Below are 54688 nucleotides of genomic sequence, written 5' to 3' on the forward strand. Positions count from 1 at the left end.
CGGTATCGCCCTCCGCTACGCGGATAACTTCCAAGGGGCGGTATCGCCCTCCGCTACGCGGATAACTTCCAAGGGGCGGTATCGCCCTCCGCTACGCGGATAACTTCGGTCGGGTTAGTTCGTCACCCCTTGGTGACGAACTAACCGAATCTGGTATGAAGTATCATCCAGGCATGATTACTGCGTTTGTTCTAATCCAAACCAGTCGCGAATCTACCGCCGAGACCGCCGAGGCTGTGGCCGAAATTCCCGGAGTCGCCGAGGTGTATTCGGTTACGGGGGAGTGGGATCTGGTAGCCATTTTGCGCTTCAAGGACTTCGAGCAGCTCGACGACATCGTAACCCTGGGCTTGCGCAAACTGAAGGGCATCGAGCGCACCCAAACCCTGCTGGCCTTTAGAGCTTATTCACGCAAATTGCTCGAGCAAGGCTTCAACATCGGCAGCGAAGGTCTGTAATCCATCCATGTTTCGCTTTTTCATGCTGATCCAGCTTGGGCTTATGCTGCTGGGCCTAGTCTGGATGGCGCTGGCGGGTTACCCTTTCCTTATCAGTCCCAACCCCCTGCGTGATGGGCTGGCCTTCTTGTTGTTGTTCTTCGGGCTGATGGGGCTCGAGTTCTTGTTCTCCCGCCTGTTCCCACAGAGCTTCCGAGCCGCCGAAGCCCTGCACGGCCAGCTCGGGGCAGCGATGCGCTCCCAGGGCATCAGCCACCACCAGGCTTTGCTGCTGGCCCTGGCTTCTGGCGTGGGCGAGGAGATATTTTTCCGGGGGGTGCTGCAGAACGCCTTGTTTGGCGGCTGGCTGGGGGTGCTGCTGCAGGCTGTGGTATTCACCGCGCTTCATCCGGTTCCAGACCGCAGGGCCTGGAGCTATCCACTGTTTATTTTTTTGGGTGGCCTGATGTTCGGCACAGCCTATTTGCTCACCGGAAGCCTGGTTCCTGGCATACTGGCCCATTACCTTCACAATGCCAGGGGCTTTTACCAGTTGCTGGAACAAAGAGATCAAGGTAGAGCGGTTTAGTGAAGTGGTTGCTCGCTTTCAGCGATTACACTTTTTGCAACAAGCCCCGCGCCTTCCGCTTCTGTTATGCTTTTAGAGCTATGGCATACCAGAAAATCAAAGTTCCGGCTGGCGAGAAGATTTCCATTCACGAGGGCAAACTACACGTACCCGACCACCCCATTGTGGGCTTCATTGAAGGCGACGGCACCGGGCCCGACATCTGGCGAGCCGCGCAGCCCGTGTTGGATGCGGCGGTTGCCAAAGCCTATGGCGGCAAGCGCAAGATTGCCTGGACTGAAATTTACGCCGGCGAAAAGGCGAACCAGGTGTATGGCGAGACCCTATGGCTGCCGGAGGAAACCCTCGAGTTCATCCGCGAGTACCTGGTTGCGATAAAGGGGCCCCTGACCACGCCGGTCGGTGGGGGCATTCGCTCCATCAACGTGGCCCTGCGCCAGGAGCTCGACCTATATGCCTGTGTGCGCCCGGTGCAGTGGTTCGAAGGGGTGCCCAGCCCGGTGCGCCACCCCGAGCTGGTCAACATGGTGATTTTCCGCGAGAACACCGAGGACATCTACGCCGGTATCGAGTTTCCCAAGGATAGCCCCGAGGTAAAAAAGTTTCTCGAGTGGTTCAAAGCCGAGTTCCCCAAGCCCTACAGCAAAATTCGCTTTCCCGAAACCGCCGGTATCGGTATCAAGCCGGTCTCGGAGGAAGGCACCCAGCGTTTGGTCGAGGCCGCGCTCAACTACGCCATTGACAACGACCTGCCCTCGGTCACGCTGGTACACAAGGGCAACATCATGAAGTTCACCGAAGGGGCCTTCCGCGACTGGGGCTACGCCCTGGCCAAAAGCAAGTATGGTGCGGTAGACCTCGACGGGGGCCCTTGGCAGACTTTTACCAACCCCAAAACCGGCAAGCAGATCGTTGTGAAGGACATGATCGCCGACAACTTCCTGCAACAAATTCTGCTGCGCCCGGCCGAGTATAGCGTCATCGCCACCCTGAACCTGAATGGCGACTACATCTCCGATGCCCTGGCCGCCCAGGTAGGGGGTATTGGGATTGCCCCCGGTTCCAACGTGAATTACTACACCGGGCATGCGGTCTTCGAGGCCACCCACGGCACCGCCCCCAAGTATGCGGGCAAAGACCAGGTCAACCCCAGCTCGGTGATTCTCTCGGGCGAGATGATGCTGCGGTATATGGGCTGGACCGAAGCCGCCGACCTGATTATCCACGCCATGACCAGAGCCATTGCCCAGGGGCGGGTTACCTACGACTTCCACCGCCTGATGGTAGCCGAAGGGCGCAGCGCCACCCTGCTCAAGTGCAGTGAGTTTGGCCAGGCTCTAGTTGAGAACATGTAGCCTACCCCCAAGGAAGCTCAACCCACAGGCTCGAGCCTGTGGGTTTGCTATTTGGAACAATCAAAACTCCTTTTGTGACCGATAAAGATCGCGCCAGGCTACTTCCCCCTATAATGACAACAAACTCAGGAACCAAACGAAGTGCAACGAAAGGGGTGGCTCAATGATTCAAGTTCTTTTGGCAATCGGGGTGATTCTTATGCTGTACAACAGCTATGTGGGTTTTGGGCTGAAAGGCAAGGCCCCGGGCGGCATCATCGGTGAGCGCCTTTCACAGCTCAATATTTTCATCGCGCTTTTTACGCTGGGTTACCTGGCGGTGGGGGTTCTAACCTGGAGTTACCCGCCCGACACCGTTCTGGTCATCCTGTCGCTGATTCTGCTATTTGGAGCGATTTTCGTTTTTCTGGTTTTGCGGCTGGTGCAGGCGGTGTTGGCCGTACTCGAGGGATAATGCAAGTTTACAAGCAAACCGCAAAAGCACTGGACGTTCTATTAAGCCGGGAGCAGCGGCTGGTGTACTCGCTTTGCCGTGAAGAAATCAGCGACGTGGTGCTAGCTCAACGGGCCAATCTTCCGCTCGACTTTTTGCAGAGCATTCTTATTCACTTACTCGAGCAAAACCTCATCGAAGTCGTCGTGGGCACTCCCAATGCACCAACCGCTGAGCCCAAGGCAACCGACCCCTTAGCCACCACCAAAGCCCAACTTATGGCCGCCCTCGAGGCCGAGCTGGGTGAGAAGGCAAAAAAGTACCAAGCGGAGGTAGAAGGGAAACAGAGCCTGTCCGAACTGGAGGAATGGAGCCTGAAGCTAGTTCTCAAGCTGCGGCTCACCATCAGCCAGAAAGCCGCCGATGCCCTCGAAGCTCGTGTCAAGGCTCTCTTCAAGTAAACCACCCGTCTGTGTTAATCGAGGGGTGGTGAATCTGGCCGTCACCCAAAGACGGGGTTATCGCTCTTGCAGAACCACCCGCAGCCGCTGAGCCATGACCTGGGCATACTCTACCCAGTCGGCCAGAGCTTGCTCGACCGTCTGGCGCATCAGAAACTCACCCGGCGAAAGCCGCCTCAGGAGCAAGAAAGGGGGGTTGCTGAGACTCTCCAGCACATTCTGCAGGTGGTCGGCCTCGAGGTTCATTTCCCGTGCCATTGGCATCAGGTCGGCCAGCAAAAAAACCTGTTGTGGGGGCTGGTCGGCCAGCAGGGTCAGAACCGCCGAAAAGTGGCTGCGCTCGCGCAAAACCCCCGAAATTTCTTGCTCGAGGCCCGCAATGGTTTCCAGGTCGATGCGGCCCTCCCGTAGCAGCCGCTCGATGTCCAGGGGGCCAACCGGGAAGGCGCTTCTTAATCTGACCAGGCGCTGCAAGGCTTCAGGTGAGGCATAGGCCAGGCCCACCTGTACGAGCCCCGAGGGGCGCACGGTAGCAATTTCGGCCAGGGCTTCGGGTTTAGAAGACTCGCCAGCCACGATAGCGGCATACTGCACCCGGCCCTGCTGGCGATAGTTCAGCAACTCCCTGGCTTCCATCTCGCCAAACTTGGCGAGGGCCACATGAAAGGTTCGGCGGCCCATCGCAGCCCTGAACACCCAGGGCGCACTGCCCGATTCGCGGGAAAAGCCCAGGGCCTCGAGGTCTACCGCGAACGCAGGCACTTCGCTGGCTACGGGCTTGTGTGGAAAGATCACTTCTTTGGGATAGGGCGTGACCTTGACCCGCTTCTCGGGCTTCTCAGGCGCAGCTTCCGGCTGGGGTTTACGTTCAGGCTCAGGGAAACGCACCCTGGCTGGCTTGGCTGCGGGTGTAAGGGCCTCCAGACCGATTTCGTCGCCCTCGAGGTGCAGAGCGATTTTGTCGTTAACGCCTAGCCGACGCTTGGCATAGTAGGGCGCAAGGCCCTCCAGACGGTTTTGTCGCCAGTTCACGCTGCAATCATAGATTTCCCCCTCCTCGTCACGAAGGGTTACGCGGTCTTTGCCCTGCAGGAAGACCCGCAGCGACTGGGTAAGGTTCATGGTTCCGCTACTAAGGCAGGTACTGGTGAGGACGTAACGCGCAATCATAGGTTTCCTAGTAGGGCCTTGCCGCAAGATGACGGGCCAAGGTGGGCTTGCCAGCGGTTAGCATGTAGTACATTTCGTGTGCAGCTTGTAGCGTGGTTTGCACATCACTCAAAGCACGGTGACGATCTACAATCGGGCCTAAATCAAAGGCCCAGGCGAGGGCGTCCAGGCCGCGCTTACTCAGACCCGGCAGAGCCTTGCGCGCCCAGTGTATCGTGTCTACCACCGGATTATCCAGTCGGTATCCCAGTCGCCTGAAGCGAGGATGCAAAAAACCCAGGTCGAAACCGGCATTTTGAATAATCAGGGTCGCATTGTCCAGCAGTGGTAGGGCCTCCGCCAGTACCGTGTAGATATCGGCCGCATCCCGCACGTCTTCATTGCGGATTCCGGTCAGGCGGCTGATGAAAGGGGGAATGGGAACCCCCGGATTCACCAGGCGCTCAAATACCGTGCGCCGACCATTCTCCAGGCGCACCATGGCAAACTCGATAATTTCATTCTGCTCGGGCGAAAGTCCGGTGGTCTCTACATCCAACACCACAATGGCTTCTCCCTTAGCCGGAAAGGAATACTTCCACTCCCACAGACCTACCCCGGATTCTCCGCGCTCGAATCGCCCATCCAGCAAGTCCCGCAGCAGTTGGCCGGCCCAGGGACCCCTGGGTAGCCCTGGTGAAGCCAGCACCTGCTCTGCTAGCACGTGCTCGGATAGATAACAACCAGCGCTGCGGAGGTGGCGGGCCAGTCGGGTCGAGAGGCGGTAATGGGTAGGGCTCATGGAGGAGGGGGGTGGCAAATGGGACACGTGCAACATACGCACGAAACCTCGAGGAAAGCACTGAGACCCAAAAAACTTTTGGAATTGGGTGAATTCACAGGAATAAAAGGTCTCGGGGCGAGTATACCGCAGCTTACACGGATATGACAGAGCTTCACAGAGATTAACGCCTGAACGTTAAGCTTAGCGTTCTATCCAAGATTACGCAGTCACTTGGTTTACCAGTCCGCATTGCCAGGAAGGCAATACCCCTATGCTGTAGGGGTGCAGGTAGCGTTTGGGTTGCCCTGGGTGTTGCTGCTGCTGCCGCCGGTGCTCGGGCTGGTGTGGTGGTGGTATCGGCGGCGGCAGCCTCCTGAGCGCAAGGTGGCCGGGCTGTGGCTCTGGCAAAAAGCCCTTCGCAAGGGGAGGGCCCGCCGACGCTTCGACGCTAGGCTGTTTTTGCTATTGCTTTCTGCTTTGCTGGGGGTGCTGGCGCTATCCGCGCCCAGGGTCTCGCTGGATCGCCCCGGCGAACTGGTGGTAGTGCTGGATGTCTCGGCCTCGATGGCCGCCACTGACGTGAGTCCCAGCCGCCTTGAGCAGGCCAAGGAAAAGGCCCGTGAACGCCTGGTGGCCTCGCCCAGGGCGGTTTTGGTGGTGGCCGGGAGCCAGATTCGAACCTTTGGCCCGGCCCCGGGGCGCAGTCTGGTGGGCAACCTCGAGGGGCTTCAGGCCACCGCCGCCAGCGCCGACCTCGAGGTTGCCATCGCCAGGGGCAGGGCCCTGTTGCCTGGGGCCCGCGTCCTGACCATCGCCGACCGGTCCGCTCCAGAAGCCACCGACGGCTACCTGAATGTGGCGGGCAACGGCGCCAACGTGGGCATTACCGCCATTGGCCCGGGTTTTGTAGCGGTGGCCAATGCGGGGCCCGGTTTGTGGCGGGGCGAGGTGCTGGTGGATGGCCGGCCCTATTCGCTCGAGGTACCCGCCAGGGGCTTTAGCAGCCTGGAGGTGCCCTCGGCCACACCCACCGCCCGGATTGCAGGCAGCGACGCCCTGGCCCTCGACAATGAGGCCCGTTTTTCCAGGCGGCTGGTGCGGGTGGAGGTATCGGGCCGCTCACCGGCCCTCGAGCGTATTTTGGCCCTGCTGGGCACCAGCCGGGGCAGCCCCAGCGAGGTGGCCTTCGAGGTCGGCACCCCCCGCCGCGAACCCAATCGCTTCACGGTTTTTTTTGCCGACCAGGCCAGCGGACAGGCTTTGGTTTTTGACGTCGAGCGCACCCTACCCTATCTACGCGGCGTCGAGCTGGTCGGCTACAGCCTGCGTATTCCTCCGCGTCCGCAAGCGCCCGGCTGGCAACCCTTGGCAGTGAGCGAAACCGGCCGGGCCCTGGCCTGGTATCACCCAAGCGGGTTATACCTACCCCCCGCCGAAAGCCTGCAAAACCTGCCGGCCTTTCCGGTGCTGCTTTACAACCTGATTGCGCCCAGGGGCGAACTCCGCAGCGGCCTCCTGACCCCTGCCGAAACCCTGCTGCCTCGCCCCAGCCCCGATCAACCCCTCCCCCCCAGTCTCAGCGTGCCACTGGCACCCTGGCTGGCGCTGCTCGCAGCGCTCATGCTGGCGGCGGAGTTTTACTTTTTCCAGTACCGTGCTGCGCGCGAGCGGCTGGAAACCCAGCCTGCAGGCGCAACTTGAGGCCAGATACCGCGTAACCTCTGGTGCATCCTCTACAATCAAGGGGATATGAACCGGGTGTTGCTGGCGGTGCGGGGCATGGAGCGCCCCGAACAGATTGAAAAAGTTTCCAATGCCATCAAAAATCTCGAGGGCGTGCAGGGGGTACAGCCCGCCGATGCAGGCCAGCTCGAGGTTGAATACGACCCCCATCAGCTCACCGTTATGGATCTGATTCGGGTCGTGCGGGAGCAGGGTTTCTTGGCAGGCATGTTGTAGATTGAGGTCTCGAAGAAAATTTCGGCCCATCCAGGTGGGTCGCAGGATTGCAACCGCGCTTATTTGCAAGAAGACCTTGATACGTTAACATAGAAAAGTCTGAGGCAGGGCGCACCCGCCCAGGCATCGAAACCAGCCCCAAAACCCAGGCGGTCTTATCCGTTGCACACAAGCCATTTTGCTCCCATAGAGGGGTGTGGGCTATAGTGTTTTTTGCAACCCAAGCCGCCAGCAATAGCCTGTAAATGAATCATCTGGCTATCTGCCTTCGTCAAAAGTGCTGGTGTCGGGCCTGAATCATTAGACCAGCTGCACTAAAGGAGAACCTATGGCCTACCGAGACGACTTCAAAGCCCGCAAGAGCCTGTCTACCAAGATGGGCGAGGTCTACTACTACGACATCCTGGAGCTCGAGCGCCAGGGCATCGCGCCCGTATCCAAACTGCCTTTTAGCATCCGGGTGATGCTGGAGAGCTTGCTCCGCAACCACGACGAGTACAAGGTATCGCGCGATGATGTAATAAACCTGGCCAACTGGCAACCCGACCCCGGCGAGGTGAACGTGCCCCTGATGCTGGCCCGGGTAATTCTGCAAGACTTCACCGGCGTGCCCGCGGTGGTGGACCTGGCCGCCATGCGCGATGCCATTGCCAAGCTGGGCGGCGACCCCGAGCAGATCAACCCCGGCGTGCCGGTAGACCTGGTGATTGACCACTCGGTGCAGGTGGACTACTTCGGCACCGCCTATGCCTTCGCGCAGAATGTGGAGCTCGAGTACAAGCGCAACGAGGAGCGCTACCGCCTCATCAAGTGGGGCCAGAACGCCCTCAAGAACTTCCGGGCGGTGCCCCCCGGCACGGGCATCGTGCACCAGGTCAACCTCGAGTATCTGGCCAGCGTAGTCATGACCCAAAAAGGCGAGGACGGCAAACTCTACGCTTTCCCCGACTCGCTGGTGGGTACCGACTCCCACACCACCATGATCAACGGCCTGGGCGTGCTGGGCTGGGGGGTGGGCGGCATCGAGGCCGAGGCCGTCATGCTAGGCCAGCCCTACTACATGCTGGCCCCCAGGGTCATCGGCTTCAAGCTGTCGGGCGAGCTACCCGAAGGGGCCACCGCCACCGACCTGGTGCTGCGCGTGACCGAGATGATCCGCAAACACGGTGCGGTGGGTAAGTTCGTGGAGTTCTACGGCCCTGGGGTCTCCAGGCTGCCGCTCGCGGACCGCGCCACCATTGCCAACATGAGCCCCGAGTACGGGGCCACCATGGGCTTCTTCCCCATTGACGAAGAGACCCTGGCCTACCTCAGGCTCACAGGCCGCCCCGACGAACTGGTAGACCTGGTGGAAAAGTACGCCAAAGCCACCGGCCTCTGGCGCACCGACGAGGCCACCCCGGTGTACAGCGAGCATCTGGAGCTTGACCTGTCTACCGTGGTGCCCGCCTTGGCCGGCCCCAAGCGCCCCCAGGACCGGGTGAACCTCTCGGACGTGAAGCAAAGCTTCCTCGAGCACCTCACCAAGGACGTAAAAGAGCGCGGCTTTGGTCTGAGTCCCGATAAGCTAAACACCAAAGTCACGGTCAAACGGGGCCGCGATGAGTTCGAGCTCCAGCACGGCTCGGTGGTGATTGCCGCCATCACCAGCTGCACCAACACCTCCAATCCCTCGGTAATGCTGGGCGCGGGCCTGCTGGCCAAAAAAGCCGTGGAAGCAGGCCTGGACACCCAGCCCTGGGTCAAGAGCAGCCTGGCCCCCGGCTCCAAGGTGGTCACCGAGTACCTCGACGCCGCTGGCCTCACACCCTTCCTGGAAGCCCTTAAGTTTCACACCGTTGGCTACGGCTGCACCACCTGTATCGGCAACTCGGGCCCCTTACCCGAAGAAATCTCCAGGGGCGTGAAGGAGGGCGACCTGGTGGTGGCGGCTGTGCTCTCGGGTAATCGCAACTTCGAGGGCCGGGTCAACCCGGACGTTAAGGCCAACTACCTGGCCAGCCCCATGCTGGTGGTGGCCTACGCCCTGGCGGGCCGCATCGATATCGACTTCACCAGCGAGCCCATCGGCTACGACCCCAACGGCAAGGCCATCTTCCTGAAGGACATCTGGCCCAGCCAGGAGGAAATCAAGCAGGCCGTGCACCAGACCCTGGATGCCGAGATGTTCCGCCGCCAGTACGCCACCGTGTTCGAGGGCGATGAGCGCTGGAAGGCCCTACCCGCTCCTACAGGCCAGCTCTATCAGTTCGACCCGGCCAGTACGTACATCCAGAACCCCCCCTTCTTCGACGACCTGATGGGCACCCGCGAGATTGGCGACATCAAAGGGGCCCGGGCCCTGCTGGTGCTGGGCGACTCCATCACCACCGACCACATCTCCCCTGCCGGCAACATCGCCAAGAACTCGCCCGCCGCCCGCTACCTGATGGGACATGGGGTAGAGCCCGCCGACTTCAACAGCTACGGCTCCCGGCGTGGCAACCACGAGGTGATGATGCGCGGCACCTTCGCCAACATCCGCATCCGCAACCTGATGCTCGACGGCAAAGAAGGCCCTTACACCAAAAAACTGCCCAAGTCCGACCGGGGCGCCGAGCCCGGCTCAGGCGAGGAGATGTTTGTCTACGACGCGGCCATGCAGTACAAGGCCGAAGGCACTCCGCTGGTGGTGCTGGGCGGCATCGAGTATGGCAACGGCAGTAGCCGCGACTGGGCCGCCAAGGGTACCTATCTGCTGGGCATCAAGGCGGTAATTGCCCAGAGCTTTGAGCGCATCCACCGCAGCAACCTGGTGGGCATGGGTGTGCTGCCCTTGCAGTTCCAGCCCGGCCAGAACGCCGCCAGCCTGGGCCTCACCGGCTACGAGGTGTTCGACATCCTGGGCCTCCAGGACATCACCCCCGGCCAGGAGCTCACCGTAGTTGCCACCCGCGCCGACGGCAGCCAGGTAAGCTTTCAGGTGAAGGCCCGTATCGACACCCCGGTAGAGGTGGATTACTACAAGAACGGCGGCATCTTGCAGACGGTGCTGAAGAACATGCTGGCGGAGAAGGCGAAGGCGTAGCTAAGGCCGATTTCTTAGTAAGTTGGGGCCTCGAGACAGCTCGAGGCCCCCTACTACTGACTCAAGTTACGCAGAAGTGAATAAATCCATCCAGCTCGTGTCTTTCAACCTATGAGCTACCAGGAGATGACTCCGGCAGCTGGCGGATGCTATTGAGCCGCACAACCATGCACAAAGCCGCCCTCTCCATCCTTGACATCAGCTCAGTCCTTACCCCAATAGCTTTGAGGAAGCTACAGTCAAAAAAGTTGGCGCACATCTTTATCCGAGCATGCAAGAGATTTATCCATCCCTGTGAGCTTTATTCATACATGCGTAACTTCAGTACTGAGAAAGGAAGAAATCATCCTTTTGTTGAGCTGACCAACAGGCACACGCAGCAATTGGATGACCTCGGCGCATACCCTCCAATCCCCCTACGTCTCTAAATGGTCTGATCGTCGGGGATAAGCTCGAGCTGCACCCCCGCAATCTTCCAGCTGCCGTCTGCCTGACGCTCCATCAGGTAGTACGCCACCGCCTTCTTGCCGTCCAGACCTACCAAATTCACAACCTGGCGTATCTGTTGAAGCGTACCCAAAGAGCGGCTAGCTGGTCCAAACTCCACCTTGAGGGGTCGGTAAATCTGAGCGTAGCCCGTCCGAACCATATCGATAAAGCGCTCGGGGGTCTGGAAAACCTGGCGAATGCCAGGGGAAGCAAAGGAGAAAGCCCGCACAGCGTCATCTTTTTTGAAAGCCTCGATCTGCGCAGTGATAATGGCTTGAATAGCTGCGCGGTCTTGAGGGGGCACGTCCTGCAAGCGCTGGGCCTGCCCTCCCAAAAGGAATAGCACAACCAGGGCAAAAACAGGTTTCATGCCCTAGTGTGCACCCTCTGGCGTGCTACAGTTTGTAGTAATTCCTACTAACTTCCCTAGCCCAGGGCACAGCAAGCTGGCGAGTAAATCAGCAAGCTTCTAGCGCAAAAAGTCGAGCACGGCACGGGTAATCAGTTCGGTGCCCAGGGGCAGGGAACGCTCGTCGTCAATCCAGAATCCCGGGTGGTGGTGTGGGCGGTTTTTGCTGGGATCGGGGTCGCCCGCACCCAGCCAGAAGTACACCCCCGGACGGCGGTTCAAGAACTCCGACATGTCGTCGCCACCCATCACCGGCGGCACCTCGAGCACCGCCGCCTCCCCCACTACCTGCCGGGCTACCTGCCGGAACCGCTCGACCATCTCGGGGTCGTTGACCACGGCGGGCGAACCAGGTAACCAGCTCACCTCGGCGCTGCCTCCCATAGCGGCAGCAATCCCCTGGCTGAGCTCACCAATCCGATGGATGAGCTTCTCCCGGAGTTGGGCATCGAAAGTGCGGAGGGTGCCCTTGAGTTCGGCGGTTTCGGGGATGATGTTATGCGCCCCTTCGCCTGCCGTAACGGTGGCAATGGTGATGACCGAGGTATTGACCGGGTCGGTCTCGCGGCTGACCAGGCTTTGCAGGGCCACGATAATCTGTGCCGCGATCAGGACGGTGTCCACCCCCTCGTGGGGCATGGCCGCGTGGGCGCCTTTGCCCCGAAGGTGGATGGTGAAGGCGTCGGCGGCGGCCATCGAGGGGCCGGGCCGTACCCCCACTTTTCCTGCCGGCATCAGGCTATAGAGGTGCAGCCCCACCACACGATCCACCCCTTCCAGCACCCCGGCCTCCACCATCGGGCGGGCCCCCGAAACAATCTCTTCGGCAGGCTGGAAGGCAAAGCGCACCTCACCCTCCATTTGCTCTTTGAAGCGGGCCAGGACCGCAGCCACATGAGCGGCAATGGCCGCGTGACCATCGTGGCCGCAGGCGTGCATAACGCCGGGGGTCTGGGAGCTATAGGGTACGCCAGAGTCTTCGTGGATGGGCAGGGCATCGATGTCGGCTCGCACCAGCACGGTTTTGCCCGTTTTGGCGCCCTTCAGGCTGGCCACCACCCCGGTCTGGGCCACCCCCCTTGTGACCTCGAGGCCCAGCCCTTGCAAAAACTCGGCGAGTTTGGCGCTGGTGCGCACCTCCTGGAACCCCAGTTCGGGGTGGCGGTGAAAGTCGCGGCGCATCTCGATCAGGCTGGGCGTCAACTCGGCGATGGTTTCTCGTATGTTCATAGGCCCTAGTCAAACACCTAAAGCTTCTGGCCGTCAACTGTGGAGCAGGCTACCTCAAGCTGAGCTTCTCGAGGCTTAGAGGTGAGTCTGCTGGCTGTGCGCAATACCCAGATGTTGACCGAGCCAGATACAGTGACAAGCCTGAGAAGCACCTGGTTGTGGGCTTTAGAAGCAAAGCCCTGGGGCGGAGTCTGCACGAATAGCGCTCCAGAGAAGTCTTCTCCTGGCCATAAGTTTGTGGTGGGTGGAACTCGAGTTCTGCTTCTGTTTCCATATCAGAGACAAAAATGCCCTATCACCTTGAACTCGGTACATGATTTGCTAGACTTGGGACAAGCTATGCAAGACTCCACCCGAAGGAGCTAAACCATGACCCGACCCTGGCTCAACCATTACGACAAAGGCGTCCCGGCGGATATTCAGTACCCCGAGGTGCCCCTCTGGAAGCTGCTGGCCGACACCGCCCAAAAATATCCGGACCATGTGGCCCTGGAGTTTATGGGGAGCGTGATGGGCTACCGCACCCTTTGGGAGTCGGCGCTCAAGTTTGCAGGCGCCCTCCAGGCCCAGGGGGTGCAGCCGGGCGACCGCGTGGCCATCATGCTGCCCAACTGCCCGCAGTTTGTGATTGCCTTTTACGGCACACTGGCCGCTGGTGGGGTGTGCGTGAACGTGAACCCTCTCTACACCCCCCGTGAACTCCGACATCAGCTCTCCGACGCTGGGGCCGAGACCCTAATCATCCTGGACTTGCTCTGGCCTCGCTATGCCGAGATCGAACAGGAGGTACCGGTCAAGCGGGTGTTCACCACCGGTATTCAAGACTATCTGCCCTTCCCCAAAAACCTGCTCTTCCCCCTCAAAGCCCGCCGGGAAAAACGCTGGGTCAACTTACCCCAACACCCCAAGCGCCAGGACTTCAAAAAGACCCTAAAAGCGGCCAGCCCCATCGCACAGCCCTACCCCGCCAAGCCCGATGAGGTGGCCCTATTGCAATACACCGGGGGAACCACCGGCGTTTCCAAGGGGGCCATGCTCTCGCACCGCAACCTGGTCGCCAACACCTACCAGAGCATGGCCTGGGGGGGCGACGAGGTAAAAGACCTGGAAGGCAAAGGGGTCATGCTGGGTGCCATCCCCTTCTTTCACGTTTACGGTATGACCGTGGCCATGAACTACGGCATTGCCGCAGGGTACAAGATCGTGCTGCTGCCGCGCCCCGAGGTCAAACCCTGCATTGAGGCCATCGAAAAGCATGGCGTGACTCATTTCCCTGGCGTGCCCACCCTTTACATTGGCTTCAACAATTTCCCAGGTATTGAAAAACGCAAGGTTGGAACGGTCAAGGTTTGTATCTCCGGCTCGGCGGCCCTGCCCGTTGAAGTCACCAAGAAATTCGAGCAATTGACCGGCGGCAAGCTGGTCGAGGGCTATGGCCTGACCGAGGCTGCCCCCTGTACCCACTGCAACCCCCTCACTGGTGAGCGCAAGATTGGCAGTATTGGGCTGCCCATGCCCGGTATTGATGCCAAGGTATTGGACGAAAACCTGCGCGAGGTTCCTGTGGGCGAGGTGGGGGAACTGGCCCTGCGCGGTCCCAACGTAATGCTGGGCTACTGGCAGCGCCCCGAGGAAACTAGCAAGGCCATCAAGATCGACTGGCTGCTCACTGGCGATATGGCCCGTATGGACGAGGACGGCTACTTCTACATTGTGGATCGCAAGAAAGATATGATCATTGCAGGCGGATACAACATCTATCCCCGCGAGGTAGAGGAAGTCCTGTTTGCCCACCCGGGCGTGGCTGAAGCGGCGGTGGTAGGCCTGCCCGACGAGTACCGGGGCGAGACGGTGGCGGCCTTTGTGGTTCCCAAACCTGGTGTAACCCTGACCAAAGAGGAGCTGGACAAACATTGCCGCGACAACCTTGCTGCCTACAAGGTGCCGCGCATCTACGAGTTCCGCAGCGAACTGCCCAAGAGTGCGGTGGGCAAGGTGCTCAGACGGGAGTTGCGCGAGGCGGTACTGAAGGAGCGGCAAAAGGTGGGAAGCTAGAAGCAAGCAGCGACATCCTTAGTTTGCCTAGCCTATGGACTCATCTGCAAGGCTGTATGGTCGCTGTACCCCACACGCTGCAGGGGGCCTCGATTGCTTGAAAGCATTTATACCTGATTCAAACAGTCCGCTTACAAAACCAAAAAAACCCGTAGGTTGTCTTTTTGAATCCTGGAGCACACCCTGCCCTTTCGGTCGGCGAAAAAAGCGTCTTCTTTCCAAGGAGCGGTATCGCCCTCCGCTACGTGGATAACTTCGGTCGAGTTGATTTGTTACGGTTCGGTATCGAATCAACCGAATCTGGCATTAGACCCTCGAGCGCCCCACAGCTTCGGCAAAAGCGGCTGCGGCTTTGTCTATCTCTTCTTCGGTGGTAAAGCGCCCGAGGCTGAACCGCACCGAAGCCTTGGCCTCGGCCTTGCTCCGCCCGATGGCCAGGAGTACATGAGAGGGCTCGAGGCTCCCGCTCGCACAGGCCGAGCCCGATGAAGCCGCCACGCCCAGCAGATCCAGGTTGAGCAAGAGCCCTTCGCCATCGGCCCCTCTGGCCGTCACGTTGACGTGCTTGGGGCTTCGCAGCGTGGGGTGGCCGTTGAGCTCGACCCCTGGGATGGCCAGAAGCTGCGATTCCAGACGCTCCCGCAAGTGCAGCAGCATTTGTGTTTCCTGGCTCAACAGTGTCATGGCTTTTTCAGCAGCCAGCCCCATCCCGTACACTGCCGGCAGGTTTTCGGTGCCCCCCCGGTAGCCCTGCTCCTGTTTGCCGGGCATCAGGGGGAAAAGTTCTATTCCCTTCCGCACATAAAGCGCCCCCACCCCTTTGGGGCCGTAGAACTTATGGGCCGCAATGGAGATGAGGTCGGCCCCCAGGTCTTCCACCTGGCTGGGCACCGTGCCAAAGGCCTGCACAGCGTCGGTATGGAAAAGGACGCCCCTGGCCCGGCAAAGCTCGGCCACCGCCTTAACCGGATACAGGGTGCCGATTTCGTTGTTGACGGTCATCAGCGAGACCAGGAGGGTATCGGGGCGCAGGGCTTCGGCCACCTGCTCAGGGTAAATCATGCCGGTGTGGTCGGGCTTCAGCAAGGTGACCTCGAAACCCAGGTGCTGGAGGTTCTTGAGCGCGGTCAGGACGGCGGAGTGCTCGAGCTCCGTACTCACCAGATGACCCCGGCCAAGGGCCAGCGCCACCCCATAAATTGCCAGGGCATCGGACTCGGTGCCGCCGCTGGTCAGCACAAGCTCACGGGGTTTGCACCCCAGCGCCCTAGCCACACGCTCCCGGCCCTCTTCCAGCAGCTGCCGCGCCTGGCGGCCTGCCCCATGCACCGAGCTGGGGTTGCCATAAACCGATAGCACCTCCTGCAAGGCGGCCTTTACCTCGGGGTCGAGTGGGGTGGTGGCGGCGTAGTCGAGGTAAATCATGCGACAAGTATTCAGTGATAGAGAGCGAATGCGCCCTGGCAGATGGCCCTTCGAAGGCTCAGGTACGTCAATCGTGGAAAGCCCTGCAACGGTTGGGGACTATTGATTACAGACGATTAACCACAGACACTCCGCTATAGCCTAGCGGCTGTAGACCACAGGCGGCGCGGGCTCGAGCTGCACCAGTTTGCGGGCCTCGATCTGCTTGCGTTCCTCGATCAAATCCTTCAGGGTAGTTTGTTGCAGTACCCCCCGCATAGCATCGTCCACTTTTTTCCACAGGATCTCGGTAGAGCAGTTGCCGGTCTGCCAGCAGGACTGTGGGTCTTCGAGACAGGTCACGGGCGCCAGGCTACCCTCCAGAGCCTCCACCACCTCCAAAGCAGTAATGCGCTCCACCGGGCGGCCCAGCTTGTAACCCCCTTTGGCCCCCCGCACGCTACGGATGAAGCCGGAGCGTCGCAGTTGGGCTGCTATCTGCTCCAGGTAGTGCTGGCTGATCCCTTGCACATCCGCAACGTCCTTGAGGGGAACCGCCTTAGGTTGACGCAAGCCGATCTCTACCAGGGCCCGTAACCCGTACTGTGCTTTGGTTGAGACCCACATGACCTAAGTATAAACCCCTAAATCCTGTATGGAAAAGTAGAATTTACACCTTTACGATTCACCTCTAATGAGTCCATCATCGGCGCAGGGTCAGTGCCAGGGCAAACAACAGGGCCTGCACCAGCACTATCGCGCTACCGGCCGGGACATCGAATAAATAAGCGGCCGCCAGCCCTGGAACGACCGAAAAAACGCCAATCGCAACCGATATAACTGTCATGGCCGAAAAAGTCCGGCTGAGCAAGCGGGCCGTAGCGGCAGGAATCACAATGAAAGCCGCAATCAAGACTATTCCCACCACCTTGACTGAAACCACCACCACCAGGGCAATGAGCCCCGCGAGCAGATAGTCGTAAAGCAGCACCGGCTGTCGGTCGGCCAGGGCCAGCTCGCGGTCGAAGGTGGCATAGGCCCAGTGGCTCCAGACCGGCGCCAGGAGGGCAACCCCCAGGGCAATGAAGCCCATCACCCACAAATCGGTCTGGGTCACGGTCAGGATGGAACCAAACAGATAGGCCACAGCGTCGGGTGCGAAACCCTGGCGCATGGACATGAACAGCACCCCCAGCGCTACCGAGACCGCAAAGAAGATACCGATGGCAGTATCGTCGCCCAGGTTGCTGCGTTCGCGTACCCAGGTGATAGCCAGCGAGACCCCCACCGCGAAGGGAATGGCCACCCAGAGCGGCTCTTCGTGCAGAAGCAGCCCCAGGGCTACGCCCGCAAAGGCCGCGTGGGCCAGCCCGTCGCCCAGGAACGAGAGGCGGCGCTGTACCACCATCACGCCCAGATAGCTGGCCAGCCCCCCCACCAGCAGGCCCGCCAGCAGGGCCCGTTGCAAAAACGGAAGCTGCAGTGCCTCCATCATGCGCGGCCCCCCAGCACCAGGTTGTGTCCGTGGCCCACGTGCCCAAAGGCCTGGCTCAGGCACTCGTGGCAGAGCACCTGCTCGGGCGGGCCATAGCCCACCACCCGCCGGTTCAACACCAGAACCGCCGAGGCGTGGTGCTGAGCAGCTTCCCAGTCGTGGGTAATCATGAGTACGGTGGCCCCACGTTCGGCCTGGTAGGCCTCGAGGTGCCGGTACAGGTCGGCCTCTCCCACCACGTCCACGCCTGTAGCGGGCTCGTCCAGCAAGAGCAGCCGCGGCTCACGGATGAGGCTCCGGGCCAGATAGACCCGCTGAAGCTCCCCACCCGAGAGGCGGCCCAGCCGACGGTTGGCCAGGGCCAGCGCCCCCACCTTATCCAGCATGGCCTCGGCTTTTTTGCGTTCCTGGGCGGTAATGATAAAGGGCCAGCGGCGCCGCAAGCCCGACACCACCACTTCCAGGGCCAGAGCAGGAAAACTGCGGTCAAAGCCCTTGACCTGCGGCACGTACCCCACCCAGCCGGGGGGCACCTGCCGAGGCGGTAGACCCATCACCCGCACCGTACCCGAAACCTGGGTCGGACCATCGCGCAACAAACCCCGCTCCAGGCCCAGCAAAGCCTTCAGCAGGGTACTCTTGCCCGCCCCATTGGGTCCCACAATGGCGACAAAAGCCCCCTGGGGCACACTTAGGTTTACTTCTTGCAGCGCCTGGAACTCCCCAAAGCTCACCGAATACGCATGCATTTCCACCGCGGGTGCGGTCATAATTTCTGATAATACGCTATCAATAGTTGGTTGAACAGAGGAGAAGAATCTTGACAGAAAAATTCAGCGGCGGAGTCGCAGGTCGAGTGCCATACCGAATCCACATGAACCCCTTGCTTTCTCTGGGCCGGAGGTGTCGACACCCCGACGGCTATATTTACCAGTGATGGGAACGCGCCTCTCTACACCTGGAGTGTCGCCGAATGAGGGGGCCCGGGAACGACTCTAAAGGTACCTAATGGTAAAGCTGGTATCCATGGGCTTTCGGCTTTTAGCTTTGGGCTCCAGGCATTGAGCCATCCAATTTCTGGCTCGAGTCCCCAGACCTGGGCTCGGGGTTACTCGAGCGGCACCTCAATCAGGTTGCCGAGGCTCGAGAGCGGCTTGTCGAACTGCCGCCGGTCGCCGACCACTACAATCACAAACTGCTCCGGCCGCACGTACTGCTGCATGACCCGCTGCAAATCGGCGGGGGTGGCGGCCTGAATCTGGCGCACGTATTGCTCGTAGTAGTCGGCGGGCAGACCCAGCATCTGGGTGCGAGCGATGCGCTCGGCCACGGCCTGGCGGGAGGTGAAGCGGAAGACCTCGGCGTTCAGGATGTTGTTACGGAAGAGCTCGAGCTCCTCCTGCGAAACCGGGCGCTCGCGCAAATCGCGAAACTGGGCCAGCATGATCTCGATCACCTCGGCGGTTTTCTCGACCCTCGAGATAGAGGCCCCATAGAAGAAGCCTGGCCAGCCGAAGCCCTGCGTCTGGGCCCCACCGGTGGCATAGGCCAGGCCCCGCTTGGTGCGTACCTCGGTAAACAGGCGGCTATTGAAGCCATCCCCCAGCACCCGGCTGACCAGGTCGAGCTCGCTGTAGCCCGGTGCATAGGCGGTCACGGTAGGGTTGCCCATGTAGATGACGCTCTGGTTGGTCTCCTTTTGCACAAAGTAAATGCTGGGCTTGGGACTCGGCGGAGGGAAACTGGGCAGGGTGACTTCTCCGCGCTGCCAGCCTTGCAGTGCACGCTCGAGCCTGGCTAACATCTCCTGGGTATTAAAGTCGCCGGTAACGGCCAGCACGGCTACGTTGGGCTTGAAGAAGCGCTGATGAAAGGCCACCAGGTCGTCCCGGGTGATGGACTGAACAGAGGCCACACTGCTGATACGGCCTGCCGGATGGCCCTCGTTGATACGCCGCACAAACTCCCGCACCGCAATCTGGGTGGGCTGGTCGTTGCGCCGACGGATGGCCTCCAGGGCCCGGCCTTTCTCCAAGTCTATGCGCTCCTGGGCAAAACGCGGGCGCACCAGGATGTCGGCCCAGATTTGCAGCACCTGGTCGAGGTTTTCGCTCAGGGTACTAAACGCCACCGAGGTAAACAGGTTGTCGGTGTTTACGCTGACCGAAGCGGCCAGGGCTTCCAGGGTTTCGTCAATCTGGTCCGGCGTGCGCTCCCCGGCGCCGCCGGTGCGCATCACACTGGAGAAAATGCCGCTCAGGCCCACCTTGTCTTCCGGCTCAAAGATGGCCCCGGCCCGCAAATAGACCCGCCCGTTTACAAAAGGCAGCGTACGGTCTTCTACCAGCAGGACGGTCAGGCCATTGGAAAGCTGCGCCCGGGTAGGCTGAATAGCGCTGGGCTGAAGCCGCTGAAACTGCATCTTGAAGGGGTCGGGCCAGTCGGCTGGCACGCCTTGGGCCAGGCCCAGGGTCAAAAGGCCAATCAGTAAACTCCACAGTGCTTTCATCGGCTACCTCCCCGGGTAACGAGGGTGGCCACCGTGCGGTTTTGCGGGGTGAAGTACCTGCGGGCAGCCTGCTGAATTTCCTCCGCGGTAATGGTGTTATAGATGGCTTCTTCCTCAAAGATGCGCTGATAGCCGCCAAAAAACAGCTCGTAGAAGGCCAGGGTCTGGGCCAGGCCCGGCCCACCCTGCAGAACCCGAAGATAGGCTGCACGGGTCTGGTTGCGCACCTTCTGAAGCTCCTGCGGACCAACCGGCTCGTTCTTGAGACGCTCCAACTCCTCGTAAATGAGGCGCTCGAGATCCGCCGTGGTGCGCGGGGCGCGGGGCTGGGCCGAGATGGTAAACATGTTGGGATAGCGGAAGCCCGGCGAGGCCGAACTCGAGCTCACATTTAGCGCAGCCTGTTCCTGGATTACCAGGCGACGGAACAAGCGGCTGGTGCGCCCTTCAGTCAGGATGGAGTCAATCATGTCCATTACGTAAGCGTCGCGGTTCGGATAGGTCGGCTTGTGGAAGCCGATCAGCAGGCTGGGCTGGGCGTTGTACTCGAGCGTCGCCCGCCGCTCGGCAGCCTGGGGCGGCTCAGCGGGAATGTTCAGGTTGGGCCGAGCAGGGCCCCGGGGAATCGCCCCCATGTAGCGGCGCACCAGCTGGATATCCCGCTCCGGCTCCACATCGCCCACAAGCACCAGCACCGCCCGGTTGGGGTGGTAGTGGGTCTTCCAGAACTCCATCGCTTTATCAGCCCGGTAGCCCTGAATCTCCTCGCGGCTGCCAATCAGGGGCCGCCCATAGGGGTGCACCTGGAAGGCCGTGCGCAAGAAGACCTCACTCAAAGCGCCGTTGGGGTCGTTCTCACTACGCTGGCGGCGCTCCTCGAGCACCACATCGGCCTCTTCGTAGAAGCTGCGGAAAACCGCGTTCAGCATCACATCGGCGTAGACCCGCAGGTAGAGCTCGAGGCGATTCGAGGGCAGCGAGACCCGGTAGTCGGTGCGGTCGTAGCCGGTGGAGGCATTCAGACCCTGCTCGCCATTGTTGGTAAAAAGCTGGTCTATGGCGTTGGGTAGGGCGAGTTTCTTGGCCTCTTCGCGGGCCTGGTTGAAGGCGGTGGTCAGGCGCTGTACCTCTTCCTGTGAGGCACGGTTGGCGATGGCCCGGTCGAGGTCGGCCCGGGCTTTGTCAACGGCCTCGAGGGCGGCTTTCTCCCTGGCCCAGTCCAGGCTCCCGATGCTGGGGGTGCCCTTGAAGGCCATGTGCTCTACCATGTGGGCAATGCCCCCCAGACCCGGCGCTTCGTCCACGCCCCCCACATCAAACATCAGGTTAAAGTGGATGACAGGGGCGGTCTTGTCGGGCACCATCAACACCCGCAAACCATTGTCCAGGGTGTATTTGCGTATTTGCTCGCGGAGCTGCTGGGCCAGCGCCCCAGGTAGCAGCAACACCAGCAAGATCAACCAAACCATCCGTTTCACCGTGTCCTCCCTCCCGGTTATTGCAACATAGCTTCATTACGCCGCAAAATCCAGGCCCAGACTGAAGGAAGGTCTACAGTTTGCAAGGGTTCCCAGCAAAATGCTAACGAGCCGACCAAATCTGGCATTAATCCTTGCTTCACAGTGAACGGGGGCACATCAGGAACAAATAGCCGAGACCGGGGGTGGCCATTTGTGGGGCTGATAAAATTCTGCCCCTCCCAGCCACAATCCTGGACTGCAGGGGCTGGGGAAAATAGCCTAGCGAGGCAACACCTGGATGATGCTGTTCATGATGAAGGCTGGCACCTTTTTACCGGGCATGGGCCTGCCGAGCAACACCAGAAAGTAAGGGCCCGGTTTGGGAAACTTGACCACCCCTTCTACTCGCCCGGTGCGGGGGTTGAACTGCATACGTACCTGGGCATCGGGCTGGGCCGTAGCGCTCACCTTGCCCTGGTAAAAGAGCAGCGTACAAAAACAGTCCTGGGGGTTGATGGGCAGGCTGCCCACCCGAATGTATTCGATCCAGGCCACCGTGGCCCGGCCCGCAACGGGTACAGCATCGTTGGGCTCAAAGTCTACCTGGCCCTGTACGAAGCCTCCGCTGCCCTCGAACGGGTGGGCCAGGGCAAGGCTGGTCAAAGCCAGCGCCAAGAGCCATCCGGGTATCCATCTCATGGCAAACACGCTCCTAAGGCGGCAAAAAGGCCGGGTTGGTGCCAAAGCTCTCATCGGTCAGGGACCTCAAAAAAGCCACCAAATCGTCCACCTCGGCCTCGGTCAGGCCCAAAGGTCTGATGAGGGCATCTGCGTTGAGGTTGGGCTGGCCGCCCTGATTATAGTGCTGCACCGCTTCGCGCAGGGTTTGGATGGAGCCGTCGTGCATGTAGGGGGCAGTGAGGGCCACATTGCGCAGGGTGGGGGTTTTGAACTTGCCCACGTCTTCGTCCCTGCCGGTTGCGCGGGCCAGCCCGATGTCCTTGTACACGGTGTAGAGAGCGGTATTGCGGGGCTCGTCGTCGGTGAATTCAGGGCCCACATGGCAATGAAAGCAGTCGCCCTTCTCGCTAAAAAAAAGTTCCATACCGCGTAAAGCCGCCTCACTCATGGCTTTGTCGTCGCCAGCCTGGTAGCGGTCGAAGGGGCTGTTGTAGGAAAGCAGGGTACGTTCGAAGGCCGCTATGGCATAGGTGGTGGTCTTGAGGGTGGGGGGCTCACCAAAGACCTCCTGGAAGGCTTTGGCGTACTCGGGGATGGCCCCTAGCCTTTGCGCAAGTTCCTCGGGCTCCATGCCCATCTCGTCGTGGGCGGTGAGGGGGCCTACCGCCTGGAGCTCGAGCCGGGGCGAGCGCCCTTCCCAAAACAGGTGTCTGCGAAACGCCACATTGGTGAGGGAGGGCGCATTGCGGCTGCCCTGGCGGCCAAAAATACCGGTGCTCACGGGCTTACCCCCATCGCTAAAAGCAAACTCGGGCTTGTGACAGCTTGCGCAGGCCACTTTGCCGTCTTTGGAAAGACGAGGGTCAAAAAACAGGCGCCGCCCGAGCTCCACTTTGGCAGGGGTCTGGGGGTTATCCTCGGGCACCGGCACGGCTCGCTGGGCAAAAGGAGCAAGGGGGCTGGCCGGGTGGACAACGGTTGGAGGAGAGGGTTGGGTGGTTAGCGGCTTTGGGCGAGGCCAGAGATAAACGGCCAGGAGTCCCACCCCAAGCAGAAGCAGCCCCATCCAGCCCACCCGCCAGCCTTGCATACGCCACCCAGAGCATCAGTTTGCTAGCGAAAAAGCCGTCTGCATGTTGAAATACACCACCGACATCAGGAGGCTGGTTTCGGGACTCAGGCCGTGCAACTGGCGCAAGGACTGCTTGCGCCAATCCACAAAAGCCCCGCCCGGCCCCGGTTGAAAGGCTTTGGCCACATCGAGGTTCAGGGTGATGGAACCCCCAGTGGGCGGAATGTTGATCTGCACCCGCCGGGTCTGGAGGTCTTGCAGGCGCACCGGAATGCGAAAGGCATCGGTGCCCATATGAATGACCCACTTCTGCTTGCCTTCCGGCAGCAAGGCCACCCCCTCGAGCCGGTAAAAAATATAGCCGGGGTTCCAGGCCCAGTACATGCCGGAGTTCACCCCCAAAGGCATCTGCTGGGTGCCGGCGTCGAGGTGGTTGAGCTCGCGCGGCACCCCCACGTTGAAGCGAATACCGCGGTACTGCCCTGCCGGTACGTCCATTTTCATCACGCTTACCCCCTGCGTGGGGGCCTCGCGCTTGAACTCGGCCAGCACCAGGCCCTCGGCCCGCACCTCACGACCATCGGGCCGCACCAGGGCCACCTCGGAAATGTAAAACTTGAGCAGCTCGATCTGATAAGGCTGGCCCTGAGGGGTCTGGTAGGTCTGAGCGAACTGCAAGGGCTGGTCGCCTACGCGCAGGTTGATTTTGAGCTCCACCGGCGCAGCCAAAGCGCTTGCCAGGCCGAGCGGTAAGAGGAATAGCCACGCTTTCATTAGCACTGCTCCTTTCCTATGAGGTTATCAAAACGAATGGCAGAATCGTGTGAAACAGCCCTCAACGCTGTACTTCCAGGGTGAACTCGAGGGTCTTCTCGGGTAGCTCCAGCTCCACCCGCCACTCGCCGGCTTGCCTGGTCAGCAAAGCACTGTGGTACTGCGACTTATAGAAGGGCACCGGGGTATCCTCTAAAAGCTCGCTCCCGCGCTCTGCCCGTACCCGTAGGGCAGGGCCGCCCTCCAGCAGATTCCCCTCGGCATCGCGTAAATCGAGGTACAGGTGAATCAGGCCGGCCTGGCTGAACAACTGCCCCACAAAGCGCCGGTTCCCAAAGGTTTCCGAAATATTGACGATGCGGGGGGCCGCCTGACCGGGCGTTGGGGGGGGTTCGGTGGTAGCAAGCAGGCCACTGGCCAGCAACACGCCCACAATCAGGGTAGCCTCGAGGCTCACGGTTTGCAGCCCCTTGACCTGCTTGGCCTGCAACCGCGGCAAGAGCCAGAGCCGGTTCACCGCCGCCACCCCCACCACCAGGGCCACCAACCCCAGCTTAAGCAGCAAGCGCTGGCCGTAGGCGGTGCTCCAAAGGTAGGAAAACTCGCCCAGCCGCGCCCAGGAAAGGTATAGCCCCAGCAGGGTTAGCCCTGCCACCGAAGCCAGGCCCAAGGCCGAAAGACCGCGGATGGCCTGGAGCACCGCCTCGTAACGCGTGCCCGGCCAGACCACCGCCAGGGCCAGCACTCCCCCTGCCCAAACCACCCCTGCGCCCAGATGCAACAGGTCGGCCAGGAGTTGTAGCCCTCCGACGGCCCCGGCATGGGCGGTGAGGCTCAGGGTCAGCAGTAGACCCAGCGCCAAAGGGGGGTATACCCAGCGATCGAAGCGAAACCAGCCCATTGAAAGCCCCAGGAGCCCCACCAGCAAAAAAACTCGAGCCAGCAGGAGGTTGCCCTGCCGGGTCTCGAGCAGATAGCTACCCACAAGTGCGGTATCGCCCAACATCCAGACTACGTGGTAGACACCATAAACCGTTGATCCCAAAGCCAGCAAAAAGCCCCCCGAAAGCAGGTACCACACCCGCCAGCGCTGGGTCCTGGCGGCCTGGGGCCCCACATAGCGGGCAAATACCCCGGCCCCCACAAGCAAGAAAACCCCGATGTACAGCGCAGCCCTCAGAGCAGACTGGGTATTGTCGTGTTCGTGTGGCATGGCAGCGCTCGGGTCAAGTAAGGCCAGGTCAAAAGGCACAGGCTCTTTGCAGATCAGCATAATCCCCCAGCATGGGGCAGAACTCAGAACACCGGCTTCGGCTTAGCGGCTACTCAGGGCTTGTAAATGAATACGAAGAAATCGGTCTCGGGGTGGCCATCAACACCCAGGTTCTTCCACATCACCACATAGGCCCCGGGCTGAAGCCCCGGTTTTAGCGCAAGGGTCACGCTTTTGCTTGTGCGGGCCGAGGTAGTTACGCCCGCATCTACCCGCCGGGCCGCATCACCCCGCAGGGGAAGCACCTCGCGCACCAGGGGCTGCGCCAGCCGGCGCAGCCGGGTAGGGCTACCCCAGGCCTCCTCGGGCGCATTGAGGGGGTAGACCTTGAAGGTCGAGAGGCGTACTTCTACGGCCGCGGTAAAGTTTATAACCACCGATCTGGGGGCCGTGCGGACGGTTGCATTGGCCGAGGGGGTGGAGCTTTTGTACTCGGCATGCGCTAAGGCCAAGCCAAGCAGTACCCCAAAGGCAAAAAGGGCTTTTTTCATCGTATCTTCCTCAGGAGAAGCCATAAAGTGCTGAGCCAGAGCCAGCGCTCCAATGGCAACAATCGAATTGCTCAGGTATATCCCGACTACCTCAACCAAGCAGCAGGTCAGATCGGCGGCCCTCGAGCCGCAATCACCTCGAGGAACTCCTCTCGGGCGCAGCACTCCCCTGTCCCTATCCGAAGCTTTAGGAAAAATAGATACACCGCCACCAGCGCAGGCGCCAACCAGGGCAACAGCATCTGCAAGAAGCACAATGGGCAGTGCCCCTGGTGGTCGGGGTTTTGGTCGGTATCGCTGTGGGCTGGTAGGTGATGGTCTATTTGGACAGGCTCTGCGGGAAACATCACCATTCCACGCAGGCCAAACATCAGCGAGACGCACAAAACCAAAGTCGCCCACCCCATCACCGCAAAGGGTTGGGGGGTTTTTGGTTTCACAACCCAGGCCGCCACCTCCAGATCACCCTACACGAAATTGTTGGCTTAGCCTGTGGCATCCAAACACGGCCTCAAATGGGCCGAATCAGACCTTCGCGCACCAGTTCGTGCAGCACCTCGGCCTTGGCATCGCTTGTGCGCCCTTCCACAATGGCCTTGAGGGCCAGGAGCGCCTCCGGCTCGCCCCGTTTGAGTTGCAAATGCAGGTCGCTGAAGGGGTTAAGTGCGTCCTGTCCGCGCAGGGTCACCTGATAGCGTCCAATCGGCGCAATGGGGGCCAGGTGGGCCAGATAGTGGCGTGAGAGTTCTACGTACCGCTCGGCGTTCTGGGTGGGTTCTACCGGCCCTCGCACCTTGGCCGGGATGCCGATGGCCAGCATACCCGCAGGAATTTCCATTCCCGGCGGCACCACCGCACCGGCCCCCACCATGGCCCCCTTGCCCACCCGGGCCTGGTTTAGAACCACCGCACCAATCCCAATAAGGGCGCCGTCTTCTACCAGCGCCCCGTGCACCACAGCCCGGTGCCCCACAGTTACATTTTTCCCTAGAATGCAGGGGTCGCCGGGGTCGGCATGCAGAATCGCACCATCCTGTACGTTGCTGCCCGCACCGATTACCACCTTCTCGGTGTCCGAGCGCACCACCGCCCCAAACCAGACCGAGGCATTCTCGCCGATTTCAGCCTGACCAACAACCAGGGCAGTGGGTGCAATAAAGGCGCTGGGGTGAATCTGAGGTACGTGTTCGTCCAGCCGATAAACAGCCATATGCGCTCCTTCGCTGCTGCTTAGTTTATGCCGGAACTCTGGCCGTGAACATGGCTTATGGCTTCATCCAGGAGCCGCACATCCTCGGGAAAAGCTAGCAGCCGGCGGGCCTCTTCCGGGTCAAAAAACCCGGCCCCACCAAGCCCCTTCTCCAGGCGTATCTGGCCCTGCCCCTCCATCAAGAACCAGTGAATTTCTCGAGCAATGCCTTTGTTGTTTTGGTACCGGGTCGTCGAGAGCGCCTGTATGACCTTGCCTTTGATGCCGGTTTCTTCTTCTACCTCGCGCAAAGCAGCTCGCTCGAGGCTCTCCCCCGCATCCAGATGCCCTTTGGGAAAACACCAGTAGCCCAGCCGATCCCGGATCAGCAAAACCTTTCCATCGGGGCTAAAAAGCACCCCACCCGCCCCTTGCACCGGCGTCTTCACGCGAATTTCTCCTTCAAGTAGGCCAGCGCCACCTCATCCAGGGCCGCCCCACCCGAATACCGCTCTTCCAGGTTCTCCATGCCAATGAGTGTGGCAAAGGCCCGCTCGGTCGCCTCGTCCCACACCTCGCTGATGGGGCCGGTGTAATGTCCTTGGCGATTTAAGAGTGTCTGAATCCAGCTGATTTCTTCAGGGTTCAGGGGGCGGGCAGGCTCACCCGCGCCAAATAGCAGCCGGTGAATCCTCAAGAGCCGCTGCAACTCCAGCACCGGGTCGGGGTGGTCGTCGGCCCGCAGGTCGATCCAGCGCTCCATACCGCCATAGCCCTTGCCTTCACCCACCACCAGCAAGGCCGCCGACTGGCGCCCGCGTTTATCGCCCCCAGCCCGGTCGGCCTGCAACAGCGACTCCAGGAGGCGTTCGGGGAAGGGCAGGTCGGTTCGGTTCAGAAAGGTGCGCTCGAGGGCCTCCACCACCTCGGGGCCGGTCAGCAGGTTGCCCTGGGCGGCATAGCCCGGCCCCCACCGCCCCCCAGCCCAGCCGTGGCATTCCTGCCCGGTGTAAGAGAGGCTCTCGCCGCTGGCCAGCACATAGCCAAACTGCCGCCTGGCAAGGTCGGGGTCGTTGCGCGCGAATACCGCCAGGATGTCCTCCGGGCCAGCCCCTGCTTCCATCAGGGCCAAACCGGTGGGGCCAAAACTGGGGTTGACGTAAGACTGTGTGGCCACCGCACCCACCCCGGCTTTGGCCCAGGGCACCACAAAGCCGACCGCTAAAAATTTGCTGGCCACCGCGATACCCAGGTCACCGGTGTGCTCGTCGCGGGCTACCAGCGAAAAGGTATGGACAGGCAAGGTCGCGTTCATGGGCCTTATCCTAACGCCCCACAGGGTGAAGCAGGGGGCTTCGGGATGACAGGCACGCCGTATCAGTCCACAAACAGCACAGGCTTCACAATGGCTTCCTGGAGCCTTTGCCGGAACTCGAGCGGATCCATCTCCACAGCCCCAAAGCGGGCCAGGTGGGGGTTTTGTACCTGCACATCGAATAGTTCAAAGCCCCGGGCCCGCAGGTGCTCCACCAGCCGTACCAGCGCCACCTTGGAGGCATCGGGTACGCGGTAAAACATGCTGTCACCGATAAAAGCCGCCCCAAGCACCACGCCCAGGATGCCTCCGGCCAGCACGTCCCCCTGCCAGGTTTCAAAACTGTGGGCAAAGCCGTAGCGGTGCAGTCCCAGGTAGAGCCGGGCTACCTCAGGCGTAAGCCAGGTCTCGCTCGAGAAAGAACCGCCGCGGGTGGCACAACCCTCGAGTACACCTGCAAAATCGGCGTTGATGCGAACCTCAAAGCGCCTGGCATTGAGCACCCGCCGCAGGCTGCGCGGCACATGAAAACGCTCGTCCAGGGGCATCACGGCCCGGTAGGGGGTTCCGTAGGCCCGCTGGTCAAACCAGCCAATCCCCTGCTCCATACCGAGGGGGAAATACCCCTGGGCATACATTCGAAGCACCGCCTGTAAATTCTTCCTATCCACATCCACAACAAAGGGGCCACGGGTTAAAGGCTATATGGCTGAGGGCTATAAGCTAGTTGGCTATAGACTTTTTCACCGTTTCCGGCAGTCCAGGGGCGGTTTGTGCTTTGATCCGAGGGATATGGGGTTAGCAAACCCTGCCTAGCCACATAACGGCTATGGCCTAACGGCCACCCCCTCGCCTTCCAGATGATGTTCGCACTCACCTCACCCCAGGCTTATTTCCTGAAACGCCCTGGGCTACCGACACCCTAATCTATCAGCTTGGATATGGTCGCTGCCGAGACATCTTCTCTGACCTCATCTTTTTTCATGGCCCAGGCCGGCAGCGGGAAGGTAAGGGCCAGTGGAACCGGCACCTCGGGCTGGTGCAGAATCATGGTTCCCTGCGGCAAGATGACGGCCCGCTGGCGGAAGGAAGCGGGCAGGTAGCGGTACTCGGGGCGCTCGGCCTCGGCCGCATCCAGGCGGCCCACCACCCGGATGGCCGCGTTGCCCACTACCCGGCTTTCCACCTCCGAGGCGGTCTGCTGGGCCCCAATCAGGATGACCCCCAGGCTGCGCCCGCGCTCGGCGATGTCGAGCAGGATGTCCTTGATGGGGCTTTCGCCATCGCGCGGGGCGTATTTGTTTAGCTCGTCCAGCACCACAAACACCCGCCCCGCGTAATCGCCCCGCTCCTTACGGCCAAACACCTCGCGCAGAATGGAGCCCACCACAAACATCTGCCCCTGGGCCGACAACTGATGTATATCCACCACGCTGACCTGGGCCTGGCTGCCCAGCGGGTTGGGGGGATTGCCGGGCTTGTCCCCCCGAATCAGGTGCTCCACATTTCCGATAGAAGCCCGCAGCCGGCGTACAAAGGCCTCGAGGGTGCCCCTGGCCTGCCGGGCTGTCCAGCGAGGGTCACCTTTCGGTTTCTCGTCCTCCTCGGCAGATTCGGGACCCAGGAGCTTGAACTCGATGTAGCGCACCAGCTGGGCAAAGGTGGTCAATCTGATTTTGCCCAGCTCACCAAACTTCACATTGGCCTCCATGGCCGATAGCTCATCGGCCCAGTCATCTACCACCACGTGGGGGCCTTTCTGGCTATCCCTGTCTCGCTCATCCCCCACCAGACGGCGCAGGCGCTCACTCACCTGGTCAATCAGGAAGCCCAGGTTGCTCATGGCCCCCCGGTCGGTGAACAAAAAAGGCAGCAGCCCCTCCCGGCAGAACTGCACCAGATCCCAGTAGTAGGCGCTGGCGTCGGGGCGGCTCACATCGGCCAGGATGTCGCCCGGCGTTTTGCGGGGTGGGGCCAGGAAAGCCACGCTCTGGAAGGCGCTGGCCGGCAGCCCCAGCTTGCGATAGGCTTCCCGCGCCTCATCGTTCAGGCCGTTGTTGTCTTTGTCCAGGTAGAAGAGGTCTTCGCCTTTTACGTTGAAAATAAGGGCCTTGGTGTTGGCCTTCTGGCGGTTGGCGGGCGACTGAAACAGGCTGTGCAGCAAAAAAGTGGCGTAACTGGTCTTGGCCGCCACACCGGAGACCCCCGAGATGTTGACGTGTCCGCCTTTGAAGCCGTTGAGAAACTCGAAGTTGATGTAGGCCACCTCGCCGTTCTTGAGGATGCCCACAGGCAGCCGCTGGTCTTGCATACGGTCGTAGTAGAGCGCCATCCCCAGGGCCTCCTCCTGGGCCAAATAGACCCGCGAACCGGGGTCGGGGGGCAGGTATTCTTCCGGCATGAGCCGGGTCACCTGAACGTGCGCAGCGTAGGAGAGGCTCACCGGCAGCAGGTCGCGCCGGGCCAGAAACACATCTGTATCGAACTGTGCCCCCTCGTAGAGCTTGATGACCTGATCCACCATGCCGTAGTAGCGCACGTTGCCGTTGGGGTCACCTTTTTGTGGATCGGGGTGGCGAAACTCCACATACACCAGGTCGTCGAGGCGCAAATACTGCCCTTCCTCGACCGCTACCCAGAAATCCAGCGCACCGGCTTCGCGGCTGCCCAGTACCATTCCAACCTGTCTCACACCTGCCTCCTGCCTAAGCAAATAGCGCCTGCACGATTCTACGTCGGATTACCTCACCATGGCCCAGATGTCGGCCCAGCCACTGCTCGAGGCCCCCAATGGGAATCAGGTTCTGCGGCGCGCGGGGGTCGCGGGCGGGCGAGGAAGCCAGCGTACAAAAGAGGTTCACCGATAAGTCGGCCAGCTTGCTGGCCTCGGCGGGCTCCGACGTGGGGGTTTCCACCCGCAGCAGGGCAGCTCCGCTATAGAAGGGGGCGCTGGGCTCCAGGGGCAGGCGCACGTACCAGGAAAAAACATCCAGCGGGCGACGCAGGGCATAGCCTGGAATCGAAAAAATTGGGGTACGCTGATGGGGTTCCAGGTTGTGCAGCAAGGCCTGTTCCTCGGGCCCCAGGTAGGTCGCGGCCTGGGTCTTGGTATAGCCCAGGATCCGCTCGGGTGCTTTGTAGGCTTGCGCTCCAGGGAATATCTGCCCGTCCACAATTACCAGGCCCCCCTCGAGCTCGTTCACCAGGCTGGCTTCCAGGCGCCGCATCTGCTCGGTCACCCTGGCCCGCAGGCTGGCGGGGTCAGACCTGGAGGTCTGGATGGGGCGGTAGTGGCCGAGGCCAGGAGGCAGGGGTTCCTCGAGCTCGGCGCTGTGCAGCAGGATGTGTTCTTTCCGGGGTTCCCCTACCGGGCGAATCCCGGCCCCATCGCGCAGCACCGCCCCGGCAATTACGGTCGCCAGCAGCGCACGGCGTCCCCTGGAATCGGCAATCTGGGCATCTATCCGTTGGCGGCCGTCTACCAGATACACAATAGGCCAGCTATGGAGTTCCACCTTTGCAGGGGTACGAGCGGTCCAATGGCCTTCATAGTGGGTTTTGACTTCCTCGAGGCCACGCCCCTCATCTTCTCCCCCCACTCGTTCGGGCAAGGCATACTCGGGGTTCCAGGCTTCCAGTTTCCAAGGCATGGAGTGATTATAGAAAAAATTATGTTTTTAGGCAATATAAGATTCAATTTCTGTTTATAGCAAGCTTACTTGAGGCGATTCAAGACCTCCTGGGCCTCCCTGAAATCGGGTCTTAGTTTGAGAGCCTGCTCGCACTGGGCTTTGGCTCCGGCCTTGTCGCCCAAAAGTTCGTTAGCCCGACAAAGCCAGAAACGGTAAACCGGGTTATCGCTTTCTAGGGCCACCGCCTTGGTGAAGTTGAAGCGCGCTTTTTGGAAATCTTTGAGCTCTATAAGCACCTGGCCCAGGCCAATGTAGGCATCGGGGAAGCGCACTGGCGAGAGGGCTACGGTTTGTTGATAGGAAACACCCGCCTGCTGCCAGTCCTTTTTCTCGTAGTAAGCATCGCCCCGACGCAACCAGGCCTCGGCATTGCCGGGGGCCAGAACCACCGCCTGATCCAGATGCTCGATAGCCAGATCTACATTACCGCGAAGCAACAGCAAGCTCCCGTACTTGACCCGCAAACTCGAATTCTTAGGCGCCGCCTTAACCGCATCATCGTAGTTCTTGAGGGCTTCATCCCACTTACCCTGGCGAATGTAGATATCGGCCAGCAAGGCCCGCACCACCGGCTCGTCTTTGATGGTCAGCGAACGGTTGATGGACTCAACCGCCTGGTCAAGCCGGTTCTGGTAGGCCAGAATAGTTCCACGAGTCGCATATATGGGGGCATATTTGGCATTGACCCGCTCGGCCTCGCGCAGTACGTTCAAAGCTTGATCCAGTAGGTTTTTGGCAGCGTCTCGATTTTCCGAGAGCAGATACTGCCGCAAGTACACCTGGGCCAGTGCCACGTAGGACTGAATGAAGCTGCTGTTCAGGGTAATCGAGCGGCGCAGGTTTTCTATGGCCGCCGTGAAGCGGTTGAGTTCGGACTGCACCCGTGCCAGCAGGTACAGGTTTTCGGCGCTGGGGGCCTCCTTGACCGCCCGCTCACAGGCCGTTAGCGCTGCTTCGGAACGTCCGGCGTCGTACAGCAGGGCGCACAAGCTGGCCTGGGTTTGCGGTCGCGACGAGGGCTGGGCCGGCTGGGCGGGGTTTTGTTGCCCCAGCACACTCCCCATAACCAGCACCATCACAAAGAACCAGAAACGCATCATCTTCCTCCAAGAAACGCCAACCCGTTCAGGCGAAAATCATAAACCTGCACCCGCAAGGTTGCACAGGTGGGGGGGTCGGCGCGATTTGTTGTCTTCAAGCTCATAACACCTTCCGGAATCAAAGAATGTAGCGGGATAGGTCGCGCGAAGCCAGCACATTCTCGAGCCTTGCTTCCACATATTCTTTCGTCACTTCGACCCGTCCCAGGTTGGTCTGGAACGAGACTTCCTCGAGCAGGCGCTCCAAAACCGTGGAAAGCCGCCTGGCGCCAATATCCTCCAACTCTTGGTTAGCTTGGTGAGCGTACCGCGCCACCGCCTGAATGGCCTCGGGGGTGAAGTGAATCTCGGTGTCGTCAGCTGCGAGCAAAGCTTTGTATTGTTTGATTAGAGAGTTCTCTGGTTCTCGCAGGATTCGCTCGAACTCTTGCGGCCCCAAGGGCTCGAGTTCCACCCGAATGGGGAACCGGCCCTGCAGTTCGGGGATCAGGTCGGAAGGCTTGGAAACGTGAAAAGCCCCAGCGGCAATGAAAAGCACATGGTCGGTTGAGACCGGCCCCAGGCGGGTCGAGACCACCGTACCCTCCACAATGGGGAGCAAATCCCGTTGCACGCCCTCTCCAGAGACATCCGGGCCGCTCACAGCTCCCTTGCCCCTGGCGATTTTGTCCATCTCGTCAATGAACACAATGCCCTCTTCCTGGGCGCGACGAAGGGCCTCCTGGGCGGCTTCTTCTTTGTCCACCAGGCGCTCAGCCTCCTGGTTCTTAAGGATTTCCAGGGCCTCTTTGACCCGCACTTTACGCCGCACCTTGCGCTGGGGCATCAAGCCTTTGAGCATGTCTTGCAGGCCCTGCATCTGCTCACCGCCAAACATGCCGACCATCGGGAGCCTGGCTTCCTCGGCCACCTCGATTTCCACCAGTTGGTCGTTGTAGCGGCCTGATCGCAGTTCAAAGGGCTGCACCCGAAGTAGCGAAGCCACCTCTTCTTCGGCCATGCTCTGGGCCCGCCCCTCGACCTTGGCCTTCATCTCCTGCATGACCAGTTGGTACGAAGCCTCGGCCAGATCGCGCACAATGGAGTCCACATCGCGCCCCACATAGCCTACCTCGGTGAATTTGGTGGCCTCGACTTTGAGGAATGGGGCCCCCGCCAGCCGGGCCAGCCGCCGGGCGATCTCGGTCTTGCCCACCCCGGTAGGGCCAATCATCAGAATGTTCTTGGGCACGACCTCACGGGCCAGTTCAGGCGGGAGCTTCTTTCGCCGCACCCGGTTGCGCAGGGCTACAGCCACGGCCCGCTTGGCCGCGGCCTGGCCCACGATGTGTTTGTCCAGCTCACGGACAATCTCGGCTGGGGTCAGGTTCATGAAGCACCCCCCACACTCAAAACCTGGGTGGGCTGTCCGCTGGTGTAAAGGTCGATTTCTCCCGCCAGCCGGATGGCCTGCTCGGCAATCTCGGGGGCCGAGAGGCTGGAGTGCCGCAACAGCGCTTTGGCTGCCGTGAGGGCATAGGGACCCCCTGAGCCCACGGCAATGACAGGCTCATCCGGGCTCAGTACCTCGCCGCTCCCGGAGAGCAAGAGCAGGGTGTCGCGGTCGGCCAGTACCAGCATGGCCTCGAGGTTCCTGAGTACGCGGTCGGTACGCCAAAGTTTAGCCGTCTCGATAGCCGCCCGCTGCAAGTTGCCCTTGGCCCCCGACAGCGCCCCTTCAAACTTCTCCAGAAGGGTCAGGGCGTCGGCCACCGCGCCCGCAAAACCCACCAGGATGCCTCCCCCCTGTTCGAGACGGCGCACCTTGACGGCTCCAGTCTTCATGATGGTCTGTCCCAGGGTGACCTGCCCATCGCCTGCGATTGCCGTGACACCGTCTCGACGTACTGCCACGATGGTAGTGCCGTGCATTCCCATTCCATCGGAATCTAGCGCCGCACGGTGAATCTGGTATGAGAAGCGCAGCATGTAACGCAGGCATTCGCTAGCAGGCATGGCTGCGTGGTTAGCGCATGTCTCCTGTGCGATGGGCTAACCATCAACCCTTCGGGAACTGCGATAAGTAAGCAACCATTACAACAATTCCCCTGACGGAGCGTGTCTGGCGCAACTCTATATCTTAGAGTGGTTTTCGAAAAGAACCCAACATTTACCAGGTGTTGTAAGCTGTGCCAGACTCATTTTTCGCCGGGATTGGCAGCAAAAACAGAGCGGCTCGCAATATCGTGACCTTCACAGACCTGGCCGCCCACAAAAACGCGAATGCGCCTGGGCACAGACGAATGTTTTCAAGTTTTCAGGCGGCCAGGGTTCGATCCAGCACAAATCTTTCTCAAAACCGGATAGCTCTAAATATGTGAAGAGTGCTCAAACAGATTCTCAGATGGTTTAGAGCCCCTTGAAGCCCTCCGGAACTGGCAAGGCCCGAATGCGGTTCAGGGGCCACCAAACCGCATTGGCCCGGCCCGCTATCGAGGCGGTGGGAACCGGCCCAAAGGTACGCGAGTCCTCCGAACCACCAAAGGTTCGATTGTCGCCCATCACGAAGTAATAGCCAGGTTTGAGCTTCAGTGCGCTGGTATAGCAGTGCTCCCCACTTCGGCTCAGTTGCAAATCCTCGGCACTGGGTGGGGCGAGCATTTCCAGCGTAGGTTTAAGGTATTCGGGTAGTTGGTCCGGGGCAAAGCGCACCTGTTGCTGGGTAATGAGGGCGGTGAGTTTCTCATTGTCATAACAAACCACCGGGTAGCTATCGGGGTAAGGTGTAAGTGAAGCCGTTATGTGGATTTCGTTGAGGGGCTTTCCATTGACGTAAACCACGCCTTCCCGCAGGCTTACCTCGTCACCCGGCAGCCCGACAATGCGCTTGATAAAAAAGGCGCGAAACTGGAAGCCTAGGACAGGGAATTGGGCCACCGCGTTGGGCGTGCCCTCGGGTGGCTTGACAATGGCCACCTCGCCCCTTTGCCACTGCATCAGGCCAAAGCGCACCAACCAGGTTTCATATTTGGGCACAAACACCCGCTCGCCATTGAGCAGGGTGGGGTTCATGGAGCTGCCCACCACGCCCACGGTGGTGAAGACAAACGTGGTGACCAGGAACGCAAGTAAAAGCGCCTCGCCCACCTGGCGAAACCATTCCTTGAAGAGATAGTCCAAAAAGTTACGCATCGTAAAAAGTCCCCTTCGTCTTGGCTAAAGCCCGGCCCATAGCATAACGCACACCGGCGTCCAGCCGAGCAGCCCTCTGGATTATTGCGCATACCCTGCATGAGCACATGAGCCAGGCAAATCAACCCTAAAACTTGAGCTGGGCTTGTGAGGCCGCCCTGCGGCCCGCCTCAACTATTTCCTCTAGCCGACCAAACTGCTCGATTCCAACCCCTGGAAGCTCGGGGCGTATGTAGAGTTCGGGAGGGTAGAGCGAACGCCTGGCGGCGGTCAGGTGGTTTTGCATGATGTCTATGGCCCGGCGCACCTGTCCGATGGATGAACGGGGAACCCCTGGCAGTCGCATTTCGGGGGTAACGTCTACGGCCAGCACATACTTGGCCCGCATGAACCGAGCAGCATCCACCGGCAGGTTGTCCAGCACACCCCCATCCACATAGGTTCGGCCTTCATATACCACCGGCGCTACTAGCCCTGGGTAAGCCGCAGAGGCCAGCACCGCGCCCGGCAGGTCTCCCTCCGAAAAATAGGCCAGCTTGCCCGCCTCGAGGTCCACCGCCGTTACCACCAGCTTTTTGGAGAGTTGATCGAACCGGGCTGGAAGGTACCTGGCCAAAAAGTCACGCAGGCCGCGCTGGGAGATGAGCCCGGGCCTTGGCACCAAATCCAGCAGGCGCAGCCAGGGGGTTGAACGGGAAATCTCGAGGATCTCGGTCGGTTTTTTGCCGGAGGCGTACAAGGCCCCCACCACCGCGCCCATGCTGGTTCCAGCCACCACCTCGGCCTCGAACCCCTGGGCCTCGAGTACTTCCAGCACCCCGATGTGGGCTAGCCCCCTGGCCCCCCCACCTGACAACACCAGACCGCGCACGCAGCAACCTCCTTGGGCTTCACAGCACCGCGGCAATTCTAACCGAATCTCTCGTGCGGCTCGGCAGCCCTTGGTTCTGTGGCACAGCACCTCGCCGCCGGTTTGGACAGGCAAATCGGGGAGCATGGTAGAGCAGATGAGAAATACCCCAAGCGCAGGTCAAAAAATCGGTATAGTGATGAATGTGGGGTTAGCCGGAATTACCATTGAGGGCCGCTATAAGGTCATCCGACCCATTGCCCGAGGGGCCCTGGCAACAGTGTATTTAGCCTTCGATATACACGGTACACCCTATGCACTTAAGGTGTTCCCTAAAGGTTTTGAAGGGCGGGCCGACCGCGAGTGGAAGGTAGGGAGTCAGCTCAAGCATCCACACATCAACCCGGTGCTCGCGCGCTTCAGCGTGCCGCACGACGGTAGCGAGAATCCCGCGGTTTTGCTGGCTTTTGCTCCGGGCAGCCGTTTTTCTGAATGGCGCAAGGACAACCCTGGAAAGGTTTTGGAGGTTTTCAAGCACCTTCTCGAGGCCCTTGCTCACATGCATAGCCAGAATCTCGTTCACCGCGACGTAAAGCCGGATAATCTCGTTGTGGACGGCACCGGGGAGGCACGTCTGGTAGATTTCGACCTCTCCGGCCCCCAAAGCGAGCGTTTTAGCCAGAAGGTGCGCCTTGGAACGCTGGCCTACATAGCCCCAGAGCAAATCCGCGGCCAGTCACCTACGCCTGCTTCGGACATCTACTCGGCGGGCATTTTGCTTTACTGGGCTGTTGCGGGCGAGCTCCCGTTTGTGGGAGAGCCGGTTGAGGTGATGGGCGCACACCTCAACCAGCCGCCTCCACCACTGGTCGCCGCTCCTGATACCGGTTTATCCGTTAGCGCCGAGCTTCAAGCCTACTTAGACCGGCTCATCGCCAAGGACTTGCGCAAACGCTATGCCAACGCCACAGAAGCCCTGCGTGATTTTGAGGCCATGGGCCTCTCTCGCTCGGCACGAACCTAGCGTTTGGACAGGGGCTTGTAGGGTAGGTCGAGTTTTCCGGTGTAGTGGGAGTCGGGGCGCAGCAGGCGGTTGTCAATCCGGGTGTACTCGAGAATATGGGCACACCAGCCTGAGATACGGGCCACCGCAAAGATGGGTGTGAAAAACTCGAGGGGATAGCCCAGGTCGGAGTACACCACCCCCGAGTAGAAATCCACGTTGGGGTAGATGCCCTTGGGGTTGTAAATGGCGCCGGCTTGACGCTCGAGCTCCTTCAGGATGGCATATTCCTTACTATGCCCGTGCTTGGCAGCAACCTCGCCCGCGTACTTGTCAAGCACACCGGCCCTGGGGTCGTAGGATTTGTAGACACGATGGCCCATGCCCATCACACGACCTTTTTTAGCCTGCAGTTCAGCCAGCCAACTCGAGACCTTCTCAGGTGAACCGATCTCGGCAATCATCTTCATGACCGCTTCGTTGGCTCCACCATGGCGGGGGCCTTTGAGCGCACCCACCGCCGCCACAATCGAGCTGTAGATGTCAGCCTGGGTGGAATAAGCAGCAATAGCGGTAAAGGTGGAAGCGTTAAAGCCATGTTCGGCCTGCAAGATGAGGGCTACGTCCATCAGCTTGGTTTCCTCTTTGCTGGGAACTTTGCCATTCGACATGTAGAGGAAATTGGCAGCATGGGACAGGCCTTTACGAGGGGCAAGAATTTTTTGTCCTTCACGGTGGCGCTTCGTAGCGGCCACAATAGTGGCAAACTTAGCAATCAGCGAGAGCGATTTCTCGTACAGCGCCTCGGGCGAGACATCACCCTCGGTGGGGTCTACCATGCCGAGTTCGCTCACGGCCGTGCGGAGCATGGACATGGGGTGGGCGTTACGGGGGAACTGCTTAATCTGTTTGATGATCGAGGGTGGTAGCGCCCGCAGGGAGGCCAGCCTGGCGCTGAAAGCCTTTAGCTCGGCCTTGTTGGGTAAGTGACCATGTAGCAATAGGTAGGTCACTTCCTCGAAGGTAGCGTACTCGGCGAGGTCTTGAATCTTGTAGCCGGCGTAGTACAGACGGCCCTGGTCTCCATCGATGAAGCACAGGCTGCTTTCGGTGAAAATTACGTCTTCCAGACCTCTGGCAATCGTCACAGTTGCACTCATGGTTTCTCCTCTAACTTTTCCGACTGATGTCGGCTTCAGCCTGTGTATTGTATCGCGTTCCTACACCGAAATACCGCAGAACAGCTCATAATCTTGCAGTGTAGTTACACTCGGGTAGTCACCACAAACCGGGCAGTCGGTGCGCCGAGGAAACCGGATTGTTCGAAAGTGCCCCTGTAATCCATCATAGACCAGTAGCTTGCCCGAGAGGGTTTCGCCCTGTCCCAGCAGAATCTTGAGCGCTTCGGCGGCCATCAGGCTACCGATAACCCCCGGTAGAACCCCAAAAACCCCCGCTTCAGCGCAGCTCGGAACAGTGCCAGGTTTGGGCGGTTGAGGGAACAAGCAACGGTAACAGGGCCCGCCCTGGTGGTGAAAGACCGAAAGCTGCCCTTCGAACTGGTGTATTGCACCGTACACCAGTGGCTTATCAAGCAATACACACGCATCGTTAACCAGGTAGCGGGTCGGAAGGTTGTCCGTGCAATCGATGATCAGGTCGTAGGACTCCAGAATTGGAAGTGCGTTTTGTGAATCGAGTTTGTGGGCGTAGGCTTCCACATGAACGTGAGGGTTGAGTTGGTTCAAACGAACTTTGGCCACCTCAGCTTTGGGCTGCCCAAGGGCCTGGGTATCAAACAAAACCTGCCGCTGTAGGTTGGAAAGGTCCACGGCATCCATTTCCACAATCCCCAGGCGGCCCACCCCGGCGGCTGCAAGATACATCAGGACCGGCGAACCCAAGCCTCCAGCCCCCACCACCAGTACCGCGCTTTGCTTCAGCCTGGCCTGACCGGCCCCTCCCACCCCCGGAAGCACAATGTGCCGGGCGTAGCGATCCAGTTCTTCTTTGGTCCACATAGCATCCTCGAACAGCCTAAACAGCCCTGCTCATACCTTAGGTGTCGCTACCTCGAGCTGGATGACCACCTCGTCACCCTCGGGCAGTCTGTACGCCCGCACCTCACCCGACTGCATGTCGAATATCACGTAGGGAACGCGCCAAAAGGCTTGCGAGCGGTCGGTTTCACTGGGCCGGGCCGGGCCGGTAGGGTGTGAGTGGTATATGGCCACGAGCTCGAGGCCTTCCCTCTCGATGCGTAAAAGCAACATGGTCAGGGCCTGCGGATCGGCCTCGTAGCGTTTTTGGGGCATGGGATGAACATTTTCCAGCGGCCAGACCTGCCTCACCTGGCCTCGCTTGCCCACCCAAAGCCCCACCCCTTCGCGCGGCAACACGGCCTGGAGGTGGCTCAGGGTTTGCTCGAGGCAGTCCTGCTGAATCCGCAACATGCTTACTCCCCTGCCCCCAGTAGCAGCACCTCGCTTAAAAACCGGTTGAGCGGAAGCAGCTTACGAAAAGCCTTTTCTACCGTTTCAGGAAACCGATCGGAAAGCACTTCGTTTTCGTCCAGGCTGTAGGAAACAGTAAAACTCCTCTGCTTGAGGTCTTCGACTAGTGGATGATCGGCGCCGTAGCCCTTGGGCGGGCGAACGAGCTTGCCTTCTCCGTCTAGCTCGAGCTTCTTGCGCAGGCGCAACCAGCGGGCATCTTGTCGGGCGATGGCGGCCCGGATGCGCCTCAGGTTTTCCGGCTCGGGCATCCATATGCCGGCTCCCAAAAAGCAGTTATCGGGCTCGAGGTGAATGTAAAACCCGGGCAGGTGGACATCCTGACCCAGCCGGTGGCGAAACTGCGCAGCGGCGTGCGTCTTATAGGGGGCTTTGTTCACACTAAAGCGGGTGTCGCGGTTGATTCTAAAGAGACTGCGGGGGCCGGCCAGATAATCGGGGCTGATGCGGTGCAGACGAGGGGCAAAATCTTCAATGAAGCGTAGAAATGGCGCGCGCACGTGCTGTTCGTAGCGCTTTTTATTGGACTGAAACCAGGTTCGGTGGTTGTTGAAGCGAAGTTCTATCAAAAACTGAAACAGCTCCGGCGAAAAGTACGGGGTCACGATAGCACCCTCCCGAATATACCCCACACGATGGCATTATTTCAGTGCGGGCGAGAAGCCGCCATTACCCTCTGGGGCCTAGTTTAATTGCGCCAGGGCTGCCTGAAGTTGCTCTGGGCTCATGTAACCGCGCACTTCGCCTACCAGCTTACCCCTGGAGTTATAAAAAAAATTGGAGGGGTAGCCGTTGACCCGCAGGGCGCTCGAGACCGTGCGCAGCGCATCCTGGTAGACCACGGCGCTAGAAAAACCACGGGTATCGTGAAACTGGCGCACCAGCTGGGCCGGCTCCCCATCGTTTACAAAAGCAAACCGCACATCCGAACGTTGGCGGGCCATCTGCTCGAACTCGGGCAACTGCCGCTGGCAGTAAGTGCACCAGGTAGCCCAGACCGTTACCACGGTGGGCTTGCCGCTTTGCAACATTTCGCTGCGACCATCCAGGCGCACCAACTGGGTTTGGGGCAAATCGCCGGCTCTTTGGGGCGGTGTTGAAAGCAGGGCCAGCAAAATCAAACCAACTACGATCAACACCACAAAACCTATTTGCCATGCTGGGGAGAGTCCTTTGGGAGAAGCTTGCATCTTTTCCAGTCTAGCAGGGTTGGCCTGCGGCAAATGTTCGCGCCCTCCAAACGACCCCATGCGTTTTGCACATTTCCCCAAGCCCGGCACAGTCATGTTGGCCACACCCCCGCCCCATTACTTCTCGCCGTGAAAAACAGCTGGAATCTGGCTTTGATCAGTGGCGCCAAGATTCAACAAAAGACCGTTTTCAAATACTATGCTGCGCGCTTTACAACAGTGGCCGGCCGCGAAAACGAGAGGGGACAAAGAGACCTGCCTCAACGGGGTGACACCAACTTTACCTGGATGGTTATCTTAGAGCGCCGTTCATATTCCCCCTCATCCGGCGACACCCCGCGTTTAGAGAGTCGCGTTCCCATCACTGGTAAATATAGAACGCTCTTCACATAGAATCTCCCGAGAATCAAGAATCCTTATCCGAGACAGAGCAGTTGCCGCCAGGAAGCTCGAAACCCAAGCACCCGTGGGCCGGGCCCGGCCCACGCTTGGGTGCGTAACATGCGTCTGGGCGCAGACGCATTCTCGTTTTCGCGGGCGGCAACGTCTGTGAAGGGCGCGATAGCCCTGCTGGTTCGACTTCATCCGGCGAGGCACCCACCAAATCTGGTAAAAGTGGAGGCGATACAAGCAGTTCCTCAACGAAGCTACAGGCGCAGGTCTGCGCAGTACAGGTAGGCAAACGCAAAACCGAGCGTATACTGCCCTTGTGTCCGCACGGCCGAGTGTTCATGCCTCCACAGAAGTCCCGATTCCAACCCAGGTCAAGAAAAATACCTGGCTGCTGGCCATTACCCAGGCCATCAATGGGGCCGGGATGCAGCTTGTACCCACCTTTGGAGCCATTCAGGTAGTAATGCTGTTGGGCAATGCTGCCTTTGCCGGTCTGGCGACCAGCCTGATGGGTCTGGCCAGGGTCATGACGTCCTATTTCGTGGGAGGAATGACCGACCGACGCGGCAGAAAAGCCGGGCTATACCTGGGGTTGTGGCTGGCCATGGTGGGGGCCTTGCTTATCGGCACCGCAACCCTGCTGGGTTCGCTTGCTCTTTTTTGTGTAGGGGCGCTGGTCTTTGGCAGTGGGGTGGGGGCCGTGCAGCAGATGCGCGTGGCGGCCGCCGATATGTACCCCCCCAGCCGAAGGGCTGAAGGGCTCAGCCTGGTGGCGATGGGCTCGCTCCTGGGTGCAGCTATTTCTCCCGTGCTGGTCTTTGTGGCCGAGCGGCTGGGCCTGACTTTGGGCATGAACCAAATTGCCCTGGCCTGGTTGATGGTGCCGCTTCTGATACTACCGGGCTTTTGGCTGGTTAGAAGCATTCGGCCCGACCCCAAGCAGATGGCCCTCGAGCTCGGGCGTTACTACCCGGCCAGCGCACTCAGCAGCAACGCCCAGGCTCTCGAAAACATAGAGAAAGCCGACCTGGCCCGCGTCCGGGTTGCAGCCATCCTTTCGGCGGTAACCGTTCAGGGCCAGATGGTCATGATGATGGCCATGACCCCGCTGGCCCTCAAGGCCCTCGACTGTAGTCTGTCGCAAATATCCTTTTCGGTGGCGCTGCACGTAATGGGCATGTTTGCCTTCTCCTGGCCGATAGGTCGGCTGGCCGACCGTTTGGGCCGCCAGCCCGTTATTCTGGCCGGGCTGGCGGTAGCAGGGCTGGGGGCTCTGCTGGTGGGTATGGGGCAAGGCTACTGGGTGATTAGCGCCGGCACCTTTCTGGTGGGGCTGGGCTGGTCGGGTACGTTCCTGAGCGCCAACACCATGCTGGCCGATGTCACCCCTGCTACCCGACGGGGCCAGGCCATTGGGGTGCTCGAGCTCTGGTCCAACGCAGCAGGCGTGAGCCTGCCCATCCTGGGCGGGCTTCTGGTAGAAGGGTTCGACCTGCATACACTGGGCTTTGTGGGCGCCCTGCTGGTACTGGTTCCGCTTTATCAAGTTTTGCGGGTGCAGGAGCCAAAACCCGGAGACTACCGCTAAACAGCGCCTCGACACTGCCCATGGCTATACCCAAAGAACTACTCCCCTACCAGACCTATGCCGAATGGCTGCGCAACATTGAAGGGTATGCCGGCCAACTGGCCTTTGTACGGGAGCTGCCCGCACGACCGCCACAAAAAACAACCTACAACGGACTTTTCTCGGGCGTTCTGATGGCCCTGGGGTTGCAGCCCTTCAGTTTTCAGGCCGAAGCCTTCGACCAAATGGCGCAGGGACAACACATTGTCCTGGCTACCTCCACAGCCTCGGGCAAAAGCCTGGTTTTTCAGGTGCCGGTGCTCAAAGCAGCCCTCGAGGGCGGAACTTCGCTATTGATCTACCCCACCAAGGCCCTGGCCCACGACCAGCTCGTCCGGCTGCGGCAGATGGGCCGGCTGCTCGAAATCGAAGAGCACATCTACACCTACGATGGCGACACCCCCGAGGCCCAACGGCAAAAAGCCCGACAACAAGGCCGCGCCCTGCTGACCAACCCGGACATGCTGCACTTTGGCCTGCTGCCCCGCCACGCCGACTGGGCGGAGTTCTTATCCAAACTGCGCTACCTGGTACTGGACGAGCTGCACGCTTACCGAGGGGTGTTCGGCACCCATACTGCCCTAATCTTGCAACGATTGCTGCGGCTGGCCTGGCACTATGGGGCCATCCCCCAAGTGATCGCTGCCAGCGCCACCATTGCCAACCCCGCCGAGCACGCCCAGAGCCTGACCGGTTTGCAGTTTTCCCTGCTGACGGCCAACCCCTCGAGGGCCGAGCGGGAGTTTGCGGTCTGGGTACCCCGGGCCCTCGATAAGGAAGGCAAACACCGCCGCAGCCCCAACCTCGAGGCGGCCCTGCTGGCCCGCCACGCTGCCGAACAGGGCCTGAGAACCCTGATTTTCACCAACGCCCGCCGCACCGCCGAGCTGGTCGCGCGGTATGCAGCCGACGAGCGGGTACGGCCCTACCGCGCGGGCTATACAGCAAAAGAGCGCAGAAAACTGGAGCAGGCCTTGCAGGAGGGCGAGGTTCGGGTGCTGGTGAGCACCAGTGCGCTCGAGCTGGGGGTAGATATTGGCGGGCTGGACGCGGTCATTCTGCTGGGTTATCCGGGCTCGGTCAGTTCATTCTGGCAGCGGGCCGGGCGGGCCGGGCGGGCCGGGCGGCGCTCGCTGGTGCTGTGGATTCCGCGGGAAGACCCTATGGATGCCTTTTTCGAGGAACATCCCGAACTGCTCCTGTCCAGCGCCCCCGAGTCGGCCATTGCCGACCCCGAGAACCCCGTCCTTTTCCCCCTGCACGCTCACTGCGCTGCAAGAGAGCTGCCCATTGCCCTACCTGACGTACAGACCGCTTCCAGCCCCGATACCCCGCCCCTCGACCCCTTCTATAAGCCCTGGCAAAATATCCAGCCACCCCTGGTCGAGCGATACAAGCGCCTTTATACCCCGCTGCGCCAACCCCACCAGGCCCTGGTGCTGCGGGGGTTCGGTCGGAGCTTTAGCCTTCGCGACAACACCGGCAAGCTTTTGGGCACCCTGGACGAACGACAGGCCTACTGGGAGGCCCATCCGGGGGCGGTGTATTTGCACCAGGGCGAGAGTTATCTGGTACGCAACCTTGACCCCGAGCAGCGCGAGATTGTGCTGCTGCCGGGCCTCGAGGACTACTACACCCAGCCCCGGGCCGAGACCGAAATCGAGGTACTGCAGGGAGAGGAAATCCTGAACGGTATCTGGGTGGGGCCGGTGGTGCTGCGGGAGCGGGTCACAGGCTATGTTAAAAAGCGCTTTGTGAGCGAGGCGGTTCTGGAAGAAGTGGCCCTCCTGATGCCCGAACTCACCTTCCAGACCGAGGCGGTCTGGTTTCACCCCTGCGCGGGGCTGGAGGTGCTGCCTGCGCTGGAGGGCATGAACGCTATCGAAGCGCGCTGGCCCGACCAAACTTTTCTGACCGAAGCTCTGGTGCCCTCGGCCATACACGCCCTCGAGCACACCCTGATTGGCCTCCTGCCCCTCTTTGTGCTGGCCGAGCGACAGGACATTGGGGGGGTTTCGTATCCTTTTTATCCCCGGCCCCTGGCCTCCGGTAGCGGCCCGACCATCTTCATCTACGACGGCTACCCCGGCGGGGTAGGGTATGCTCGAGCGGCTGCGCGGCAGTTCCCCCGCTGGATCATGGCGGCGCGAGACCTGCTCCAGCGCTGCCCTTGCGAAGCGGGCTGTCCGCGTTGCATCCTGTCTCCCAAGTGCGGCAACGGCAACCAGTTTCTGGACAAACAAGCCGCCCTTTTGCTGGCCGAAGCACTTTGTACTCGATATCAGACCGGAAAGCCCAACTGATGGATCAGGTAATTGCCCAGATTTTAGCGCTGCTCAAGTCCGACCCCAAGGTGATGGGGGTTCTGCTCACGGGCTCGCGCGCCCGGGGCGACGCCACCCCCGGCTCCGACTTCGACTTCTGGGTGCTTTTGAGCGGGGTCAACGAGCGCCGCTTCCGCAGCGAGGAGCAGCAGGGTTACCTGGTGGAGATGCATTTTCGCAACCTGGTGCAGGCCCGCGACAAGATGCGCCGCCACGCCATGGAGCTCTACAGCCACCTGGATGGCAAAATCCTCTTCGATCCCGAGGGCAAACTGGCCGAGCTGCGGGTAGAGGCCCAACAGCTTTTCGAGGCCTACCAGATGCCCGAGGCTGAACGCAAAGCCCTGGCCTACTGGCTGGAGAATGCCCGGCGCAAGCTCCAGACTGCCCTGAGTGAGCAAGCCCAGCTCAAAATGGGCTACCTGGCCAGCATCCAGGGCTGGAAGATCCTGGAGGGCCTGTGGGCGGCTAACCACAAGCCCATGCCCCCGGCTGGGGCGGTCCTGGCGCATATCACCCGGCTCGAGGCCCCCCTCCCCCACTTCGAGCTGATCAACGGACTTTTCGCCAGCGACCCCTTATCCCGCAGCAAAACTGCCCTGGTGCTCATTGACTGGATTCTGCCACGCATAAACTAAGTTCCCGTGGGCCTGCCTTCGCTCAAAGACGTAATTGCCGCCATCGCCACCCCCCCGGGCAAAGGGGCGGTTGGGATCGTGCGGGTCTCGGGCGAGGGCAGCCTGGAGCTGGTCTCGAGGCTCTGGCAAGGCAAGAACCCTAGCCAGCTCGCAGGAGGTCGGTTTACCTACGGCGCAATTTGCGACCCCCAGACCCAGGAAGTGCTGGATCAGGCGCTCTTGCTGGTTTTTCGCCAACCCCACTCCTACACCGGCCAGGACAGCGCCGAGTTGCATACCCATGGCTCCCCGGCAGTATTGCGCCGGGTTTTGCAGGCGCTCTTTGAGCAAGGGGCCCGCCCCGCCCAGCCCGGCGAGTTCACCCTGCGGGCTTACCTCAACGGCAAAATGGACCTGGCCCAGGCCGAGTCGGTGCTGAGCCTGGTGGAGGCCGAGTCAGACGCCGCCCGGCGGCAGGCCCTGCGGGGCTTGAGTGCAGGGCTTTCGCAAAAGATTGCCCACATCTCCGAGGAACTCTTTACCCTGCTGGCGCATATCCAGGCCTGGCTGGACTACCCCGAGGAAGGGGTCGAGCCGGCCCAGATTCAAGAGACGCTAAAGCCCGTTTTGCTCGAGGTTCAGCACCTGCTGGCCACCGCCCCCGCCGGACGTATCGCCCAGAAAGGGGCCCGTATTGCCCTGGTCGGCGCCCCCAATGCCGGCAAGTCCAGCCTGCTCAATGCGCTGCTGGGCTACGAGCGGGCCATCGTCACCCCTATTCCCGGAACCACCCGCGACTACCTGGAAGCCCCCCTGGAAATAGCCGGGGTGCCCATCGTGGCCGTAGACACCGCCGGCGTTCGCGAGACCGAGGACCTCATCGAGAAAAGCGGGGTGGAGCGGGCCTTGCAGATTGCTCAGGAAGCCGACCTGGTGCTCTACCTGGCCGACCAGAGCCAGCCCCGCCCTACCCCACCGCCGTTGCCCTGGGCGCGCACCCTGATGGTTGCTACCAAAGCTGACCTGCCGCCCGTCTGGACGGAGCATTCGTTTCTGAGGGTCTCGAGCCAGACCGGCTTGGGCCTGGAGGCCTTGCGCCAGCAAATCCATCAGCGGCTGCTGGGTGAGGCCCCCGAAGGCGAAATATGGATTAGCAACGAACGTCACGTGGAGGCTCTGCGGCGCGCAAAAGCCCATCTGTTGGAGGCCATGGAGGCCCCCGAAGACCTGGCCGGGGTTTCGATCGAAATGGCCCTGGACGCACTTGCGGAAATTCTGGGCAAGGACGTTTCGGAAGAAGTGATTGACCGGGTGTTTCGCAACTTTTGCGTGGGAAAATAAAGGGGTACCGGTAGCCTATGGTCCATAGCCGATAGCCAGCGACCCTACGACCATCCTGCTCATAAGGACATGGCCCGAACCTTGGCTTGCGTCTTATAGCAAAATCCTCATGAACCCCTTGCCTTCTCCCCTGGGCGGGAGGAGGCGACACCCCGACCGCGTTATCTACCAGTGATGGAAACGCAACTCTCTACTCCTGGGGGTGTCGCCCAGGTTACGGCTTTGCCAGTGCTTGCAGCAGAATCGCGTAAGCGACTCGCCTGGGATGAGGGGATTTGGGAACAAATCTAGAAGATAACGATTCAGGTACGGTTGGTCTTACCTGCCTGGCCCCGTGGGCTTGGTACTTGTACGTGACCTGTTCCCTGCGTACACTTGCCCCAATGTCCACGCCGAAGATTACCTCCATACGCAGTGTGCAAACCTATCTGGTGGCCGTGGGTCTAATGGTCATGGGTGCGGTGCTGGTGGGGCTTTGTGTGGGGGCCTGGTTCCAGGGCGTCGAGCCGCGCTGGTCGGTAATCCTGTTTGGGCTTTTGGGGATTTACATGGTGTTGCTGGGGGTGGAAGAGGGCTGGCTCTCGGGCCTCGAGGTCACCCCCCGTTGCTTGCGCCTGCAAAGCTTTGGGCGCTGGCAGGAATACCCCCTGGAGGGGCTGGAGGCGGCAGACGGACTGCGCGACATTCTGGCCGGCGGCCTGCAGCTTATTTTGATTGGTAAGGAACGCGAGGCCCTAAAAGTGCCACTCCGGCGCTACCGCAATGCCGGCCAGCTCGCCCAGGCCCTGCTGGATGCCGCCTGGCTGCACAACCCCGACCTGGTAGTTATGCCACGGCTCGCACGCCGCCTGGGCGCGCCGCCTTTCGGTGTACTGGCTGCCCGTAAGCGCTCGGGAAAGCCTCAGTAGCCTCTAATATGAAGACATGGAGTGGCTCTGGGTAGGTATGGCATATGGGCTGGGCTGGCTGGCCAATCGGTTCGGCTGGCCGCCTTTGGTGGGGTATTTGGCGGCTGGCTTTGTCCTGTGGGGCCTGCAGCAACAGCCCAACAACCTGCTGGAAAACCTGGCCGATATTGGCGTCTTGCTCCTGCTGTTTACAGTCGGACTAAAACTGCGCTTTAGCAGCATGGTGCGCCCCGAAGTCCTGGGGGTGGGGGGGCTGCACCTGCTCTTGTTTGCCTTGCTGCTGGGAGCAGTGGTGTTCTGGGCCGGGCTCAGCGCCCAAGCGGCTTTGTACCTGGGGATTGGCCTGGCCTTTTCGAGTACCGTGCTGGCCGTCAAGCTTCTCGATGACCGGCGTGAACTGTCCACCTTTCACGGCCGGCTTGCGGTCGGAATTCTGATTTTGCAAGACCTGGTGGCCATTGGCCTGATGGCCTATGTCGGGGTCAAGAACCCCACCCCCTGGGCCTTGCTGCTGCTGGGACTGCCGCTGCTGCGGCCTGTGGTGGGGCGCATCCTCGAGAAAAGCGGCCACGACGAGCTTTTGTTGCTTTATGGCCTGGGGCTGGCTCTGGGCGGGGCCAGCCTGGCCCGAACCCTGGGGGTCTCGCCCGAGCTGGGGGCTTTGCTCATGGGCGCCGCGCTGGCCGGACACCCCCAGGTTTCCGAGCTCTCGCGCACGTTGTGGGGGCTCAAAGAAGCCTTTCTGGTGGGCTTCTTTTTGCAGATAGGCATGATGGGCCTGCCAAATGGCGATGGCCTGGGGCTGGCCCTGGGGCTGCTGGCCCTGCTGCCCCTCAAGGGTGTACTCTTCTTTGCACTCTTTATCGCTTTTGGCTTGCGGGCCCGCACGGCTTTTGTGACCAGTGTTTCGCTTTTGAGCTACAGCGAGTTTGCCCTGATTACAAGCCTGGCTGCGGTGGAGGGCAACCTTGTACCGGCCGCGTATGGGCAGCTGGTCAGCCTGGTAGTAGCGGTCTCGCTAGCGCTGGCCGCCCCCCTCAATCGTTCGGTGCACAACCTCTACCAGCAGCTCGAGCCCTACCTGCTGCGCTTCGAGCGCAAAGGGCGCCACGCCGACGACGAGCCCACCAGTTTGGGCGGGGCCGAATGGCTGGTGGTGGGAATGGGCCGCACCGGAGGCGCCGCCTACAAGATGCTGGCCGGTCAGGGCTACCGCGTATTGGGCCTCGACGCCGATGAGGGCAAGCTCGACTTTCACCGGAGCAAAAAGCGTCAGGTGCGCTACGGCGACGCTGAAGACCCTGAGCTCTGGGAACGCCTCGAGCTCACCGGCTTGCGCGGGGTGCTGCTCACCCTGCCCGACCTCGAGGCCAAGCTGCGGGCGGCGCGCGGCCTCAAACAGCGGGGTTTTACGGGCCTCATCGCTGCCACAAGCTATCACCGCGAGGAAGACCCCCTCCTGGCGGAAGCAGGCGCTACACTCATCTCGCATCCCTTCGCCGAGGCCGGAGAGCGTCTGGCCGAGCGTGCCCTGGGCCTCAACCTCGTAGAGGAGCCCGAAAACCCCCAACTCGCCGAGGCCGGGCCCGATTGAAACCCCTACTCTGCTGTGTGTTCGGCCAGTGTCCAGGCCTTCTTACCTACACCTGGCACCTTGCTGACCGCAAACCCTGCCGCGGCCAAGTTGCGGCGAAAGCGCCCCGCCACCGAGTAGGTAGCCAGCCGTGCACCCCCACCAGCCGCCCCGAACAGCTTTTGCAGAACACCAGGTTGCCAGGGCTCGGGGTTCACTTGCGGGCTAAAGGGGTCAAAGTAAAGGGCCGTTGCCCAGTCAGAAGGCATGGCAGCCGCGACAACATCTTCAAAGCGCACCTCGAGCCTGCCCCAAACACCCTCCAGCCGTAAAGGGGCCCGCGGATGGGCAGGCCAAATAGCCAGCAAATCCATCCATACCTGCTCGGCAGCAGGCGAAAGCGGAACCCCAACCGACGCCAGTATCATCCTCGAGACCGGATAGCCCTCGTAGCTGAGGTATTCAAAAAACACCCCGCGTCGCAGGCAGTTTTCCAGGGTCGCCCGGAAATTAACCCCCAGCCCAAAGCCCACCTCCAGCACCCTGGGGGATGGGTGCCGATGGGTCTGGGTGAGCTTCAGGTAGAGCTCATTGGCCTGCATCCAGGCCCCGTGCCGAGAACTGTAGGCCTCCTTGAATACCGGATGCACCAGCGTGGGTGAACCGTCCTCTGTCTGTAGCCGCTGGTAAATGTCGGAACGCTCAGGTGCCAATCTCAACCCTCTGGGCTTCTTGTTGCATGCGGGCCCACAGCGCTTCCACATGTGGGCGTTCGGTGGCCTCCGCGCCAATAGAGACCCGCACCATCCAGCGCCCTTTGAGCAGGGCTGCGGTCAAGAAAGCCCGGCCCGTGCGGTTGATACGGGCTACCCAGTCCTGGGTGTGCCGGTCGAGCTGCTCCGGGCTCAGGCCCCCTGGGTTGTAGCGCACACACACCGTTTGCAAAGGCACCGGCGCCAGCAGCTCCCAGCCGGGGGTCTGTTTGACCTGGACCTCGAGCCACTTGGCGTTGGCCAGGTCGCGCCGCAGCCGCGTCTGCAAGCCTTCCACTCCCAGTTCACGCAGCGTGAACCAGATCTTGAGGGCTCGAAAGCGACGGCCCAGCGGGATGCCCCAGTCTTTGTAGTTCTTGACCTGCCCATCGGCAGCCGAGTGGAGGTAGGAAGGGTTGGTGGACATGGCCCGGATCAGGTGTTCGGGCTCACGCACATAGTAAAGCGAGCAGTCGAAGGCCACCCCCAGCCACTTGTGGGGGTTGATGACGATGGAGTCGGCCTGCTCGATGCCATCCCACATCCACCGGCACTCCGGCAGAATCATGGCGGCACCGGCCATGGCCGCGTCCACATGGAGCCACAGGCCATACTGCTGGCATAGCTCGGCAATTTTTCGCACCGGGTCAATGGCCGTGGTGGCCGTGGTGCCCACGGCAGCCACCACCGCGCAGGGCTTGCGCCCTTCGGCCAGGTCGCGCTTGAGGGCGGCCTCGAGCGCATCCAGCCGCATGGCGTGGGCCTCGTCGGTTTCGATCAGGCGCAGATTTTCGCGACCAAAACCGGCCAGCAGTGCGGCTTTGGGCACCGAGCTGTGGGCCTGGTCGGACACATACACCGTGAGGGGACGGGCCTCGGCCTGGAGCCCGCCCCGGTCCTGGGACTGGCCTGTGGCCCATTCGCGCGCAGTGAGCAGCGCCACCAGCGTACCGGTGGAGGCAGTGTCTTGAATAACCCCCTGAAACTGCGCCGGCAAGCCCAGCATCTGGCGCAGCCAGTCGGTCATTACCTCTTCTACCTCGGTCAGGGCCGGGCTGGCCTGCCAGGTTATGCCGGTCTGACCGAGCCCGGTGGCAATGAGATCGGCCAGCACCGAGGAGAGCGGCGCGTTCGATGGAAACCAGGCGAAGAAATAGGGGCTTTGCCAGTGGGTCAGGCCGGGGAAAAGCGCTTTCAGGTCTTCCTGTACCCCTTCCAACCCCTGTGCTTGTTGAGGGGGAGCCGAAGCAAATAAGGCTTTGATGGCCCCCGGCTGGACCTGCGCCATCACCGGCTGGGTCTCGAGGCTGGCACGGTATTCGGCAATGAAGTCAATCAGTTGGTAGCCCAAACGCTTGAACTCTTCCGGCGACATGAAAATAGCCTACCAAAGCCCAGGACTTGCAGCATACGAGGTCAGAGGCCAACCAGGGTTAGAATGGCATCCATGGAGATTACTCCTGAACTGGTCAAAAATCTGGGCAAGCTTTCACGGCTGGCGCTCACCCCGGAAGAAGAGGCGAAGCTCGAGGGTGAGCTTCGCTCAATTGTGGTTTTTTTTGAAAAGCTGGGCGAGCTGGATACCGAAAACCTGCCCGAAATGGCCCGCCCAGTTGAAATTACCAACCGCTTGCGGGCCGATGAAATCCGGCCTTCCTTGAGCCAATCGGAAGCCCTGTCGGTAGCCATCGAACAGGAAGAAGGTCAGTTCAAAGTACCAAGGGTCATTGAATAACCTCGAGCAGCTGGGGCCTGGAATCAAGAGTTCCAGCCTCGAGCCCTGGCCCCAGCCCTCGACCCCGAGCGCCGATATGCTAGACATCAAATTCATCCGCGAAAACCCCGAAATCGTCCGCGAGGCCATCGAAAAGAAAGCCGTCACCCTCGACCTCGACGAGTTGCTGGCCCTGGACGCACAGGTGCAGGAGCTCAAGCGAAAAACCGAGGCTCTCCAGGCCGAGCGCAACGCCAACGCCAAAGCTGCCAGCAAGGCCCGGCCCGAAGAGCGCGCAGCCATGATTGAAAAGGGCAAGGAGATTGGGCGGCAGCTCGCCGAACTCGAGCCCCAGCTACGCGACCTCGAGGCTAAGCTGAAGAACCTGCTCTATCTAACACCTACCATTCCCTGGGAGGGTGCACCGGTTGGCCCCGACGACTCGTTCAATGTGGAGACCCGCGTCCACGGCAACCCCCGCATCTTCCTGTTTGAACCCCTCGACCATGTAGCCCTCATCGAGAAAAACGGCTGGGGCGATTTTGAACGGGCGGCCAAAGTTTCGGGCTCGCGCTCGTATATCCTGAAGGGCGACCTGATGGTCTACGAGCAAGCCCTGCTGCGCTTTGCCCTCGACCGGATGATTCAGGCCGGCTTTACCCCCATGAGTGTACCCAGCCTGACCAGGGAAGAGGTGCTGTACGGGCACGGCCAGTTCCCCACCGCCCGCGACCAGGTGTACTCGGTAGATGGCGAGGATGCCTTCCTGGCCGGCACGGCCGAGGTGCTGCTCAACTACCTGCACGCCGGCGAGATTCTGCCCGAGAGCGAATTGCCCAAAACCTACACAGCACTCTCTCCGTGTTTCCGCAGTGAGGCCGGCTCGGCAGGCAAGGATGTGCGCGGCCTGATGCGCGTGCACCAGTTCAACAAGGTAGAGCAGTACGTGCTCTGTAAGGCCGACCTGGAAGAGTCGAAGAAGTGGTTCGACACCATGCTTTCCATCTCGGAGGGCATCCTGCAAGCCCTCGAGCTGCCTTACCGGGTACTGGAGGTATCCACCGGCGATATGGGCCTGGGCAAGTACCGTCAGGTAGACCTGGAAACCTGGGTTCCCAGCGAGAACCGCTACCGCGAGACCCACTCCTGCTCGGCCCTCCTGGACTGGCAAGCCCGGCGGGCCAACCTGCGCTACCGCGACGAAAACGGCAAAGTGCGCTATGCCTACACCCTCAACAACACCGCCCTGGCCACCCCCCGCATCCTGGTCATGCTGCTGGAAAACCACCAGAACGATGACGGCACCGTTAACGTGCCGAAAGCCGTGCAGCCCTATTTTGGCAAGGAAAGGCTCGAGCCTACCCCCTGATTTACAAAACCCCGGTAGGTTTGCTCGAGGCCAATGCCCCCTCTAACCAGAGCAGGGGCGCTTCCCTCCGAAACCCTCCACTCCGCCTCTTCATGCCAGCAGTGGCGCACCGTTCGGGATGCACCATCTACCCGGCAGGTCCGTAGGCTGGTCAAGCTACAACCTCAGTTTAGCGCAGACCTCTTTATACCGGCTCCTTGATACCGGATTCAAAAAGACAGTTCACAAAGCCAAAAACACCAGAGGCTGTCTTTTTGAATCCTAGAGCACACCCCTCCCTTGAGTACCGGCGCTAGCCGGGGGCCGATGGCCCTTCACTGTCGGTCGGTGAAGAAAGCGTCTCCCTTCCAAGGGGCGGTATCGCCCTCCGCTACGCGGATAACTTCCAAGGGGCGGTATCGCCCTCCGCTACGCGGATAACTTCGGTCGGGTTAGTTCGTCACCAAAGGGTGACGAACTAACCGAATCTGG

At 60.8% G+C, this 54688-nt stretch carries 52 protein-coding genes; 18 read left to right on the forward strand and 34 right to left on the reverse strand.

All coding sequences use genetic code 11. The features are described 5' to 3' along the window. Window positions 1–173: 173 nt before the first annotated feature. From Mhypo_RS06195 to Mhypo_RS06215, 5 genes are all read left to right on the forward strand, one after another. Window positions 174–458 carry an Lrp/AsnC ligand binding domain-containing protein gene (locus Mhypo_RS06195; protein WP_119340435.1) on the forward strand — a complete coding sequence of 95 codons (285 nt, stop codon included), beginning with the start codon at window positions 174–176 and terminating at the stop codon, window positions 456–458. Between the two features lie 7 nt (window positions 459–465). After that, complete coding sequence (locus tag Mhypo_RS06200) at window positions 466–1026, forward strand: CPBP family intramembrane glutamic endopeptidase (protein ID WP_119340436.1); 561 nt, start codon at window positions 466–468, stop codon at window positions 1024–1026. Between the two features lie 80 nt (window positions 1027–1106). Further along, window positions 1107–2381 (forward strand): NADP-dependent isocitrate dehydrogenase, encoded by a 1275-nt coding sequence (icd, locus tag Mhypo_RS06205; RefSeq protein ID WP_119340481.1) that lies wholly within the window; start codon window positions 1107–1109, stop codon window positions 2379–2381. A gap of 163 nt (window positions 2382–2544) precedes the next feature. After that, window positions 2545–2835: a hypothetical protein gene (locus Mhypo_RS06210; protein ID WP_119340437.1), complete on the forward strand. Its 291-nt coding sequence runs from the start codon at window positions 2545–2547 to the stop codon at window positions 2833–2835. Then, window positions 2835–3275 carry a hypothetical protein gene (locus Mhypo_RS06215; protein ID WP_119340438.1) on the forward strand — a complete coding sequence of 147 codons (441 nt, stop codon included), beginning with the start codon at window positions 2835–2837 and terminating at the stop codon, window positions 3273–3275. The genes Mhypo_RS06210 and Mhypo_RS06215 overlap by 1 nt, the downstream gene beginning before the upstream one ends. A gap of 57 nt (window positions 3276–3332) precedes the next feature. On the opposite strand, the gene Mhypo_RS06220 is transcribed toward Mhypo_RS06215, so the two are convergent. Together Mhypo_RS06220 and Mhypo_RS06225 are read right to left on the reverse strand one after the other, a co-directional pair. Further along, the gene (locus Mhypo_RS06220) at window positions 3333–4445 is read right to left on the reverse strand and encodes a hypothetical protein (protein WP_119340439.1); all 1113 of its coding nucleotides are present in this window, start codon (window positions 4443–4445) and stop codon (window positions 3333–3335) included. A 7-nt stretch (window positions 4446–4452) separates the two neighbouring features. Then, on the reverse strand, window positions 4453–5226 hold the full coding sequence (locus tag Mhypo_RS06225; protein WP_170148228.1) for a 3'-5' exonuclease: 774 nt from the start codon (window positions 5224–5226) through the stop codon (window positions 4453–4455). Window positions 5227–5490: 264 nt separating this feature from the next. Between Mhypo_RS06225 and Mhypo_RS06230 the strand changes: the two genes are divergently transcribed. From Mhypo_RS06230 to acnA, 3 genes are all read left to right on the forward strand, one after another. Beyond that, a complete protein-coding gene (locus Mhypo_RS06230) occupies window positions 5491–6909 on the forward strand; it encodes a vWA domain-containing protein (protein ID WP_119340441.1) in 1419 nt (472 codons plus the stop codon). Between the two features lie 48 nt (window positions 6910–6957). Continuing rightward, the gene (locus Mhypo_RS06235; RefSeq protein ID WP_119340442.1) at window positions 6958–7167 is read left to right on the forward strand and encodes a heavy-metal-associated domain-containing protein; all 210 of its coding nucleotides are present in this window, start codon (window positions 6958–6960) and stop codon (window positions 7165–7167) included. A 328-nt stretch (window positions 7168–7495) separates the two neighbouring features. Further along, window positions 7496–10234: an aconitate hydratase AcnA gene (gene acnA, locus Mhypo_RS06240; protein WP_119340443.1), complete on the forward strand. Its 2739-nt coding sequence runs from the start codon at window positions 7496–7498 to the stop codon at window positions 10232–10234. Between the two features lie 424 nt (window positions 10235–10658). Here acnA and Mhypo_RS06250 read toward each other — a convergent pair whose 3' ends face one another. Next, entirely contained in the window at window positions 10659–11093 is a 435-nt protein-coding gene (locus tag Mhypo_RS06250) for a DUF4864 domain-containing protein (RefSeq protein ID WP_119340445.1), read from the reverse strand. A 99-nt stretch (window positions 11094–11192) separates the two neighbouring features. After that, window positions 11193–12362: a M20 metallopeptidase family protein gene (locus Mhypo_RS06255; RefSeq protein WP_119340446.1), complete on the reverse strand. Its 1170-nt coding sequence runs from the start codon at window positions 12360–12362 to the stop codon at window positions 11193–11195. 369 nt (window positions 12363–12731) lie between these two features. Between Mhypo_RS06255 and Mhypo_RS06260 the strand changes: the two genes are divergently transcribed. Then, a complete protein-coding gene (locus Mhypo_RS06260; protein WP_119340447.1) occupies window positions 12732–14417 on the forward strand; it encodes a long-chain-fatty-acid--CoA ligase in 1686 nt (561 codons plus the stop codon). Between the two features lie 306 nt (window positions 14418–14723). On the opposite strand, the gene Mhypo_RS06265 is transcribed toward Mhypo_RS06260, so the two are convergent. From Mhypo_RS06265 to Mhypo_RS06375, 23 genes are all read right to left on the reverse strand, one after another. Then, window positions 14724–15842 carry a cysteine desulfurase family protein gene (locus Mhypo_RS06265; RefSeq protein WP_119340448.1) on the reverse strand — a complete coding sequence of 373 codons (1119 nt, stop codon included), beginning with the start codon at window positions 15840–15842 and terminating at the stop codon, window positions 14724–14726. A gap of 141 nt (window positions 15843–15983) precedes the next feature. Continuing rightward, complete coding sequence (locus tag Mhypo_RS06270; protein ID WP_119340449.1) at window positions 15984–16448, reverse strand: RrF2 family transcriptional regulator; 465 nt, start codon at window positions 16446–16448, stop codon at window positions 15984–15986. Between the two features lie 76 nt (window positions 16449–16524). After that, window positions 16525–17316: a metal ABC transporter permease gene (locus tag Mhypo_RS06275; RefSeq protein WP_119340450.1), complete on the reverse strand. Its 792-nt coding sequence runs from the start codon at window positions 17314–17316 to the stop codon at window positions 16525–16527. Continuing rightward, entirely contained in the window at window positions 17313–18086 is a 774-nt protein-coding gene (locus Mhypo_RS06280; RefSeq protein ID WP_119340451.1) for a metal ABC transporter ATP-binding protein, read from the reverse strand. Before Mhypo_RS06280 ends, Mhypo_RS06275 begins: the two co-directional genes overlap by 4 nt. A gap of 338 nt (window positions 18087–18424) precedes the next feature. Next, window positions 18425–19825 carry a M16 family metallopeptidase gene (locus Mhypo_RS06285; protein ID WP_119340452.1) on the reverse strand — a complete coding sequence of 467 codons (1401 nt, stop codon included), beginning with the start codon at window positions 19823–19825 and terminating at the stop codon, window positions 18425–18427. Next, window positions 19822–21294, reverse strand: a complete 1473-nt coding sequence (locus Mhypo_RS06290) for a M16 family metallopeptidase (RefSeq protein WP_240637146.1) — start codon at window positions 21292–21294, stop codon at window positions 19822–19824. Before Mhypo_RS06290 ends, Mhypo_RS06285 begins: the two co-directional genes overlap by 4 nt. 270 nt (window positions 21295–21564) lie before the next feature. Further along, window positions 21565–21984 (reverse strand): hypothetical protein, encoded by a 420-nt coding sequence (locus Mhypo_RS06295; RefSeq protein ID WP_119340482.1) that lies wholly within the window; start codon window positions 21982–21984, stop codon window positions 21565–21567. A gap of 13 nt (window positions 21985–21997) precedes the next feature. Next, a complete protein-coding gene (locus Mhypo_RS06300) occupies window positions 21998–23056 on the reverse strand; it encodes a cytochrome-c peroxidase (RefSeq protein WP_119340454.1) in 1059 nt (352 codons plus the stop codon). A gap of 15 nt (window positions 23057–23071) precedes the next feature. Next, window positions 23072–23812 carry an MbnP family protein gene (locus Mhypo_RS06305; RefSeq protein WP_119340455.1) on the reverse strand — a complete coding sequence of 247 codons (741 nt, stop codon included), beginning with the start codon at window positions 23810–23812 and terminating at the stop codon, window positions 23072–23074. A 61-nt stretch (window positions 23813–23873) separates the two neighbouring features. After that, window positions 23874–25085: a CopD family protein gene (locus tag Mhypo_RS06310; protein ID WP_240637140.1), complete on the reverse strand. Its 1212-nt coding sequence runs from the start codon at window positions 25083–25085 to the stop codon at window positions 23874–23876. Window positions 25086–25138: 53 nt separating this feature from the next. Continuing rightward, window positions 25139–25576, reverse strand: a complete 438-nt coding sequence (locus tag Mhypo_RS06315; RefSeq protein ID WP_170148229.1) for a copper resistance CopC family protein — start codon at window positions 25574–25576, stop codon at window positions 25139–25141. Between the two features lie 107 nt (window positions 25577–25683). Then, window positions 25684–26016, reverse strand: coding sequence for a DUF2946 domain-containing protein (locus Mhypo_RS06320; protein WP_147075216.1), 333 nt, complete (start codon window positions 26014–26016; stop codon window positions 25684–25686). A 71-nt stretch (window positions 26017–26087) separates the two neighbouring features. Then, window positions 26088–26786 (reverse strand): gamma carbonic anhydrase family protein, encoded by a 699-nt coding sequence (locus Mhypo_RS06325; protein WP_119340458.1) that lies wholly within the window; start codon window positions 26784–26786, stop codon window positions 26088–26090. Between the two features lie 20 nt (window positions 26787–26806). Then, a complete protein-coding gene (locus tag Mhypo_RS06330; protein WP_119340459.1) occupies window positions 26807–27214 on the reverse strand; it encodes an NUDIX hydrolase in 408 nt (135 codons plus the stop codon). Continuing rightward, on the reverse strand, window positions 27211–28080 hold the full coding sequence (locus tag Mhypo_RS06335) for a DUF1028 domain-containing protein (protein ID WP_119340460.1): 870 nt from the start codon (window positions 28078–28080) through the stop codon (window positions 27211–27213). The genes Mhypo_RS06330 and Mhypo_RS06335 overlap by 4 nt, the downstream gene beginning before the upstream one ends. A 62-nt stretch (window positions 28081–28142) precedes the next feature. Further along, a complete protein-coding gene (gene aat, locus Mhypo_RS06340) occupies window positions 28143–28718 on the reverse strand; it encodes a leucyl/phenylalanyl-tRNA--protein transferase (RefSeq protein ID WP_240637147.1) in 576 nt (191 codons plus the stop codon). A gap of 284 nt (window positions 28719–29002) precedes the next feature. Next, entirely contained in the window at window positions 29003–30772 is a 1770-nt protein-coding gene (locus tag Mhypo_RS06345; RefSeq protein WP_119340462.1) for an ATP-binding protein, read from the reverse strand. 13 nt (window positions 30773–30785) lie between these two features. Then, window positions 30786–31730, reverse strand: coding sequence for a DNA double-strand break repair nuclease NurA (locus Mhypo_RS06350; RefSeq protein WP_119340463.1), 945 nt, complete (start codon window positions 31728–31730; stop codon window positions 30786–30788). Window positions 31731–31795: 65 nt separating this feature from the next. Then, window positions 31796–32872 carry a tetratricopeptide repeat protein gene (locus tag Mhypo_RS06355; protein WP_119340464.1) on the reverse strand — a complete coding sequence of 359 codons (1077 nt, stop codon included), beginning with the start codon at window positions 32870–32872 and terminating at the stop codon, window positions 31796–31798. Between the two features lie 118 nt (window positions 32873–32990). After that, window positions 32991–34244, reverse strand: a complete 1254-nt coding sequence (locus Mhypo_RS06360; protein WP_119340465.1) for an ATP-dependent protease ATPase subunit HslU — start codon at window positions 34242–34244, stop codon at window positions 32991–32993. Beyond that, window positions 34241–34789, reverse strand: a complete 549-nt coding sequence (hslV, locus tag Mhypo_RS06365; RefSeq protein ID WP_119340484.1) for an ATP-dependent protease subunit HslV — start codon at window positions 34787–34789, stop codon at window positions 34241–34243. Before hslV ends, Mhypo_RS06360 begins: the two co-directional genes overlap by 4 nt. Before the next feature lie 471 nt (window positions 34790–35260). Beyond that, window positions 35261–36043 (reverse strand): signal peptidase I, encoded by a 783-nt coding sequence (gene lepB / locus Mhypo_RS06370; RefSeq protein WP_119340466.1) that lies wholly within the window; start codon window positions 36041–36043, stop codon window positions 35261–35263. A 127-nt stretch (window positions 36044–36170) separates the two neighbouring features. Further along, window positions 36171–36914: a patatin-like phospholipase family protein gene (locus Mhypo_RS06375; protein ID WP_119340467.1), complete on the reverse strand. Its 744-nt coding sequence runs from the start codon at window positions 36912–36914 to the stop codon at window positions 36171–36173. A 178-nt stretch (window positions 36915–37092) separates the two neighbouring features. Here Mhypo_RS06375 and Mhypo_RS06380 point away from each other — a divergent pair, with 178 nt between their 5' ends. After that, complete coding sequence (locus Mhypo_RS06380) at window positions 37093–37917, forward strand: serine/threonine-protein kinase (protein WP_119340468.1); 825 nt, start codon at window positions 37093–37095, stop codon at window positions 37915–37917. Here Mhypo_RS06380 and Mhypo_RS06385 read toward each other — a convergent pair. The 5 genes from Mhypo_RS06385 to Mhypo_RS06405 form a co-directional block, all read right to left on the reverse strand. After that, on the reverse strand, window positions 37914–39044 hold the full coding sequence (locus Mhypo_RS06385; protein ID WP_170148231.1) for a citrate synthase/methylcitrate synthase: 1131 nt from the start codon (window positions 39042–39044) through the stop codon (window positions 37914–37916). The genes Mhypo_RS06380 and Mhypo_RS06385 overlap by 4 nt on opposite strands. A 72-nt stretch (window positions 39045–39116) precedes the next feature. After that, window positions 39117–39917 (reverse strand): HesA/MoeB/ThiF family protein, encoded by an 801-nt coding sequence (locus Mhypo_RS06390; protein WP_119340470.1) that lies wholly within the window; start codon window positions 39915–39917, stop codon window positions 39117–39119. Between the two features lie 30 nt (window positions 39918–39947). Continuing rightward, window positions 39948–40349: a M67 family metallopeptidase gene (locus Mhypo_RS06395; protein ID WP_119340471.1), complete on the reverse strand. Its 402-nt coding sequence runs from the start codon at window positions 40347–40349 to the stop codon at window positions 39948–39950. A 2-nt stretch (window positions 40350–40351) separates the two neighbouring features. After that, window positions 40352–41014 carry a DUF2461 domain-containing protein gene (locus Mhypo_RS06400; RefSeq protein ID WP_240637141.1) on the reverse strand — a complete coding sequence of 221 codons (663 nt, stop codon included), beginning with the start codon at window positions 41012–41014 and terminating at the stop codon, window positions 40352–40354. Between the two features lie 78 nt (window positions 41015–41092). Continuing rightward, window positions 41093–41548 carry a TlpA family protein disulfide reductase gene (locus tag Mhypo_RS06405; protein ID WP_240637142.1) on the reverse strand — a complete coding sequence of 152 codons (456 nt, stop codon included), beginning with the start codon at window positions 41546–41548 and terminating at the stop codon, window positions 41093–41095. A 760-nt stretch (window positions 41549–42308) separates the two neighbouring features. On the opposite strand from Mhypo_RS06405, the gene Mhypo_RS06410 reads away from it, so the two are divergent. The 6 genes from Mhypo_RS06410 to Mhypo_RS06435 all read left to right on the forward strand — a co-directional run bounded on the left by Mhypo_RS06410 (window position 42309) and on the right by Mhypo_RS06435 (window position 50403). Then, window positions 42309–43580, forward strand: a complete 1272-nt coding sequence (locus Mhypo_RS06410) for an MFS transporter (protein WP_240637143.1) — start codon at window positions 42309–42311, stop codon at window positions 43578–43580. 20 nt (window positions 43581–43600) lie between these two features. Beyond that, window positions 43601–45922: a DEAD/DEAH box helicase gene (locus tag Mhypo_RS06415; protein ID WP_119340473.1), complete on the forward strand. Its 2322-nt coding sequence runs from the start codon at window positions 43601–43603 to the stop codon at window positions 45920–45922. Then, a complete protein-coding gene (locus Mhypo_RS06420) occupies window positions 45922–46581 on the forward strand; it encodes a nucleotidyltransferase domain-containing protein (RefSeq protein WP_119340474.1) in 660 nt (219 codons plus the stop codon). Before Mhypo_RS06415 ends, Mhypo_RS06420 begins: the two co-directional genes overlap by 1 nt. Window positions 46582–46587: 6 nt before the next feature. Next, a complete protein-coding gene (mnmE, locus tag Mhypo_RS06425; protein WP_119340475.1) occupies window positions 46588–47901 on the forward strand; it encodes a tRNA uridine-5-carboxymethylaminomethyl(34) synthesis GTPase MnmE in 1314 nt (437 codons plus the stop codon). 383 nt (window positions 47902–48284) lie between these two features. Then, on the forward strand, window positions 48285–48809 hold the full coding sequence (locus tag Mhypo_RS06430) for an amino acid ABC transporter permease (protein WP_119340476.1): 525 nt from the start codon (window positions 48285–48287) through the stop codon (window positions 48807–48809). Between the two features lie 16 nt (window positions 48810–48825). Beyond that, the gene (locus Mhypo_RS06435) at window positions 48826–50403 is read left to right on the forward strand and encodes a cation:proton antiporter family protein (RefSeq protein ID WP_119340477.1); all 1578 of its coding nucleotides are present in this window, start codon (window positions 48826–48828) and stop codon (window positions 50401–50403) included. Window positions 50404–50408: 5 nt separating this feature from the next. On the opposite strand, the gene mnmC2 is transcribed toward Mhypo_RS06435, so the two are convergent. Together mnmC2 and Mhypo_RS06445 are read right to left on the reverse strand one after the other, a co-directional pair. Beyond that, a complete protein-coding gene (mnmC2, locus tag Mhypo_RS06440) occupies window positions 50409–51095 on the reverse strand; it encodes a tRNA (5-methylaminomethyl-2-thiouridine)(34)-methyltransferase MnmC2 (protein ID WP_240637144.1) in 687 nt (228 codons plus the stop codon). After that, window positions 51085–52509, reverse strand: a complete 1425-nt coding sequence (locus Mhypo_RS06445) for a pyridoxal phosphate-dependent decarboxylase family protein (RefSeq protein ID WP_119340479.1) — start codon at window positions 52507–52509, stop codon at window positions 51085–51087. The genes mnmC2 and Mhypo_RS06445 overlap by 11 nt, the downstream gene beginning before the upstream one ends. A gap of 72 nt (window positions 52510–52581) precedes the next feature. Here Mhypo_RS06445 and gatC point away from each other — a divergent pair, with 72 nt between their 5' ends. Continuing rightward, window positions 52582–52869: an Asp-tRNA(Asn)/Glu-tRNA(Gln) amidotransferase subunit GatC gene (gene gatC / locus Mhypo_RS06450; RefSeq protein ID WP_119340480.1), complete on the forward strand. Its 288-nt coding sequence runs from the start codon at window positions 52582–52584 to the stop codon at window positions 52867–52869. A gap of 76 nt (window positions 52870–52945) precedes the next feature. Next, the gene (serS, locus tag Mhypo_RS06455) at window positions 52946–54217 is read left to right on the forward strand and encodes a serine--tRNA ligase (protein ID WP_119340487.1); all 1272 of its coding nucleotides are present in this window, start codon (window positions 52946–52948) and stop codon (window positions 54215–54217) included. Window positions 54218–54688: the final 471 nt, after the last annotated feature.

Origin of the sequence: Meiothermus hypogaeus (assembly GCF_003574035.1) — a bacterium.
Classification (GTDB): domain Bacteria; phylum Deinococcota; class Deinococci; order Deinococcales; family Thermaceae; genus Meiothermus; species Meiothermus hypogaeus.

Bases quoted from the DNA above. Each gene is read 5' to 3' on its own strand.
- Mhypo_RS06380 (WP_119340468.1), top strand. From the start codon at position 37,093: ATGAATGTGGGGTTAGCCGGAATTACCATTGAGGGCCGCTATAAGGTC.
- Mhypo_RS06435 (WP_119340477.1), top strand. From the start codon at position 48,826: ATGGAGTGGCTCTGGGTAGGTATGGCATATGGGCTGGGCTGGCTGGCC.
- Mhypo_RS06295 (WP_119340482.1), bottom strand. From the start codon at position 21,984: ATGAGATGGATACCCGGATGGCTCTTGGCGCTGGCTTTGACCAGCCTT.
- Mhypo_RS06420 (WP_119340474.1), top strand. From the start codon at position 45,922: ATGGATCAGGTAATTGCCCAGATTTTAGCGCTGCTCAAGTCCGACCCC.
- Mhypo_RS06275 (WP_119340450.1), bottom strand. From the start codon at position 17,316: ATGATGGAGGCACTGCAGCTTCCGTTTTTGCAACGGGCCCTGCTGGCG.
- Mhypo_RS06390 (WP_119340470.1), bottom strand. From the start codon at position 39,917: ATGTGGACCAAAGAAGAACTGGATCGCTACGCCCGGCACATTGTGCTT.
- Mhypo_RS06210 (WP_119340437.1), top strand. From the start codon at position 2,545: ATGATTCAAGTTCTTTTGGCAATCGGGGTGATTCTTATGCTGTACAAC.
- Mhypo_RS06220 (WP_119340439.1), bottom strand. From the start codon at position 4,445: ATGATTGCGCGTTACGTCCTCACCAGTACCTGCCTTAGTAGCGGAACC.
- Mhypo_RS06350 (WP_119340463.1), bottom strand. From the start codon at position 31,730: ATGCCTTGGAAACTGGAAGCCTGGAACCCCGAGTATGCCTTGCCCGAA.
- Mhypo_RS06225 (WP_170148228.1), bottom strand. From the start codon at position 5,226: ATGAGCCCTACCCATTACCGCCTCTCGACCCGACTGGCCCGCCACCTC.
- Mhypo_RS06310 (WP_240637140.1), bottom strand. From the start codon at position 25,085: ATGCTGATCTGCAAAGAGCCTGTGCCTTTTGACCTGGCCTTACTTGAC.
- Mhypo_RS06260 (WP_119340447.1), top strand. From the start codon at position 12,732: ATGACCCGACCCTGGCTCAACCATTACGACAAAGGCGTCCCGGCGGAT.
- Mhypo_RS06235 (WP_119340442.1), top strand. From the start codon at position 6,958: ATGAACCGGGTGTTGCTGGCGGTGCGGGGCATGGAGCGCCCCGAACAG.
- Mhypo_RS06430 (WP_119340476.1), top strand. From the start codon at position 48,285: ATGTCCACGCCGAAGATTACCTCCATACGCAGTGTGCAAACCTATCTG.
- Mhypo_RS06325 (WP_119340458.1), bottom strand. From the start codon at position 26,786: ATGGCTGTTTATCGGCTGGACGAACACGTACCTCAGATTCACCCCAGC.
- Mhypo_RS06290 (WP_240637146.1), bottom strand. From the start codon at position 21,294: ATGGTTTGGTTGATCTTGCTGGTGTTGCTGCTACCTGGGGCGCTGGCC.
- Mhypo_RS06415 (WP_119340473.1), top strand. From the start codon at position 43,601: ATGGCTATACCCAAAGAACTACTCCCCTACCAGACCTATGCCGAATGG.
- Mhypo_RS06445 (WP_119340479.1), bottom strand. From the start codon at position 52,509: ATGTCGCCGGAAGAGTTCAAGCGTTTGGGCTACCAACTGATTGACTTC.
- Mhypo_RS06305 (WP_119340455.1), bottom strand. From the start codon at position 23,812: ATGAAAGCGTGGCTATTCCTCTTACCGCTCGGCCTGGCAAGCGCTTTG.
- hslV (WP_119340484.1), bottom strand. From the start codon at position 34,789: ATGGGAATGCACGGCACTACCATCGTGGCAGTACGTCGAGACGGTGTC.
- lepB (WP_119340466.1), bottom strand. From the start codon at position 36,043: ATGCGTAACTTTTTGGACTATCTCTTCAAGGAATGGTTTCGCCAGGTG.
- Mhypo_RS06255 (WP_119340446.1), bottom strand. From the start codon at position 12,362: ATGAACATACGAGAAACCATCGCCGAGTTGACGCCCAGCCTGATCGAG.
- Mhypo_RS06270 (WP_119340449.1), bottom strand. From the start codon at position 16,448: ATGTGGGTCTCAACCAAAGCACAGTACGGGTTACGGGCCCTGGTAGAG.
- Mhypo_RS06300 (WP_119340454.1), bottom strand. From the start codon at position 23,056: ATGCAAGGCTGGCGGGTGGGCTGGATGGGGCTGCTTCTGCTTGGGGTG.
- Mhypo_RS06280 (WP_119340451.1), bottom strand. From the start codon at position 18,086: ATGACCGCACCCGCGGTGGAAATGCATGCGTATTCGGTGAGCTTTGGG.
- Mhypo_RS06285 (WP_119340452.1), bottom strand. From the start codon at position 19,825: ATGAAAGCACTGTGGAGTTTACTGATTGGCCTTTTGACCCTGGGCCTG.
- Mhypo_RS06265 (WP_119340448.1), bottom strand. From the start codon at position 15,842: ATGATTTACCTCGACTACGCCGCCACCACCCCACTCGACCCCGAGGTA.
- Mhypo_RS06315 (WP_170148229.1), bottom strand. From the start codon at position 25,576: ATGAAAAAAGCCCTTTTTGCCTTTGGGGTACTGCTTGGCTTGGCCTTA.
- serS (WP_119340487.1), top strand. From the start codon at position 52,946: ATGCTAGACATCAAATTCATCCGCGAAAACCCCGAAATCGTCCGCGAG.
- gatC (WP_119340480.1), top strand. From the start codon at position 52,582: ATGGAGATTACTCCTGAACTGGTCAAAAATCTGGGCAAGCTTTCACGG.
- Mhypo_RS06250 (WP_119340445.1), bottom strand. From the start codon at position 11,093: ATGAAACCTGTTTTTGCCCTGGTTGTGCTATTCCTTTTGGGAGGGCAG.
- Mhypo_RS06195 (WP_119340435.1), top strand. From the start codon at position 174: ATGATTACTGCGTTTGTTCTAATCCAAACCAGTCGCGAATCTACCGCC.
- Mhypo_RS06355 (WP_119340464.1), bottom strand. From the start codon at position 32,872: ATGATGCGTTTCTGGTTCTTTGTGATGGTGCTGGTTATGGGGAGTGTG.
- Mhypo_RS06360 (WP_119340465.1), bottom strand. From the start codon at position 34,244: ATGAACCTGACCCCAGCCGAGATTGTCCGTGAGCTGGACAAACACATC.
- Mhypo_RS06335 (WP_119340460.1), bottom strand. From the start codon at position 28,080: ATGAACGCGACCTTGCCTGTCCATACCTTTTCGCTGGTAGCCCGCGAC.
- acnA (WP_119340443.1), top strand. From the start codon at position 7,496: ATGGCCTACCGAGACGACTTCAAAGCCCGCAAGAGCCTGTCTACCAAG.
- icd (WP_119340481.1), top strand. From the start codon at position 1,107: ATGGCATACCAGAAAATCAAAGTTCCGGCTGGCGAGAAGATTTCCATT.
- Mhypo_RS06215 (WP_119340438.1), top strand. From the start codon at position 2,835: ATGCAAGTTTACAAGCAAACCGCAAAAGCACTGGACGTTCTATTAAGC.
- Mhypo_RS06395 (WP_119340471.1), bottom strand. From the start codon at position 40,349: ATGTTGCGGATTCAGCAGGACTGCCTCGAGCAAACCCTGAGCCACCTC.
- Mhypo_RS06200 (WP_119340436.1), top strand. From the start codon at position 466: ATGTTTCGCTTTTTCATGCTGATCCAGCTTGGGCTTATGCTGCTGGGC.
- aat (WP_240637147.1), bottom strand. From the start codon at position 28,718: ATGTATGCCCAGGGGTATTTCCCCCTCGGTATGGAGCAGGGGATTGGC.